This window comes from Cellulomonas hominis (genome assembly GCF_901521055.1).
Lineage (GTDB): Bacteria > Actinomycetota > Actinomycetes > Actinomycetales > Cellulomonadaceae > Cellulomonas > Cellulomonas endometrii.
The window spans coordinates 1-53796 of the sequence record NZ_CABEGA010000031.1; the positions used below are offsets into that span (position 1 = coordinate 1).

A 53796-nucleotide genomic window follows, 5' to 3' on the forward strand; every position below is an offset into this window, starting at 1 on the left:
GTGTTGCGGGGTCGGGGGTCGGGGGTCCGGCTGCGGGGTCCGGTCCGCGGGCGGCCGGCACCGGCGCGTGCACCGGTCGGTAGGGTCGGTCGGGTGAAGATCCTCGTCGTCGGGACCGGCGCCCGCGAGCACGCCCTGGCCCTCGCCCTCTCCCGGGACCCCCGGGTCGCCGAGCTGCACGCGGCCCCCGGGAACCCCGGCATCGGCGCCCTCGCCACGCTGCACGCGGTGGACCCCCTCGACGGCGCGGCCGTCGCCGCCCTCGCGACGTCGCTCGGCGCGGACCTGGTCGTCGTCGGGCCGGAGGCGCCGCTCGTCGCCGGTGTCGCCGACGCGGTGCGCGAGGCCGGGGTCCCCGTGTTCGGGCCCAGCGCGCAGGCCGCCCGGCTCGAGGGGTCGAAGGCCTTCGCGAAGGAGGTCATGGCCGCCGCGGGCGTCCCCACCGCCGACCCCGTCGTGGTGACCGACCCCGCCCGGGCCGGTGCCGCGCTCGACACGTTCGGCGCCCCGTACGTTGTCAAGGACGACGGGCTCGCCGCCGGCAAGGGCGTCGTCGTCACCGAGGACCGGTCCGTCGCGCTCGAGCACGCCCTCGCGTGCCTCGCCAAGCCCGGCGGCCGCGTCGTCGTGGAGGACTACCTGGACGGGCCCGAGGTCTCCCTGTTCGTGCTGTCCGACGGCACCCACGTCGTGCCGCTCGTCCCGGCGCAGGACTTCAAGCGCGTCGGGGACGCCGACACCGGCCCGAACACCGGCGGCATGGGGGCGTACTCCCCGCTGCCGTGGGCGCCGCCCGGCCTCGTCGACGAGGTCGTCGCCCAGGTCGCCCAGCCCACCGTCGACGAGATGGCCCGGCGGGGGACGCCCTTCGTCGGCGTCCTGTACTGCGGTCTCGCGCTGACCAGCCGCGGGACCCGGGTCGTCGAGTTCAACGCCCGGTTCGGCGACCCCGAGACGCAGGTCGTGCTCGCCCGGCTCGTCACACCGCTCGCGGGCGTGCTGCTCGCCGCCGCCACCGGGTCGCTCGCCGACCTGCCGCCGCTCGAGTGGCGCGACGACGCCGCCGTGACGGTGGTCGTCGCGTCGTCCGGGTACCCCGAGGCGCCGCGGACCGGGGACGTCATCACCGGGCTGGACGAGGCCGGCGCGCTGCCCGGGGTCCACGTGCTGCACGCGGGGACGGCGGCGGGGGCCGACGGGGCCGTGCTGTCCGCGGGCGGGCGGGTGCTGTCCGTGGTGGGCACGGGGGTGGACCTGGCCGCGGCGCGGGACGCGGCGTACGCCGGGGTGCAGCGCATCGGGCTCGACGGGTCGCACCACCGGTCGGACATCGCCCGGGCGGCTGCGGAGGGCTGAGGGGTCTGCTGCACCCGGGCGTGGCGACGGGCTCCGCTCGGCGAGCCGGTGGCGAGGCGTCCACAGGCGTGGGGTGGGTGCGTCGTCCCCAGGCGTCGTCGTCCTGGGCGGTCGGCTGCCGGAGGTGGTCCCTAGCGTGCTCGTATGCCCGATGACCTGCCGGAACGCGCCTCCGAGTCGACTGCCGTCGACACGGCGTGGGGTGAGCACGCCGCGTGGACGGACGCCGAGCGCGCGTTCCTGCGGCGGCTGACGGGCACCCCGACCGGCTCCCCGCTCGTCGCGGTCCTGGAGGGGTTGGAGGCCGACGGGCTCGACGCGCTCGGCGGGTTCGAGCGGGTGGAGGTCGTCGCAGCGGCGGCCCGGCTGGAGGCGTGGGCCCACGCCCTGAAGGCGCGCGCGGCGGCGGCCCTCGACCGGCACGAGTCGATGCGCGCACCGGTCGGGCGGATCCCCGCAGGCGCGGCGTTCGTGTCGCGGAACATCACCGCGGCGACCCTCGCGATGCGTCTCCAGTGCTCACCCCGCGAGGCGGACACGCTCGTCCGCGAGGGCGTGTCCTACGGGCAGGCGCTGGCCGGGACGGGCGAGGCGCTGGCGGCCGGGACCATCGACGCGCCCCGCGCGCGGGCGCTCGTGACGCGGCTGTGGGACCAGATGCCCCACGTCGCCGCCCACGTCGAGGAGGAGGTCCTGCCCCGCGCCGGTGGCCGGACCTCGTTCCAGGTCCGGCAGGACGTCGAACGCGCCCTCAGCACCGTGGACCCCGAGGGCGCGGCCGACCGGCACCGGGTCGCTCAGCAGGGCCGGTGCGTCGGTCGGCCGCAGGTGCGTGCGGACGGGATGGCGGCGCTGTGGGTGCTGCTGCCGGCCGTGCGGGCGGTGCAGGTCGACACGGTGCTGGAGGCCGCCGCGCGGACCGCCCGGTCGGCGGGTGACCCGCGGACGCTGGAGCAGCTGCGCGCCGACGGGCTGTGCGACCTGGTGCTCGGCGGGCCCGGCGAACCCGCCGCTGCCGCCGCGCCGGCGCTGTCGACCGTTCTGCCGACCCAGCGTTCCGGCGCCGACGGCCTGCCGCCGGAAGCCACCGCGACCGCGAGCCCGGCACGCGGGCGTGCGCCGCGCACGCACGTGCTGGTCACGGTGCCGCTGTCCACCCTGATCGGGGTCGAGGACCAGCCGGCGGAGCTGGCCGGGTACGGGCCGATCGACGCGGTGCAGGCCCGGGCCCTGGCCTGGGGTGGGACCTGGCAGCGGCTGGTCACCGACCCGCTGTCCGGCACCGTCCTGGACGTCGGGCGCACGCGGTACCGACCACCGGCGGCTCTGGACGAGCACGTGCGCTACCGCGACCGGACCTGCACCGCACCGGGCTGCACCGTGCCCGCTGAGCGCGCCGACCTCGACCACACCGTCGAGTACCACCCCGGCGCCGACGACGACCCCGCCCGACCGCTCGGTGCGACCAGCGCCGACAACCTCGGCCCCGCGTGCCGGCACCACCACCGCCTCAAGACCGAGACCGCGTTCACCCTCGCCCAGGTCGAACCCGGCCTGTTCGCCTGGACCGACCCCACCGGCCACACCTACCTCGTGCGGCCCGGCACCGACGACCCCGTCCACCACCTCACCCCGACCACAGACACCGACGGACCACCCCCCTACTGAGGGACGGCCTGGTCGGCGGGGGTGTCAGACGAGAGTCAGCACGCCCAGCAGCAGCACCGCGAGACCCAGCGCCATCGACACGCCGATCAGCACCAGGTGCACGGTCAGGAACCGGGTGGCGCGGCCCTGCGCGTCCCTGGACCGCGGGTCCCTGACGATGCGGGCGCCGAACCGGGGCCAGACGAGCAGGCTCCACGCCCCGGCGACGAGCAGGACCACGGACCAGGCGACAGGGAGCTCCATGCCGGCGAGTATGCCTGCCCGCTGCCCGCTGCCCGCTGCCCGCTGCCCGCTGCCCGCTGCCCGCTGCCCGCTGCCCGCTGCGGACAGCACCGCAAGGTCGCCGTCCGCCTGCGGCAGGATGTGCGCATGACCGCACCCGCGCTGCCCGGCTGGACGCACACCTACTCCGGCAAGGTCCGCGATCTGTACGTCCCCGACACCACGCAGCCCGAGGGCGCAGCAGTCACCGAGAAGCATGGGGACGTCGTGCTGGTCGTCGCGAGCGACCGCGTCAGCGCGTACGACCACGTGCTGAGCCCCGGCATCCCCGACAAGGGTGTGGTGCTCACGCAGCTCAGCCTGTGGTGGTTCGACCAGCTCGCCGACCTGGTCCCGAACCACGTCGTCAGCGCGTCCGCGCCGGAGGTGCCCGCGGCGGTGCTCGGGCGCGCGATGGTGTGCCGGCGGCTGGACATGTTCCCGGTGGAGTGCGTGGTCCGCGGCTACCTGACGGGTTCGGGGCTGGTGGAGTACCGGTCGAACGGCGCGGTGACGGGGATCCCGCTCCCGGCGGGGCTGGTCGACGGGTCGCGGCTCCCAGAGCCGATCTTCACGCCCGCGACGAAGGCGGAGGTCGGCGAGCACGACGAGAACGTGAGCATCGACGTGGTGGCGGACCGTCTGGGTCGGGAGCGCGCCGAGGAGCTCCGCGACCTGACCCTGGCGGTGTACGCGCGGGCCGAGCGGGTCGCGCGGGAGCGGGGTGTGATCCTCGCGGACACGAAGCTGGAGTTCGGGCTGGACCCGGTGACGGGGGCGGTGACGCTCGGTGACGAGGTGCTCACGCCGGACTCGTCGCGGTTCTGGCCGGCGGACGCCTGGGAGCCGGGGCGGGCGCAGCCGAGCTTCGACAAGCAGTTCGTCCGGGACTGGCTGACGTCGGACGCGTCGGGGTGGGACCGGGCGGCCGACGCGACGCCGCCGAGCCTGCCGGCGGAGGTGGTGGAGCGGACCCGTGCCCGGTACCTGGAGGCGTTCGAGCGCCTCACCGGGGCGCCGCTGGCGCTCTGACCTGGGGGCCGCTCGAGGGGCGGGACTTGGTCCGGAGGGGCGCGAGCCATAGGTTAGGCTTGCCTCATTGTTGCGGCGCCGACGTCGGTCCGTGAGCCTGGGGCTCCACCGACGCGGCCGCCCATCGCCCATTCGGATCGGAGCACCCTCGTGCACGCTCGCACGTCCCTCCCGCGCCCGGCGGCCCGCCGTGGCCTGGCCGCCGTCGCCGTCGTCGGCGCGGCCGCCCTCCTGCTGACCGCCTGCGGCAGCGACGACACCACGGATGACAACACCACGGCCGGCACGGACGACGCCGCCGCTGCCGAGGACGCGTTCCCGGTCACGATCGAGTCCTCGCTGGGCGAGGCGACGATCCCGGAGAAGCCGGAGCGCGTCGTCGCGCTCGGCTGGGGTGCGGCGGACATCGCGTACTCGCTGGGCACGCTGCCGGTCGGCATCGAGAGCGACGACTGGGCGGGCGACGAGGACGGCTACCAGCCGTGGTTCCGCGAGGCCGTGGAGCAGGACGGCGAGGAGCTGCCGGAGACCATCACGATGTACCCGGAGCTGGACGTCGAGGCGATCATCGGCCTGGAGCCGGACCTGATCCTGGCGCCGCAGTCGGGCATCGACCAGGCGACGTTCGACCAGCTGTCGGACTTCGCGCCGGTCGTGGCGTACCCCGGTGAGCCGTGGGCCACCTCGGTCGAGGACCAGATCACGATCGCCGCGGAGGCGCTGGGCGAGCCGGAGAAGGGCGAGGAGCTCATCGCCGGGATCCAGGCCGAGTTCGACGCGGTCAAGGAGGAGCACCCGGAGTTCGCGGGCGTGACCTACGCGTACGTCTACGGCGGGGACCAGCCGGGTTCGCTCGGCGTCTACATGCCGGGTGACACGCGTGTCGCGCTGCTGACGAGCCTGGGCCTGGAGCTCGCGCCGTCGGCGGCGGGCCTGGAGCCGGACGAGGGCGCGTACTACGCGACGCTGGGCCTGGAGAACGCGGACGTGCTGGACGACGTCCAGGTGCTGTTCACCTGGTTCAACGACGAGGAGGAGCAGGCCGCCACGGAGGCGCAGCCGCTGTGGCAGCAGATGCCGGCGTTCGCCTCGGGCGCCTACCTGCCGATGATCGACCGGCAGCTCGGCATGGCGGTCACGGTCGCCACGCCGCTGAGCGTGCCGTACGCGCTCGACGCCTACGTCCCGCAGATCGCCGAGGTCGTCGCGAAGGTCTCCTGACCTTCCGACCACTCCAGCCACCGGCCCCGGCCGGGAACGGACCTGCCGACAGTGACCGCGACCGTCACCGCACCGCGAGCCCCGCGCACCTCCGCGCGGGGCTCGCGGTCGCGCGCGTGGGCGCTGGCGCTGGGGCTGGTCGTCGCGGTGGGGCTGCTGGTGCTCGCGTGCGGCGTGAGTGTCGCCGTGGGCTCGAAGTCGGTGCCGCTGGGCGACGTGTGGTCGGCGTGGTTGCACCCGGACGACGGCTACACGTCCGCGGTGGTGCAGTCCCGGCTGTCCCGCACGGCGCTGGGGGTGCTGGCCGGTGCGGCGCTGGCCGTCTCGGGCGCGGTGATCCAGGGCCTGACGCGCAACCCGCTCGGTGACCCCGGCCTGCTGGGTGTGAACGCGGGCGCGTCGGCGTCGGTCGTCATCGTGACGGCGCTGGCGGGCGGGACGGCTGGCCGGTCGGTGTGGGCGGCGATCCCGGGGGCGGTCGTGGCGACGGTGGCGGTCTACGTGATCGGGTCGGGCGGCCCGCGGGGCAGGGCGACGCCGGTGCGGCTGGTGCTGGCCGGTTCGGCGATCGCCGCGGTGCTGGTGGCGCTGGTCCAGGCGATCACCCTGGCGGACCCCGAGGTGTTCTCGACGTACCGGTTCTGGGTGATCGGGTCGCTCGCTGGCCGGCCGGAGGGCACGGTGGGTCTCGTGCTGCCCTACGTGGTGGCGGGGCTGGTCCTGGCGGCCCTGCTGGCACGCGGGCTGAACGCGCTGGCGCTGGGCGAGGAGACGGCGACGGCTCTCGGTCTGAACGCCGGCCGGACCCGTGCCCTCGCCGGGGCGGCGGCCACGCTGCTCGCCGCGGCCTCGGTCGCCGCGGTCGGGCCCGTGGCGTTCGTCGGGCTGGCGGTGCCGCTGGTGGTCCGCTCGTTCACCGGGTCGGACCACCGCTGGCTGCTCCCGTACGCCGCGGTGCTCGGACCGGTGCTGCTGCTCGCCGCCGACGTGGTCGGACGTGTCGTGGCGCGCCCCGGCGAGCTGATGGTCGGGGTGGTCACGGCGTTCGTCGGCGCCCCGTTCCTGGTGATGGCCGTGCGGCAGGGGCGGGTGGGACTGTGACCACGACGACGGCTCCGGCCCGCACGCCCGCACCCGGTGCCGCCCCGCGCCCGCAGGTGGCGCGACGCCGGCCGGTGATCCGCGTGAACCGGCGCGCGGTGGTGGTGTCCGCGGTGGCGCTGCTGGCCGCGCTGGTGCTGGCGGTCGTCTCGATCTGGGTGGGTGACCTGGGGATCAGCCCGGTGGAGCTGCCGGCGGTGCTGGCGGGCGACGGCTCGAAGGCCCAGGACTGGGTGCTGTGGTCCAACCGTGCGCCGCGGATCGGCGTGGCGATCGGCGCGGGCGCGGCCTTCGGGATCGCGGGGTCGATCTTCCAGAGCGTGACGCGCAACCCGCTCGGCAGCCCGGACGTGATCGGGCTCGGCTCCGGCGCGGCGGCGGGTGCCGCGGCGGCGACGCTCGTCTGGCCGGGTCTGGTCCCGGGTCCGGTGGGGGCGCTCGTCGGGGCGGGGGTGGCCGTCGGGCTGGTGCTCCTCGGCGCCGGCCGCGGGGTGAAGGCGCCGTTCCGGATGGTCGTGGTCGGCATCGCGATCGGCGCGATGGCGCTGGCGTTCGTGCAGCTCGCGCTCGCCCGGGCGACCACCGAGGAGGCCCAGGTGGTCGCCGCGTGGCTCAACGGCAGCCTGCTCTCGCGCAACGCCGGCCACGTCCTGACGATCGCGCTCGCGCTGGTGGTGCTCGTGCCGTGCGCGCTGGCCCTCACGCGGCGGCTGCAGCTCGTGGAGATGGGCGACGACGCGGCGACGGCCCTCGGCGTGCACCCCGGTCGCACCCGGTCGCTCGCGATCGCGGTGGGCGTGGCGCTGACCGCCGCCGCGGTGAGCGTGTGCGGCCCGGTGTCGTTCATCGCGCTGACCGCGCCGCAGATCGCCCGCAGGGTCACCCGCTCGACGGGCCCCGGCATGGTGGCCGCCGCCTGCACCGGTTCGGTGCTCCTGGTCGGGGCCGACCTGCTCGCCCAGCACGCGCCCTGGGGCGTGCAGTACCCCGTCGGGGTGCTGACCGCGCTGCTCGGTGGTTCGTACCTCGCGTACCTCCTGGTGCGCGAGTGGAGGAAGGGGACGGCATGACCGCCACGCCCACGACGGCTCGGGCCGCCACCGCGACGGCGCCGCTGGCGACGGACGGGGTCACGCTCGCGTACGACCGCCTGGTCGTCGCCGAGGACCTGACCGTGGAGATCCCGGCGGGGTCGTTCACGGTGATCATCGGCCCGAACGGCTGCGGGAAGTCGACGCTGCTGCGCGCGCTGGCCCGCACGCTGAAGCCGCGCGCCGGTCGCGTGCTGCTCGACGGCGCGCCGATGGACGGGATGCGGACCAAGGCGATCGCGCGCCGCCTGGCCCTGCTTCCCCAGAGCCCCATCGCCCCGGAGGCGATCACCGTGGGGGACCTCGTCGCCCGCGGCCGGTACCCGCACCAGGGGCTGCTGCGGCAGTGGTCGCCCGAGGACGCGCGCGCGGTCGACGCGGCGATGGGGGCGACCGAGGTCACGGACCTGAAGGAGCGCTTCGTCTCCGACCTGTCCGGCGGCCAGCGCCAGCGGGCCTGGCTGGCGATGGCGCTCGCGCAGGAGACGGACCTGCTGCTGCTCGACGAGCCGACGACGTTCCTCGACATCGCGCACCAGTACGAGGTCATGGACCTGTGCGCCCGCCTGCACGAGGAGGGCCGGACGCTCGTGGCGGTGCTGCACGACCTCAACCAGGCCGCGCGGTACGGCTCGCACGTCATCGCCATGAAGGACGGTCGCGTCGTCGCGCAGGGCCCGGCCGAGGAGGTCGTCACGGAGGGGCTGGTGCGCGACGTGTTCGGCCTCGCGGCGCGCGTCGTGCCGGACCCCGAGACCGGGACACCGATGGTGGTGCCGGCAGCCCGGAACGCGCACGTGCACCACGGGGTCGAGCAGGCCTGACTGCGCGCGGCGAGGGTCCGTTCCCCGCCAGGTCGTCACATCGGCACGAGGTCGTCCTGCACGACTGACGACCTCGTGCACGACTGACGACCTCGTGCGATGGCCGGGGCGCTCGTCAGGCGGGGGCGAGGACGACGACCGGCTCGGAGGTGGGGGCGTCCGAGCCGCCGGTCGGCTCGACGGTCAATGCCAGGGCGTCGCCGGTGCGGAACGCGTCGGTGCGGATCTCCAGGGCGCCGTCCGACACGGTGGTCGTGGCGTCGGGGACAGGTACGCCGTCCCGCATGACCCACAGCTGGTAGACCCGGTCGGCGCCGGGGTCGTCCACGCCGGTCGCGGTGACGAGCGCGGCGTCGGCGGTGACGACCGCGACGGCGGTGCCGCCGGTGGTGACCTCGGCGGCGGCGATGCGCGCGCCGGGCTCGGCGAGCAGCTCGGTGAGGCGGTCCGCGCGCGCCTGGGCGTCGGCGGCGCGCTGGCTCTCCCGCCACGCGAACGTGCTGGGGACCGCCACCGCCACGAGGACGGCGAGGGTGGCGACGACCGTCCGCCAGGTCCGGCGCCGGCGCGCGGCGGGGCGGCCTGCCGGCCGGGTCGCCGGTGAGCGGTCGGCGGGACGGGAGGGCGGTCCGACGGTGGACGGACCCGGGTGCGCCCCGCCCGGCTGCGGTCCGACGGCGTGGGGTGCGGCGACGTGCGGCCGCGCCGCGGAGTCCGCACCGGAGGCACCGGAGGCACCGCCGCGCACGGTGCCGTCCTGCCCGGCCCGCCCAGCAGCGCCCTGCCCGGCAGCGTCCTGCCCAGCCCTCTCCTGCTCCGTCCGCGCGACGAGCTCCAGCACGGCGTCGCGCACCGCGTCGGGCGCGGGCACGGCGACGGCCGCGCCGAGCACGGCCGCGGTCTCGCGCAGGGAGCGGGCCTCGCGCGCGGCGTCGGGGTCGCGGGCGATGAGGCTGTCGACGGCGGCGCGGTCGGCGTCGAGGACGGCCTGGTCGCGGTTCCGCTGCGCCTGGACGGAGCGGACGCGGTCGACGGCCCGGCGGTGCGCCATGGTGGTCGCCCACGCGCGGGCCGATCCGCGCCGGGCGTCCCAGCGGGCGGCGGTGCGCCAGATCTCCACCATGACCTCCTGGGTGACCTCCGCCGCGTGGTCGGGGTCGCGGAGGACGGCGAGGGCCGTGCCGTGCACGGCGGGGGACAGCGTGTCGTACAGGGTGGTGAACGCGTCGAGGTCGCCGTCGGCGACCCGCGCGAGGGCGTCGTCGGCGGCGAGCTGCGCCGCGGAGCGGGCACCGGGGGAGGACACGTGCGCAAGTGTGCCGCACGTGCCCTCCTCCGGCGTCACGGGTGCCGGTTCAGCTCACCAGCGCGGCGGCCAGGGAGTCGATGGCCCCGGCGAGCGTGGACACGTGCATGCCCAGCCCGGCGGCCACGTCGTCGGCGGGGAGCTCGCCGTCGCTGATCTGCTCGAAGAACGCCCCGGCCTGCGGGCGGTAGCCGTCGAGGTCCATGAGGGCCTGCTGGCGGGCGTCCTCGTCGCCGGCGGCGTCCGCGACGGCGTAGTCGACGAAGAAGCCGATGTGCTCGCGCCACAGCTGGAGGAACGCGGTGCCGTTGTCCGGGCCAGCCAGGGAGGCGACGGCCTCGGAGAGCTGCACGGAGTTGGCGTCGAGGGTCGCCGCCGAGGCGGTGAACGCCGGTGACTCGACGCCGCCCTCGGCGGTGTAGGCGGTGAACACGGCGTACGCGGCGAGGTAGACGTGCTCCTGGAGCAGCGCGGTCAGGGTCGACCGCAGGGTGGAGGCGTCGTCCATGGCGTCACCGGGCAGGCCGGCGCCGGCGGCGAGGCCGGTGGCGATGGTGCCGGCGTCCATGCCGACGTGGTCGGCGGCGGCCTTGAGGGTGTCGGACGCCATGGGGTCCCCGGCGGCGAGCGCGTCGATGGCGGCGGACATGGTGCTCACGTGCATGGCGAGCGCCTGGGCGACGTCGGCGGCGGGCAGGTTCCCCGCGCTGATCTGCTCGAAGAACGCGCCGGCGTCGGTGGTGTAGCCCGCGAGCTCGGCCTGCGCGGCGTCGGCGCCGGCCTGGTCGCCGGACTTCTTCGCGACGGCGTAGTCGACGAAGTAGCCGACGTGGGCGTCCCACAGCTGCTGGAACGCGGCGGCCTGCTCGTCGCCGGCCAGCGACCCGACGGCGGCGGCCAGGTCGGCGGTGTTGCCGTCGAGCGCGGCCTTCGCGGCGGTGAACTCGGCGGAGTCGGCGCCGGCGGTGTACGCGGTGGCGACGCCGATGCCGGTCAGGTAGACGTGCTCCTGCAGGAGGGCGGTGAGCCCGGCGCGCAGGGTGGCGGCGTCGGAGTCGACCTCGCCGGCGGTGCCGGTGGCGGCGGCGAGGCCGGTCGCCAGGGTCAGGCCGGTCTCGGGCATGTGCGCGGCGGCGGTGCGGGCGTCGGCGAACGGGTCGCCGGTGCTGACGGGCGCGACGGCGTCCATCGCGTCGTGGTCCATGCCCGTGCTGGACGTGGCGGACGGGCTGCTGCCCGCGGCGGTGTCGTCCTCGGCGCTGCCGCACGCGGTGAGCGTCAGGCTCAGGGTGAGCCCGGCGGCCATCGCGGCCACGGCGTAGGTGCTGCGGGTGCGTCGCATGATCGCTCCTGGGTGTCCTCGGTGGGTGTCACCGGGGGTTCGGAACGGGCGGGCGCCCGGATGGGTCCGGGCTACTCCGGGCTAATCCGGGCTACTCCGGGAGCTGGGACGCGGACCGCAGGACGGCGTCGTACCGGCCGCCGGCGTGCTCCGGCGCGGGTCCGCCGACGAAGCACCGGCACGGCCCGTCGCGGTGCACCAGCCCGGCGTGCGGGCGGGCGACGCAGGGCAGCGGGCCGACGGCGGCCTGGAGCTCGTCCTCGGGGCTCCACGCGTGCCAGGTGCTGCGCGTGATCTCGGTCGTCATCGGTACCTCCGTGCGGTGGGCCGCCCGGGGGCGGACCGTGACGGCACCGGGGGGCCGGTGTCGCTGTGCGCCACGGGTGTGCGCGTTCACACGCCCGTGGTCTCGTGTCCATCGGACGGTCGCACGTCTTCCTGTGGCGAACCAAGCCGATCGGTGGTATCGCCGGGGTGAATTCACCCACAGTGGCCCGGATCACGCCGCGCCGGGGACCTCGGTCCCACGGGGAAGCGGTGGCGAAGCCGCAGGTCAGGATGCTGCGCGAGCCGCCCGGCGCGCTGCCTGCTCGGCGGGGTCCGGGACGGGCGCGGCCTCGAGCAGCCGCCGGGTGTAGGCGTCCTCGGGGGAGCGCAGGACACGGCTGCGCTCGCCGATCTCGACCAGCCGCCCGCGGTGCATCACGGCGACCCGGTCGGCGAGCTCGTCGACGACGGCGAGGTCGTGGCTGATGAACAGGCACGCGAACCGCAGGCGCTGCTGGATGGACCGGAACAGCTCGAGGACGGTCGCCTGGACGGACACGTCGAGCGCGGAGGTCGGCTCGTCGGCGATGAGCAGCTCCGGGTCGAGGGACACCGCCCGGGCGATGGACACGCGCTGGCGCTGCCCGCCGGACAGCTCGTGCGGGTACCGGGACGCCCACGCGCCGGGGAGCTCCACGCCGTCCAGCAGCTCGGCGACCCGGGCGTCGAGCGCCTGGCCCCGCAGGCCGGCGTGCACGCGCAGCGGCTCCGCGACGGACTCGCCGATCGTGTACCGGGGGTTGAGCGACGCCGCGGGGTTCTGGAACACGACGCCGATGCGGGTGCGGGCGGCCCGCACGGCCCGCGGGGTGTCCCGCCCGAGCCGGGTGCCGACGACCTCGACGGTGCCGGACGTGAGCGGCGCGAGCCCGAGCGCGCACCGGCCGAGGGTCGACTTGCCGGACCCGGACTCGCCGACGAGCGCCAGCATCTCGCCCGGCTGGACGCGCAGGGTGACGTCGTCGACGGCCCGCACGACCCGGCCGCGCCGGTTCCGGAACTCCACGACCAGGTGCTCGACGTTGAGGGCGGGGCGCTCGCGGTCGTCGGCGGTCGAGTCGCGGGGCGGCGCACCGATGCGCGGGACGGCGGCGAGCAGGGTGCGGGTGTACTCGGCGCGTGGGGCGGCGAACAGCGTCGCGACGTCGGCGGTCTCCACGACCTCGCCGTGCCGCATGACGACGACCCGGTCGGCGAGGTCCGCGACGACGCCCATGTCGTGGGTGATGAGCACGATCGAGGCGGAGGTGCGGGCGCGGAGCCGGCGCAGGACGTCCAGGACCTCCTGCTGGACGGTCACGTCGAGCGCGGTGGTCGGCTCGTCCGCGACGAGCACCTGCGGGTCGCACGCGAGGGCCATCGCGATCATGACGCGCTGCGCCTGGCCGCCGGACAGCTGGTGCGGGTAGAAGCCGAGGCGCTCCTCGGGGTCGGGCAGCTCGACCATGCGCAGCAGCTCGACGGCCCGCGCGGTGCGCTCCGCACGGGACAGCCCGGGGACGTGCCGGCGGAGCATCTCGCGGATCTGGTAGCCGATGGTGAACACCGGGTCCAGCGCGTTCGACGGGTCCTGGAAGATCATCGCGACGCGGCGCCCGCGCACCTCGGTGAGCGCGCGGTCGTCCAGGCCGATCAGCTCCTGCCCGTCGAGCCGTGCGCTCCCGGTGACGGTGGCGTTGCCCGGCAGCAGGCCCAGCAGGGCCAGGGACGACACCGACTTGCCGGACCCCGACTCCCCGACGACGGCCAGCACCTCCCCGGGCAGCAGCGCGTACGAGACCCCGCGCACGGCGGCGACGTCCGGCGAGCGCCCGCCGTCGACACGGAACGTGACGGTGAGGTCGGTGACCTCGAGCACGGGCGTCGCGGGCGCCGCGGTCGCCGCGGTCGCCCGGTCGGCGACGAGGTCGGTGGAGGTCGGCTCGGTCGTCACGGTGCTCCTGTCCCGGCCGGGGGCTGCCCGGCGCGTTCGGCCTCGTCCTCGGCCGCGGCGAGGGCGTCGCGGTGCGCCTCCCACTCGGCGAGCATCTTGCGGTGGTACCCGGCGAGCCACTCGAAGTAGTTGCGGGCGTTCAGCAGCCGCCGCCGCGGCCCGGGGTCGTCGTCGCTCACCGCGACGAGCCCGGAGTCGATGACGCGCTGCAGCCGGGGCAGGTACGTGCGCTCGCTGGCGAGCCAGGAGCCCCAGATGTCGTCCTCGACGCGGAAGTAGTGGTTCCGGTCGCCGGGGATGCTGTGCCGCATGATGAAGCCGATCTCGACCAGCCGCCGGGTCGCGGTCGACACGGCGCCGGCGGACGCGACGAGCAGCGAGGCGATCTGCGCGGACGACAGGTAGGGCCGGTCGACGATCATCAGCAGGCCGACGACCCGGCCCTCCATGCGGGCGCTGTTCGCGTTGTCCCACGTGGAGGCGAACTGCTCGATCCACTCGCGGGCGTCCGCGTCGAGGCTCGGCTCGTCGGGCGTGGCGGGGCGCGGCGTGCCGGCGTCGGTCATGCGCTCACCGTAGGGACCGCGGCGCCGGCCTCGCGGCGGTTCGTCATGCCGGTGCGCCGGGCCCGGAACACCTCGACGGGCCAGGATGTCATCGCGGCGCGCACGCTGGTGACGGCGCCGTCGGCGTCCCGCTCGTAGGTCATCGGCTCACCGACCGTGCCGAAGCCCGGCCCGCGGTGGATCTGCAGCGTGTCCCGCCCGAGCACGGTCAGCTCCTCGTACGCGGCGACGGGGTCCGGGGCGGCGGGGCGCAGCAGGACGAGGCGGCCGCCGAGCTCGGCGACGTCGCTGATGCCCCACAGGTTCGCGAACCGGCCGGTGTACTCGGCCGGCGGCCGGGCGTCGGCGGGCGGCTCGGGGGCGTCGGCGGGCGCCTTCAGGGCGAGGTCGACGAGCTTGATCAGCCCGACGGCGATGGGGTCGGCGGGGCCGTCGATCGCGTTGGTGAGGACGCTGACCACGAGCTGGTCCTCGGGGTCGATGTAGGTGCGGGTGATGTGGCCCGGGTAGCCGCCGCTGTGCCCGACGACGTCCCGCTCGCCGAACGTGTGCAGGTCCATCCCGACGCCGTACTTCCCGAGCTCGGTGCCGTACGCGGTGACGACGGACTCCAGGCGCTGGATCACGCGCTTGGAGGCGTCGGTGAGCAGCCGCTCGTCGCCGAGGAAGTGCGCGGCGCCGTACTCCGTCATGTCGCGGGCGGTGGAGAAGAACCCGGTCGCGGCCGCCATGGCGCGGGTGTCGACGTGGTCGATGCGCTCGCGGCGGTCGTCGGCGTCGAGCAGGCCGGTGTGCCCCGCGGCGTACTCGTGCGCGCGGCCGGGGGCGTACTCGGCGCCGGTGCGGGTCAGTCCGAGCGGCTCGACGACGGCCGCGTGCAGGTGCTCGTCGTAGGGGCGGCCCGTCACCTGCTCGATCACGAGCCCCAGCAGCGAGTAGCCGACGTTCGAGTACTTGAAGTGCTCGTTCGGGCCGTAGACCTCGCCGTTCGCCAGCACGTCCGCGAGCAGGGCCTCCCGGTCCGGGAACGGCCCGTCCAGCTGCCAGAAGTCCGCCGCCGCGCCGTCCCGGATGACGCCGGCCTGGTGGCCGAGCAGCTCCCGCACGGTGCGGGACGCGAGCGGGGAGCCGCCCTCGCGCAGCTCCGGGACGAAGTCGCCGACGGGGTCGTCGAGCCGCAGCCGCCCCTGCTCCACCAGCTGCAGCACGGCGGTGGCGGTGAACGTCTTGGAGTGCGAGGCGATCCGGAACAGGTGCTCGGTGGTCAGCGGCTCCCCGGTCGTCACGTCCGCCACGCCCCACGCCGCGTCGAGCAGCACCTCGTCGCCGACCCGGATCGCGACCTGCACGCCGGTGGCCCGGCGGTAGGCCGCCTGCTGCTCCACCCAGGACCACAGGTAGGGGGCGGCGGCGCGGACGACGGCGGCGGTGCGGTCGGACATGAGGTGGTGCCTTCCTGGGTGGGGTGCCGGGTCTCGGCGGGGGAGCGGTGGAGCGGGTTCAGCGGGACTTCGGGTCGAGGGTGTCGCGCAGGACGTCGCCGAGCGTGATCATCGCCAGCACGGTGACGGTCAGGAAGATGCTCGGGAAGACCAGCATGTGCGGGGAGGTCTGGAAGTAGGTCTGCGCGCTGGACAGCTGCAGGCCCCAGGAGATCGACGGCGCCCGCAGCCCCAGGCCGAGGAACGTCAGCGTCGACTCCGAGACGATGACGCCGCCGACCATCGTGGTGGCCACGGCGAGCACCGGCCCGATGGCGTTGGGCAGGACGTACCGCGCGATGATCCGCCGGTCCCGCAGGCCCATCGCGCGGGCCGCCTCGACGTACGGGGCGTCCCGCACGGCGCGCACGGACCCCCGCACGAGCCGGGCCATCGTGGGCCAGGAGAACAGCGCGAGCACGAGCGCCACGGTCACGGGGGACCGCGTGCCGATCGACGTCAGCACGACCACGGCGCCCAGCAGGAACGGGAAGCCGAGGAACACGTCGGTCAGCCGGGCGATCAACCGGTCGGCGAACCCGCCGTAGAACCCGGCGGCGGTGCCCAGCACCAGGGCGACGACGAGCGCCAGCACGGTGCACAGGACGCCGACGGTCAGCGAGGCCCGGGCGCCGTAGACGACGTTCGCGTACACGTCGCAGCCCTGCACGTCGGTGCCGAACACGTGGTCGCCGCCGGGGCGCTGGGCGCTCTGCGTGAGGTCGCACGCGCGCGGGTCGGGCTGGCCGAACCACCCGGCGAACCACGACGGGGCGATCGCGACGAGGGCCAGCACCGCCAGCACCACGGCGCACAGCCAGAACAGGGGCCGGCGGCGCAGGCTCCGCCACACGCCGCGGGGCGCGGAGGGAGCGGTCTCGGCGACGGCCGTCGCGGTCAGCGTGTCACTCATGGCGGATCCTCGGGTCGAGCACGGAGGACAGCAGGTCGACCACCAGGTTGGTGAGCAGGAAGATGATGATGAGCGCGGTCGAGACGCCGACGACGGTCGGGCCCTCGTGGGTGCGGATCGCCTGGAACAGCAGGTTCCCGACGCCCGGCAGGTTGAACACGCCCTCGACGACGACGGTCCCGCCGAGCAGGTAGCCGAGGTCGATCGCCAGGAACGTCAGCACGGGGATCGCGGAGTTGCGCACCACGTGCACGCCGACGACCTCCCGGCGGCGCAGGCCCTTGGCCCGCAGGGTCCGCACGAAGTCCGACTGCAGGGTGTCCACCACGCTGCCGCGCATGAGCCGGGTGACCGACGCGAGGCCGAACAGCGCGATGACCAGGGCGGGCAGCAGGTACGACGTCGGCCAGCCGTCGGTGGTGCCCGCGACGGGGAACCAGCCGAGCCGCACGCCGAACAGCAGCTGGGCGGACACGGCGACCACGAACACCGGGACGCTCGTCGCGAGGATGGTCCCGGCGAGCACGAACCGGTCGCCGGTGCGGCCGTGGCGCAGGCCCGCGAACAGGCCCAGCAGCACGCCGAGGACGACCTCGATGGCCCACGCCGTCAGCGCCAGCGTGATCGTGACCGGCCAGCGCAGCGACATCCGCTCGGACACGGACTGCCCGGTGAAGTTCGTGCCGAGGTCGCCCTGGAACAGCCCGCCGAGGTAGCGGGCGTACTGCTGGAGCACCGGCTCGTCGAGGTGGTAGCGCTCGCGGAGCTCGGTGACGACGTTCGCCGGCAGCGGCCGGTCGCCGCCCAGCGCCTGGATCGGGTCGCCCGGCAGCGCGAACACCATGAGGTAGATGATCAGCGTGACGCCGACGAACACGATCGCGAGCTCGGCGACCCGGCGGACGAGGTAGCGGTTCACCCGTCGCCCCCCACCGTCACGTCGCGGTCCGTCAGGCACCGCACCGCCGCCAGCGCCGCGCCGTACTGCACGCCGACCAGCTTCTCGATCGGCAGCACCTCCAGCCCGGTGACGCCCTCGGCCTCGGCGACCCACTCCTCGTAGACCGCCCGGCCCTGCTCGAGCACCCGGCGCACGCGAGCGGTGGCGATGCCGGCGTCGGCCTCCGCGGCGAGGGCCCGCAGCAGCATGCCGCCGAACCGCAGCCGGAAGCACCGGACGACGTCCTCGTTGCTGAACACCTCCGCGGCCGTGGCGGGCCGGGACGTCTCCGGGCGGTCCGCGCGGGCGATCTCGGCCCGGCCGGTGACGGCCATCATCGGGACGAACGCCTCGCTGGCCCGCAGGAACGGCGTGCGGACGGTGAGGTCAGGCCGGGCCTCGTCGAGCAGGCGGGACAGGGTGGTGCCCAGGTCCACCAGCGCCTCGCCCTTGGCCCGCACGACGTCGGCGTAGTCGGTCGACGTCGGGGTGTCGTCCTCGGCGAGCGGGTGCGACCAGTACGGCAGCTCCGCGATCAGGCTCACGGTGCCGTGCCGGGCGGCGTACGCGGCGGACGACTCCCCGCCGACCATCGACGCGGCGTCGAGCCCGAGCCCCGCGAGGTACTCGTACTCGTCGCGCGTGGACATCGACCAGAACACCGCGGGGGCGATCCGGCGCAGGGCGGGGGACTCCGGCTCGCCGGTGTCGAGCGGCAGCCCGAGCGACCGCGGGACCGCGTGCAGGGCCGGGACGAGGCCCGGGACGTCGTCGGAGAGGTAGTAGTAGACGCCGCCCATCTCCGCGTTGTGCAGCGACATCATCATCTCGGGCCGCACCTCGTCGATGACCCGCATGAGCGCCTGCGTCTCGGGGATCACCGCGTCGAAGTACGCGTCCTTGTGCGCGAACGGGAACGACCACTCGACCTGCTCCACCGGCGCGGGGCGGTAGAACCGGCGCGAGTACGCCGTGCGGTCCGCGGGGTCGGCGAACCAGCCCTCGTTCAGGCGGGTGCCGTCCGGGTCGATGCACGGGATCAGGTGCCACGTCGAGCCGGTCGACGCCAGCAGGCCGGCGTCGGCCACGAGCTCGCCGGCCAGGTGCTGCAGGGTCCGGAAGCCGATGGGCTCGTTCGGGTGCACCCCGGCGAACAGCAGCTGCTGCCGCGGCCCGGACCCGATGCTGACCATGGGGATCGGCTCGCCCAGCCGGGAGGTGCCGATCCGGCGGGCTCGCACCAGGGCGGGGTGCCGCGCGACCAGGTCGTCGAACCAGGCGAGCAGGGCGTCGACGGTCGGGAAGTCGTGGATCGCGGGGACGCGGCGGACCCGCTCGAGGACGTCCTCGAGCGAGCCCACCGCCGCCCCGGTGGCGCCGTGCGTCACGCGCCCTCCGCCAGGGTCACCATCGTGTAGGTCGGGTTGCCGACGGCGGAGGTCGGCAGGTCCGCGATCCGCTCGGACGTCACGAAGGAGTACGTCTCGAAGAACAGCGGCGGCGCCGGGAAGTCCTGCATGATCCGCTCCTGCACCGCGGCGTAGGCGTCGGCGGCGTCCGCCGCGTCGACCTGGGCGTCGGCGGTCGCGATCAGCTCGGCGACCTCCGGCTCGTAGTACGGGATGCAGTTGGTGCAGCCGCCGTCCTGCACGTAGAACGCCCGCAGGGTGTTCTGCTGGCTCGGGTACAGCGCTCCCCACCGGGAGAAGAACGGGCCGTCGACCGCGCCGTCGAGCCGGGTCTCGTAGAACTCCGCCCAGTCGGTGCTGGGCGTGGCGACCGCCTCGACGCCCAGGTTCTGCCGGAGCTGGTTCGCGATCGCGGTGTACAGCTCGTCCAGGCCGATGCCGCCCGGGTAGTAGATGTCGATCGTGCCGTCGAAGCCGCCGGCCTCGTCGAGCAGCGCCTTGGCGGCCTCGGGGTCGTACTCGCACAGCTCGCCGCAGATGCCCTCGGGCGTCCCCGCCTCGACGGCCGGGGTCAGCGCGGTCGCGGGCGTGAACGTCCCGCCGTAGATGACGTCGTTGATCGTGTCCCGGTCGATGGCCATCGAGATGGCCTGGCGGACCCGCACGTCGGAGTAGCGCTCGTCCCACAGCGGCAGGCCGAGGTAGGAGATGCCGGGCGCCTCGAACGAGTACAGCCGGTCGCCGAAGTCGCCCTCGGCCTGCGGGAGGCGGGCCGCCGGGACGCCGACCACGTCCAGGTTGCCGGCCTGCACGTCGGTGTAGGCGGTGGTGGTGTCGGCGTACGGGACGAAGGAGATCTCGTCGACCGTGGGCTCCGGGCCCTGGTAGTCGTCGTAGGCGGCGACGACGAGCGTCTCGTTCTCGACGTAGTCGTTGGTCAGCTCGAACGGGCCGTTGCCGACGGGGTGCCGGTTGTACGCCTCGAAGTCGTCGAACGCCGACTCGGGCATCGGGTACATGCCCGTCTGGCCCTGGCTGATCTGCATCGGGAACTGGCCGTCGGGGCCGACCAGCTGCACCGTGAAGGTGAGCTCGTCGACGACCGTCAGGCCGGACATCTCGGTGGTGGTCGGGTCCCCGGCGGCGGGGTTGAGGTCCGTGTAGCCGACGACGTTCGCGAGCTGGCCGGTGTTCTCCCACGCGTTCGGCCCGTACGCCACCGCGTTCCAGGAGTCGACGTAGGACTGCGCGGTGACGGGCGTGCCGTCGTGGAACGTCCAGCCGTCCTTGAGGGTGATCGTCCAGGTGGTGGCGTCGTCCGACTCCACGGAGTCCGCCGCGAGCATGCTCACCTCGCCCTGGTCGTCCACCCAGGTGAGCGAGGACCACACGGCCATGTTGAAGTCGAACGCGACGGTCTGCCGGCCGGGGACGAGCTGGGCCGGGTCGGTCACCGCGACGCTGATCGCGCCGCCGCCGGAACCGCCTGCCGCCGCCGACTCCGCGTCGTCGGAGCCGCCGCCGCTGCACGCGGCGAGGGTCAGGGAGAGCGCGAGGGCGCCGACGAGGAGCCGGGGTCGCGTCGAGTTCATAGGAGCCTCCACTCGGGGGTGCTGCTCGGGGTGGCTCAGTCGACCGTCGCGGGCTCGCCGGCGTCAATAGCCGGGGCTCTGAAAGTTCAGTAGGAAATGAAACTTTTACGTGCCCGACACGGCCGGGGGCTGCTGCCGGGACCCCCGGCGGTGGTTCGATGGGCCGCGTGATCCACACCGAGGACTACGTGCTGACCGACGAGGCCCGGGTCCGTGACCTCGTGCGCGAGCACGGCTGGGCGACCCTGGTCTCCGTGACCGACGACGGCCCCGTCGCGTCGCACGTGCCGGTCCTGCTGGAGGAGGCGCCCGCCGGCGACGCGCCCGCGCCGGCCGCCGCCGCGGCACCCCGCCGCCGCGACGCCCGCGGCCTGCCCGACCGGTTCCGCGTGCCCGCCGCGCCGTTCACCGTCCTGAGCCACCTGGGCCGCCCGGACGAGCTGCTGCACCAGGTCGACGGCACCCGCGAGCACCTGCTGGTCGTCGAGGGCCCGTACGGGTACGTCTCGCCCGGCTGGTACGGCTACACCCCGGCCGTCCCCACGTGGAACTACGTCGCCGTGCACCTGTACGGCACCCTCGAGCTGCTCGACCCCGAGGAGTCGTACGCGGTGATGGGCGCCACCGTCGACCGGTACGAGGCGCCCATGCCGGACCCGGTGCGGATGCCCGACGTCGAGGGCTACGCCCGGCGGATCGCACCCGGGGCCGTGGGGTTCCGGCTGCGGGTGACCCGGTTCCAGGGCAAGGCGAAGCTCAGCCAGGACAAGCCCCGTGAGGTCGCCGAGCGCGTCGTCGAGGCGCTCGGCACGGACCCGCACTACGCGAACCCGGCGCTCGCGGCCGAGATGCGCGCCGAGCTCGACCGCCGCACCGGGACCGGGGAGGACCGACCGTGAGCGCACCCCTCGTCCTCACCCACGCGCGCCTGGTCGGCGCCGCCCGGACCGTCGACGTGCTGGTGCGCGACGGCCGGGTGCACGCCGTCGGCCCGGACGTCGCGCGCACCGCGGGCGCCGGTGCCGAGCAGGTCGACGTCGGCGGCCGCACGGTGCTGCCCGGGCTGTGGGACGCGCACACCCACATGACGCAGTGGGCGCTCGCGCGGCAGCGGCTCGACGTGTCCGCGGCGACGTCCGCCGCGCACGCCGTGCAGATCGTGCTCGACCGCCTGGCCGCCCGGCCGCTCACCCCGGGCACCGCGCTGGTGGGCTACGGGTTCCGGGACGGCCTGTGGCCGGACGCGCCGACGTCCGCGCTGCTCGACGCCGCGGTCGGCGAGACCCCCGTCGTGCTCGTGTCCGCCGACCTGCACTGCGCGTGGTTCAGCACCGCCGGCCTCCGGCACGTGGGCGTCGCGCCGCACCCCACCGGGCTGCTGCGGGAGGCCGAGTGGCTGCCGCTGACCGCCGTCGTGGACCACGTGGCCGACGACGTCGCGGACGCCTGGGTCGCGGAGGCCGCCCGCGCCGCCGCGCAGCGCGGGGTCGTCGGCGTGGTGGACCTGGAGATCACCGAGAACCTCACGCCGTGGCGCCGCCGGATCGCCGCGGGCAACGACGTGCTCCGCGTCCGCGCGGGGGTGTGGGAGCCGTACCTCGACAAGGTGCTCGCGGAGGAGCTGCGCACCGGCGACGTGCTCGTCGGCACCCGCGGCCTGCTGCAGCAGGGGCCGCTCAAGGTCGTCACCGACGGCTCGCTGAACACCCGCACCGCGTTCTGCCACGACCCGTACCCCGGGCTCAGCGGCCCGGAGGCCTACGGCATCCTGTCCGTCCCCACCGCGCACCTGGTGCCCCTGATGACCCACGCGCACCGCAAGGGCCTGACGTGCGCGATCCACGCGATCGGGGACCACGCGAACACCCTGGCCCTCGACGCGTTCGAGGCCAGCGGGGCGAGCGGCTCCGTGGAGCACGCGCAGCTGCTCACCGACGCCGACGTCGCCCGGTTCGCCGCGCTCGGCATCACCGCGTCCGTCCAGCCCGAGCACGCCATGGACGACCGGGACGTCGCCGACCGGCACTGGGCAGGCCGCACCGGCCGCGCGTTCGCCCTCGCGTCCCTCGCCGCCGCCGGGGTGCCGCTCGCCATGGGCTCGGACGCGCCGGTCGCGCCGCTCGACCCGTGGCAGGCGATCTCCGCGGCCGTCGAGCGCACCCGCGACGGCCGCGACCCGTGGCACCCCGAGCAGCGGCTCGACCTGCTGACCGCGCTGCGCTCGTCGACCGACGGGCAGCCGCTGACGCTCCAGGTCGGCGCCCCCGCGGACGTCGCCGTGCTCGACGCGGACCCGCTGTCCTCCGGGACGCCGCTGCGGGACATGCCGGTCGCGGGCACGCTGCTCGCCGGGCGCTGGACGCACCGGGGGTTCTGAAACCCGGACGTGCCGTTCGCCAGGGCGCTCGTCGCTACGCTGGTGCCGTGCCCGGCGACCTGCGCTTCGACCCCGAGAGGCTGGCGGACGTGTGCCGCCGGTACGGGATCGCGCGGCTCGACGTGTTCGGGTCGGTCGCGCGCGGGGACGAGCGCCCGGGCAGCGACCTCGACGTGCTGTACGTCCTGGAGCCGGGGCGGCACCTCACCTGGAACATCGAGCTGCTGGCCGACGAGCTGACCGCTGTGTTCGGCCGGAAGGTCGACCTCGTGTCGCGGCGTGGTCTGCACCCGGCCATCCGCGACCACGTCGAGCGGGAAGCGGCCGCCCTGTATGCAGCGTGACCGCCTGTTCGTGATCGAGATGATCGACTCGGCCGCCCGCATCGTCGACCTCGTCGGGACCGACCCGGTGGAGGCACTGACGGCAGACCGCACGCGACTCGACGCCGTCCTGTGGAACTACACGGTGCTCGGCGAGGCGGCCGCGCGGCTGACGGAGGAGACACGGGCGGCGCACCCGGAGATCCCGTGGCGCCTGCCCGCAGCCCTGCGCAACAGGGTGGTCCACGGCTACTGGTCGATCGACGTCGACGTGCTGCACTCGACGGCGGTGCTCGAGCTGCCGCGCCTGGCGGACCAGCTCCGCGCCGTCCGCGACGCACTCGACTGAGCCGTCAGGCGACCGGCACCGCCGTCGCCGCGCGGACCACGTCGGCCGTCGGGGCCACCCGGGCGAAGCCGCCGCCGTGCAGCGTGGTCACGGTCGCCCGGGTCAGGTCCTCCGCGGACAGGACGGTGCCGTCGGGCCCCGCGAGGTCGAACGTGTGCATCGCGTCGGCGGGGAACAGCACGTCGTAGCCGAGGTTGCCGGCCATCCGCGCGGTGGTCTCGACGCACATGTTGGTCTGGATGCCGCAGAGCACCAGCTGCCGGATGCCCGCGCGCGTCAGCCAGTCGTGCAGGTCCGGCGTGCCGTAGAACGCGGAGTTGACGGACTTCCGGACCAGCAGGCTCGGCTCGACGGCCGCGACGACGGGCTTGAGCGCGAACCCGGGCGTGCCGTCGTACAGGGGCGGGGAGGTGCGCGACGCGTGCTGGACGACGACGACCGGGCGGCCGGTCCCCTCCCAGGCGGCGATGAGCGCGGCGATGTTCTGCTCGGCGTCCGGGTTGTCGCGCCGGCCCCAGAAGGCGGCGTCCTCGAAGCCCTGCTGCACGTCGATGACGAGGAGGGCGGCGTCGGTGGCGATGTCCATGGGCGTCATCGTGGCGGGGGCCCGGCGCGGCGACGAGTGGCGCGGCTGCCGTCCGCCGTCGACTCCCTGCCACGTCACCCGCCCGCCGCCGCGGGGGTACGTCGTTCGGGTGCATCGCCGAACGGGGCCTGGGTGCTGGCACCCACCCCTCGCCGCGCGGTGGGCGGTGGGCGGCCGTACGGTCGCGCTCATATGTGCCCTGACCTGCATGTCCTCGCCCCGCACGGCGTCGGCAGCCGCACCGCGCTCGGTTTCCACCCGCGCGACGGCCGGCCCGTCGCCTGCTGGGTCGTGCACCCCACGTCGGCCGACGCGGCGGCCCGCTCCCGGCTCGACCGGCTCACCGCCGCGCTGGGGCTCGACGCGCACACCGCCGACGCGCTCACGGAGGTCGCGGACCACCGCGCCTCGCTGACCGCCGCGGGCGGCTGGGCGACCCTCTGGGTGGGCGACGACACCGAGCTCGTGGCGCAGCACGACGACGCGTGGCTCGCGGCGCTGCTCGACCGCGGGTGGGCGATGGTCGTCGTCGGGTACTCCACGCGGCTGGGCTCCGGGGACAACGCGACCGTGATGGCGTACCTGACCAGCGGCCGCGACGCGCACGTCGGCGTGGTCCGCGCCGCCTGAGGCGCTCGCCGGTCCGCGCAGGGCCCGCGCCCGGCCCGCCCCGCGGCGGACGCCCGGACCGAGCAGGCCCCCGGGGTCGGTAAACTCGTGCCGCACCCCCACCGCCGCGAACCAGGGAGCTCACCCGTGGGACGAGTCGTAGTCGATGTGATGCCCAAGCCGGAGATCCTCGACCCGCAGGGCAAGGCCGTCGCCGGCGCGCTGCCGCGGCTCGGTTTCGGGCAGTTCACCTCCGTCCGCCAGGGCAAGCGGTTCGAGCTGGAGGTCGACGGCCCCGTCACCCCCGAGGTGCTCGCCGCTGCGGCCGAGGCCGCCACGCAGGTGCTGTCGAACCCGGTGATCGAGGACGTCGTGCGCGTCGCCGACTCCGAGGCCGACGCCGCCGCGACCGTGCTCTCCGAGGGCCTCGCCTGATGACCAGGATCGGGGTCGTCACCTTCCCCGGGACGCTCGACGACCGCGACGCCGCGCGCGCCGTGCGGCTCGCCGGTGCCGAGCCGGTCGCCCTGTGGCACGCGGACGCGGACCTGCACGGCGTCGACGCGGTGGTCCTGCCCGGCGGGTTCTCGTACGGCGACTACCTGCGGGCCGGGGCGATCAGCCGGTTCGCGCCCGTCATGGGCGAGGTCGTGGAGGCCGCCGGCAAGGGCATGCCCGTGCTGGGCATCTGCAACGGCTTCCAGGTGCTGACCGAGGCGCACCTGCTGCCCGGGTCGATGATCAAGAACGACCACCTGCACTTCGTGTGCCGCGAGCAGGTCCTGGCGGTCGAGTCCACGGACACCGCCTGGACCCGCGAGTACCAGCAGGGCGAGCGGATCACCATCCCGCTGAAGAACCAGGACGGCCAGTACGTCGCCGACGACCGCACCCTCGACGAGCTCGAGGGCGAGGGCCGTGTGGTGTTCCGCTACGAGGACACCAACCCGAACGGCTCGCGCCGCGGCATCGCCGGCATCAGCAACGCCAAGGGGAACGTCGTCGGCCTCATGCCGCACCCCGAGCACGCGGTCGAGGCCGGCTTCGGCCCCGACGGTGCGCGCGGCCCCCGCACCGGCACCGACGGGCTGCGCTTCTTCACCTCGGTGATGCGCGCGCTCGTCTCCTGAGCGCCACGCCGGACCGTCCGGCCCCACCCGCGGGGGTGACGGTCGCGGAGGTCCCGTGGGCGGACCCCGTGGCCCGGGCCCTGCGCGACGCGCAGCAGGTCGAGCTGAGCGCGCGGTACGGCGACGACGGCACCCCCGAGCCGCCCGCCGAGGCGGTGGTGGTGACCCTCGTCGTCGCGGTCGACGGCGTGCCCGCGGCGTGCGGCTCGCTGCGCGACGTCGGCGAGGAGCACGGCCCGGGCACCGGTGAGGTCAAGCGCGTCTACGTCGACCCGCCCGCGCGCGGGCTCGGGCTCGCCCGCGTCCTGATGCGGGAGCTCGAGGCCCGGGCGGTCGCGCTCGGGTGGGCGCGGCTCGTCCTGGAGGCCGGGCTGCAGCAGCCCGAGGCGATCGGGCTGTACCTGTCCCTCGGGTACCAGCCGGTCGAGCGGTACGGCGAGTGGGCCGACGTCCCGGACTCCCGGTGCTTCGCGAAGGCCCTGGCCGGTGCCGACGCGCCGCGGCGTGGGGCGCGCGCGGAGCCGCCGCCGGTCCCGGGGCCGGACGTCGACGTCGTGCTCGACCCCCACCCGGGCGGCCCGGCCCTCGCGGCGGTGGTCGCGCGCGTCGGCGGCCGTCCCGCGGGCACCGCGTCCCTCGGCCGGCCGCACGGGCTGACCGAGGGCGACCCGGGCACGACGGCGGAGCTGCTCGGCGTGGACGTCCGCGACGGGTCGCGGCGCTCCGAGGTCGTCGCCGCGATGGTCCGCGCGCTGGAGGCGGCGGCGCTCGGGGCCGGGACGCGCGCCGTGGTGCTGCGGACGAGCGTCGGCGAGCCCGGGGCGCTGGCCCTGTACCGGGCGCTCGGGTACCGGCCGGTGCTGCCGTTCGGCGACTGGGAGGGCGACCCGCTGGGCCTGTACCTCGGCCGCGCGCTCACGCCCCCGGCGGCCTGACGCGCCGACACCCGGGACCGGCATGTGGACGCCCCGTGGTCGGCCGCCCGCCCGGCCGGTTACCGTGCTCGCGTGTTCCTGAGCCGGGTCTGTTGTCGCTGAGCTGACGACCTCGCGCGCCCGCGGCCGGTACGGCCCTCGCCGCGCACCCCGCCTCACCCCTCGAGGACACCCCATGGCTCAGCCCGTCCTGGACCGCGCGCCCGCGGCCGCCGCACGTCACCTGCCCGTCGTCCTGCCGCTCGCCCGCCGGCACGCCCCGGCGCCCGCGCACCCGGCGGCGCCCGCACCCGACCCGACCATCCACGTGCTCGCCCCCGACTGCGGCGTGCGCACCGTGGAGTCGCGCCCCGGGTCCGAGTCGGCGATCGCCCTGGCCGCGGTGCACGCCGACGTCATCCGGCTCGAGTTCTCCGTCGCCGTGCCGTCCGTGGGCGCGCTGTCGCGGGTCGCCGCCCTGGTGGAGGAGGCGGTCGCCGCGTCGGGCCGCGACCGGGCGGGCGTGCGGGTGCTGCTGGACCTGGAGGTGGTGCTCGCCGGCGACGAGCGGACCGCCCGCCGCAAGCGGTCGCAGCTCGAGCACCTCGACGCCCTGGCCGGGCTCACGTGGTCGCCGGCGGACACCCGGGTCGTGACGACCGCCGACCGCCTCGTGGACGAGGTGCGCGAGCTCGCGCGCCGGGCCGGGGTCGACGGCGTGGTGCTGCACCCGCTGGCCGGCGGACCGGCCGCCGCGGCGGAGCTCCGGGCCCTCGTCGCCGCCTGAGGCCCCGGAGCCGCGCGGCATGGGCTCAGCGACTCAGCGGCCCAGCCCCGCGTACCGGCGCACCGACGCCACCGCGAACAGCAGGGTGAGGACGACCGGCCAGGCGACGGCCAGCAGGACCGCGTGCTCGCTCGCCCAGCCGCCGCCGTCCACGCCGGGGTTGCCGAACAGGTCGCGGGTGGCGGTGACGGTCGCCGCGATCGGGTTCAGCTCGGCGACCGTGCCGAGCCACCCGGGCATGCTCCCGGTGGGCACGAACGCGTTCGACAGGAAGACGAACGGCCACACCAGGATCTGCACGGCCATCACCGTGCCCGGTCCCCGCGCGACCAACCCGAACCAGACGCCGACCCACAGGAACGCGAACCGCAGCAGGAGCAGCAGGCCGACCGCGGCGAGCGCCGGGCCGATCCCGTCGTGCCACCGCCAGCCGACCGCGACGCCGCCGGCGAGCAGCACGAGCAGCCCGACGGCGGAGGACAGCATGTCGGCCAGCGCCCGCCCGCCGACCACCGCCCACCGGGACATGGGGAGCGCCCGGAACCGGTCGGTGATGCCGCGCTCGACGTCCTGCTGGACGGCGGTCGTCGTCGACTCCAGCCCGAACACCATGGCCAGCACGAGCATCCCCGGGAACAGGAACTCGATGTAGTCGCCGCCCGGGACGCTGATCGCGCCGCCGAACAGGAACCCGAACATCAGCAGGAGCAGCACGGGGAACGCGAGGCCGATCAGCAGCCCGGCCGGCTGGCGGCGCCAGTGCTGCAGGTCGCGCAGGGTCACGGTCCATGCGTTGCGCAGGGTCCAGGTCATCGGGCGCTCCCCTCGGTGGCGGTAGCGGTGGCGGGTTCGGGCGAGCGGGCGGTGAGGTGCCAGAACACCTCGTCGAGCGTGGGGCGGCGCAGCCCGAGGTCGTCGACCTCCACCCCGGCCAGGCCGTGCAGGGCGGCGGACAACGCGGTGGTGCGGTCGGCGACCGTGGTGGTGACGCGCCGGGTGGGCCGGTCGGTCTCGGTGCCGGTGCCCAGCGCGTCCAGGACGGCCGTCGCGCGGTCGAGGTCCCGCTCGTCGTGCACGACCACGTCGAGGCGGTCGCGGCCGACCGAGGCCTTGAGCGCGTCGGGCGTCCCGGAGGCGACCACCCGCCCGCCGTCGAGCACGGTCACCGCGCCGGCGAGCTGGTCGACCTCCTCCAGGTACTGGCTGGTGAGCAGCACGGCCGTCCCGTCGGCGACGAGGGCCCGCACCGCCTGCCACACCTCCCGCCGGCCGGTGGGGTCCAGCCCGGTCGTGGGCTCGTCCAGCAGCAGGACCGGGGGGTCGAGCACCAGCCCGGCCGCGAGGTCCAGCCGGCGGCGCATCCCGCCGGAGTACGTGGACACGTGGCGGTCGGCGGCGTCGGTGAGGCCGAACCGGTCGAGCAGCTCGTCCGCCCGGGCGCGGGCGCGGCGCGGGCTGAGCCGGGACAGCCGGCCGAACAGCACGAGGTTGTCCCGGCCGCCGATGATCTCGTCGAGCGCGGCGTGCTGGCCGACGAGGCCGAGGTGGCGGCGCGCGGCGTCGGGCTCCCGCACGACGTCGTGCCCGGCGACCGCGGCCGTCCCGGCGTGCGGGGCGAGCAGGGTGGCGATGATCCGGACGGTCGTGGTCTTGCCGGCGCCGTTGGGACCGAGCAGGCCGTGGACGGTGCCGGGGTCGACGCGCAGGTCGAGGTCGGCGAGGACGGGCCGGCCGCCGTAGGACCGGCCGAGTCCTCGGGTCTGGATGGCGGGGGAGTCGGGCACGAGCGCACCTCCGGGGTGGGCGAGGGGCATTGACGTACAGCGTACGGTACAGCGTACGGCAAGAACGCGCGACGGTGTGCGGATGTTCCCGCCCCGTCGGGGAGGATGGGCGCATGACGGAGGTGACCGGCACCGGCGACCCGGCGCGCAGCATGGCCCTGCTCTGGCGCGACCACGAGCCCGCCCCCCGCGGCAGGGGCGCCGCCGCGGGGCTCTCGGTCGACCGGGTGGTCGGCGCGGCGGTCGAGGTCGCCGACGCCGAGGGCATCGGGGCGCTGTCGATCCGCCGGGTCGCGACGGCCCTCGGCGTCGGGGCGATGTCGCTCTACACGTACGTCCCCGGCAAGGGGGAGCTGCTGGACCTCATGGTGGACGCGGTGCTCGGCGAGCTGCCCGGCCTGGTCGGGGAGCTCGCGCCCGGCGACTGGCGCGCGCGGCTCGAGGCGGTGGCCCGCGGCAGCTGGGCGCTGTACGAGCGGCACCCGTGGCTGCTGCACGTCGGCGCGTCCAGCCGGCCGCCGCTCGGCCCGAACGTGATGGCGAAGTACGAGCTGGAGCTGCGGGCCGTGGACGGCGCTGGGCTCGGCGAGGTCGACATGGACGCCGTCGTCACGCTGGTGAACGGCTTCGTGGCCGGCGCGGCGCGCGGCGTCGTCGAGCAGGCGCAGGCCGGTGCGGCCAGCGGCACCACCGAGCTCGAGTGGTGGCGCGCGACCGAGCCGTTCGTCACGCGCGTGTTCGACCCGCAGAAGTACCCCACGGTCGCCCGCGTCGGCCCGGTGGCGGGGCAGGCGCAGCAGGCGGCGTACGACCCGCGGCGCGCGTTCGAGTTCGGGCTGGAGCGGCTGCTCGACGGCATCGCGGTGCTGGTGGAGCGGGCGAACGCCTGACTGCGACGGGTGCCGTCGCCTAGGTTGAGCGCGTGACTCGACTGTGGCACTGGGTGCTCGCCGGCCTCGCGCTGCCCGCGGTGCTCGTCGGCGGCTGGCTGGTCGTCGCACTGGTCCTGGGCATGTCGCCGGAGGACGTCCTGGTCGGCGCCGGCTACAGCCTGTACCTGGTCGCGTTCCTCACGCTGCCGTGCACGGCCGCGCTCACGGTGGTCGGCCTGGGCGTGCTCGCGGTCGCCCGGTCCCTGCCGCCGCGGGGCCGGCCGGCGCGCGCGGTGGCGATCACGCTCACCACGCTCGCGACGGCGGTCGTCACCACCGCGGCCGCGACGCTGCTCGTCGTCGGACCGCCCGCGGGCACCGGCACCTCGTGGCCGTCCGTCATCGCGAACGGCGCCGTCTTCTCGGTCGTGCCGACGGCGCTCGCCGTCGTCGCGCTGCTGCGCTGGCGGCCGCGCGCGGTCGCGGAGCCCGCGGCGCCGGAGGTCAGCCCTCCAGCGCCGCCAGCGCCTGCTCCAGGTCGTCCGTGAGGTCGGCGGGGTCCTCGAGGCCGACCGAGAGCCGCACCGTGGACTCCGCGATGCCGACCGCCGCGCGCCCGGCCGGGCCGAGCTTGCGGTGGGTGGTCGTCGCCGGGTGCGTGACCAGGGACTTCGCGTCGCCCAGGTTGTTCGAGATGTCGACGACCCGCAGGGCGTCGAGGAACGCGTAGGTCGACTTCTTCGCCACGTCCGGCCCGGCGCCCTCGGGCACCCGCAGGTCGAACGTCACGACGGTCCCGCCGCCGTCCTGCTGCGCGAGTGCGAGGTCGTGCTGCGGGTGCGACGGCAGGTAGGGGTACCGGACCGACGCGACCGCCGGGTGCTGCTCGAGCGCGCCGGCGAGGGTCAGGGCGGACGCCGTCTGGTGCCGCACCCGCAGCGACAGCGTCTCCAGCCCCTTGAGCAGCACCCACGCGTTGAACGGGCTGAGCGAGGGCCCGGTGTTCCGGATCAGCGTCTGCACCGGGCCGTGCACGAACGCGTCGGTGCCGAGGATCGCCCCGCCGAGCACCCGCCCTTGCCCGTCGATGTGCTTGGTCGCGGAGTACACGACGACGTCGGCGCCGAACGTCAGCGGCCGGGACAGGACGGGCGTCGCGAACACGTTGTCGACCACGACGACCGCGCCGGCCGCGTGCGCCAGGCGGCTGACCGTCGCGATGTCGACGAGGTCCTGCATCGGGTTCGACGGGGTCTCGAAGAACACGACGTCCGCGGGGGTGGCGAGCGCGGCCTCCCACTGCTCGGGGACGTGCCCGTCGACGTAGTCGGTCCGGACGCCCCACTTCGCGAGGATCTCGTCGAAGATCACCACCGACGACCCGAACAGCGCCCGGGCGGCGACCACGCGCGACCCGGAGCGGACCAGCGCCGCGAGGGCCGTGAACACCGCCGACATGCCGGACGCCGTGGCGTAACAGGCCTCCGCGCCCTCGAGCAGACGGAGCCGCTCCTCGAAGCTCGACACCGTGGGGTTGCCGTACCGGGAGTACAGGAACCGGTCGCTCTCACCCGCGAACGCGGCCTCCGCGTCGGCCGCGTGGGCATACACGTACCCCTGGGTGAGGAACAGTGCCTCGGACGTCTCCTGGAACCCGGTGCGCACGGTTCCGCCGCGGACCGCGAGCGTGTCCGGCCGCAGCCCCTCGCGCGGGAGCCGGTCGTCCTGCCAGTCGCCCGGGCCGGGGGTGGTCACGCCTCCCGCCACGGGAGCCCCTCGGCGCGCCAGCCCTGGTGGCCGCGGCGGCCGTCGGGGCCGACGTCGCCCTCGAACCCGCTCAGGATGTTGTACGCCGGGCCGAGCCCCGCGGCGGTCGCGGTGCTCGCGGCGGCGACGGAGCGCACGCCGGACCGGCACAGGAACACGACGGGCCGCGGGTCGTCGGGCGTGATCCCGGCGCGCGCGAGCTCGTCGAGGAACCGCGGGTTCGGGCGGCCGAACGCGTCGGTCCACTGCACGAAGGCGGTGCGCTCGGCGGTGTCCTCGCCGGCCAGGTCGGCCGTGTCGGGGACGCCGATGGTCTGCCACTCGCCCTCGGTGCGGACGTCGACCAGGACGGCGCGCTCGTCGGACGCGAGCAGGTCCCAGGCCTCCTGCGGGGTCAGGTCGCCGGCGTAGCCGTGCCCGTGCTGCGCGCTCACAGCGGCCGCACCCGGGCCGTGGCGGACGCGGGCAGCACGACGGCCTGCGCCACGATCACGCGCTGGCCGTCGAAGGTCGCCGCGGGGGCGCCGTGCAGCTCGTAGCCCTCGGCCAGCGCCTCGCTGACCCGTTCGCAGAACGAGCGGTCGTCCGGCCCCGTCAGCAGGCGGTAGCGCAGGCGGTCGTCGGTGTCGGTCATGCGTCTCCTCCATCGGACCTGGCGGAAGCACCCTCGGCCGGTCCGGCTCGCGAGGAGGCGGACCGCGGGTTGCTGCGGCGTCGACGAGCCAGATCTCTCGGCCGCTCTGGATGGTGCGGCGATGCTACGCCATCGTCCGGGGATGTCACTCCCCTCGTCCACGGCCGGTCCGCTGCTGGTCCGCCGCTGGTCCGCGGCTGGTCCACGGCAGGTTCACCCGTGCCGGTGGCTGGACGCCGGTTGACACCTCCGCCGCGCCCGCCCCATCCTCGTGGCAGGTCATGAGCGCCAGCGCGAAGCCCCGGCTCGCTGGCCGGCAACCCTCCCTCCGCGGCGGGGTGCCCCGGGTGACGACCTGGCCGTCCACCGTCCGGTGGCCGGCAAGCGCGGGGTGACCCGGTCGACGCACCGGGCCCCCATCGATCCACCCGGGGGTCCTCCCATGTCCGTCTCCACCGCCACCACCTGTGCCACCGCCGTCACCGCCATCACGGCCGAGCAGGCGCTGCTGCCCGTCGTCGGCTCCGACACGCCCGTCCCGCTGGTCGACGGCCGGTCCGTGCCGTACGCCAACCTGGACTACGCGGCCTCCGCCCCGGCGCTCGAGTCCGTCGCCGCGCGGGTCGTCGAGGTGCTGCCGCTGTACGCGTCCGTGCACCGCGGCGCGGGGTACCTGTCCCAGGTGTCGACGGCGCTGTACGAGGCGTCCCGGTCGGCGGTCGCGCGGTTCGTCGGCGCCCGCGAGGACGACGTCGCGGTCATCACGCGGAACACCACCGACTCGCTCAACCTGCTGGCCGGGTGCGTGCCCGACGGCGGGCGGGTCCTGGTGCTGGACGTCGAGCACCACGCCAACCTGCTGCCCTGGGTGCGGTCCGTCCGCGGCTCCGGCCGGGTGGCGACGGTCCTGCCGTCCGCGCCGACCGTCGCCGCGACGCTGGTCGCCCTGCGCGACGAGCTGGCCCGCCAGCCGTACGCCCTGGTCACGGTCACCGGCGCGTCCAACGTGACCGGCGAGGCGCTGCCGATCGCCTCGGTGGTGGCGCTGGCGCAGGAGGCGGGCGCGCGCGTGGCCGTCGACGGCGCGCAGCTCGTCCCGCACCGCGCGTTCTCGCTCGCGGAGTCGGGCGTCGACTACGTGGCGTTCTCCGGGCACAAGACCTACGCGCCGTTCGGGGCGGGTGCGCTCGTGGGGCGCCGGGACTGGCTCGACGCCGGGACCCCCTACCTCGCCGGCGGCGGCGCCGTCCGCGACGTCCGCACCGACCGGACGCTGTGGCAGCCGGCGCCCGCGCGGCACGAGGGCGGCTCGCCGAACGTGCTCGGCGCGGTGGCGCTCGCGGAGGCGTGCGACACCCTGGCGGCCCTGCCCGACGGCGCGCTCGCCGCGCACGAGACGGCGCTGCGGGACCGGCTGCTCGCGGGCCTCACGACCGTGCCGGGCGTGCGCGTGCTGCGGCTGTGGTCGGACTCCGCGGACCCGGTCGGCGTCGTGTCGTTCACGCTCGGCGACCACGACTCCGGGCTCGTCGCCGCGTACCTGTCGGCGGAGCACGGGATCGGCGTGCGGGACGGCCGGTTCTGCGCGCACCCGCTGCTCGCGCGGGTCGGCGTGACCGGCGGGGCGCTGCGGGCGTCGGTCGGCGTCGGCACCACGACCGACGCGGTCGACCGGCTCGTCGCCGGGCTCCAGGCGTTCGTCGCCGACGGGCCGCGCGCCGCGTACGAGGTCGTCGACGGGTGCTGGACGGTCGCCGGGGACACCCGGCCCCGGCCCGCGGTGCCCGGCATCGACGCCATCGCCGCCACCGCCGCCGCCGCGTGCGGCCCCGCGGTGGAGGACTGAGACCGCGGCCCGGGTCGGCCCGAGCGGGGGGCAGGCCGGCCCGGGCCGCGCACGCCCGCCACGGGATCAGCGGACGGTGACGCCCAGGTGCTCCGCGAGCGCGTCCGCCAGGTCGAGCAGCTGCTGCCGGCTGATCGTCGCGCCCTTGAGGCCCGCGGTGCCGTCCAGCCCGGCCAGGTCCGCGCCGCGCAGGTCGACGTCCCGCAGCTGCGCCCTCGTGACGTCGAGCCGCCCGACCCGGCAGTCCTCGAACCGCACCCGCGCGGCCTTCACCCCCGCGAGGTCCAGGTCCCCGATCGTGCAGTGCACGAACCGGAGGTCCTGCACCCGCGCGTCCCGCAGGTTCAGGTAGTCGATCTTCCCGCCCTCGACGGTCACCCGGTCCCACGAGCTGCCGAACGCCTCGAACGCGCCGAGCCGGCAGTCCCGCAGCGTCACGTCCCGCCACGACCCCGACCGGGCCCGCAGGGTGCCGGCGCGGCAGTCGGCCAGCGTGGTGTCGACGAGGTGCGCGTGGTCGAGCGCGGCACCGTCGAGGTCGCAGCCGCGCAGCAGGCACTCGATCACGCGGGCGCTCTCCGCGTCGGCGTCGGACAGGTCCAGCGCGTCGAGGAGCAGGCGGTCGTAGTCGCCCTCCGGCTCCAGGGTGCCGGTCCAGCGGTCCAGGGTGTCCTCGCGCGGGGTGGTCATGGGACCAGCGTGGCACCCGGGTGTGACGTCACCCCAGCGGCCGCACCTCCGAGCGCAGGTGCAGCTTCCCCTTCCGCGCGTCCCAGGCCGTGACCACCCACCCGTCCCCGTCCCGTGCGACCGACACCGCGGGCGTCGCGGGCAGCAGCACGGGGGAGGCGAACTCCACGTCCCACGTGTACGTCTCGCCCCGCCGGGCTCCGACGCCGGGTGCCAGGTACGTCGAGATCCCGCGCCACGCGGCGGGGGCGGACTCCGGGTGGCCGGCGCGCCGCACCTCGGACACGAGGTCGACCTGCGCGCCCCGGCGGTGCGGTCGCAGGTCCTGCGCCCACGCGCGGATCTCCAGCACGTCGCCGAGCCGCAGCGCCTCCCGCTGCTCGACCCGGTTGGCGAGGTGCACGATGCCGAGCGGCGGCATCGGGAAGTCGGGCCGGACGATCAGCGCGATCGCGACGGGGAACGCCAGGACGTGCACGTACCCGGCGGGCAGCACGTCGCCGGCGGGCTCGCCGACCAGGTGCTGGTACGCGGTCAGCTGCTCGGCATCGGGGTGCACGCCGTCGAGCCGGTGCGTCACGGCGGGCAGCGCCACCGCGTCGCCGGCGCCCCCGCCGCGGTGCAGCACCCGGCGCACCCGACCGCCGACGGCGGCGCGGCCGGACGCGAGGCCGGCGCGGGCGTACAGCTCCCCGAGCCGGGGCGGCGCGCCGAGGACGACCTCGCGTCCCGCCCCGGTGGCGACGGCCGTCACCGGCCGACCATGCTCTGGCCGCACACCCGCAGCACCTGCCCCACGACCCCGCCGGCCTGCGGCGAGGCGAGGAACGCCACGGCCTCGGCGACGTCGACGGGCAGGCCGCCCTGCTGGAGCGAGGACAGCCGGCGGGCGACCTGCCGGGTGAGCGCGGGCATGCGGGCGGTCATGTCGGTCTCGATGAACCCGGGCGCCACGGCGTTGGCCGTGCCCCCGAACGCCGCGAGCAGCGGCGCGGTGGCCTGGACCATGCCGATGACCCCGCCCTTCGAGGCGGCGTAGTTCGTCTGCCCGCGGTTCCCGGCGATCCCGGAGGTCGAGGCGAGCGACACGATCCGCGGCGCGTCGGTGAAGTCCCCCGACGTCAGCAGCGCCTCGTTGATGCGGAGCTGCGCGGCGATGTTCACCGCGATGACGGACTCCCAGCGGTCGGGCGTCATGTTCGCGAGCAGCTTGTCCCGGGTGATGCCCGCGTTGTGCACGACGACGTCGAGCCGGCCGTGCCGCGACAGGGCGTGCTCCAGGATCCGGGTCCCGGCGTCCTCCGCCGTGACGTCGAGCTGCAGCGCGGTGCCGCGGACCCGGTTCGCGACCGACGCGAGCGCCTCGCCCGCGGCCGGGATGTCGACGGCCACGACGGTGGCGCCGTCGCGGGCGAGCGTCGTGGCGATGGCCTCGCCGATGCCCCGGGCGGCGCCCGTGACCACGGCGACCCGGCCGTCGAGCGGCCGCTCCCAGTCCGCGGGCAGGGCCCCGGCCGCGGAGTCGACCGGCAGCAGCTGCCCGTCGACGTACGCGGAGCGGGGCGACAGCAGGAACCGCAGCGCACCGAGCACCGCGGGCGCGGTGACGGGCACGTCGTCCGCGACCACCACGCCGTTCGCGGTGGCGCCGCCGCGCAGCTCCTTGGCGATCGAGCGCAGCGCGCCGTCGACGCCCTGGCGTGCCGCGGCGAGCGCCGGTGCGTGGTCCGCGGCGGCGGGGCGGGACACGGTGACGACGCGGCCGTGCCGGGCGAGGGTCTTGAGCGTCGGGGCCAGCGTCAGCAGCGGGTCGGCGAGGTCCCGGGGGTGCTCGATCTCGGTGAGCGCGAGCACGACGGCGGCGAACCGCGTGCCCTCGCCGGCGTGCCGCCGGACGTCGAGGTCCCAGCCCTTGCGGTCCGGCGACGTGCCGGAGAGCAGCTGCGCGAGCGTGTCGGCGTCCGGGCCGGTGCCCAGCACCAGGACCGGGCCGTCGACGAGCGGTGCGCCCGGCCGGTAGCGGTGCAGCTGCGCGGGGCGGGGGAGCCCGAGCTGCTTCGCGATCTTCGCGGTCACCCCGCCGTTGACGAGGTCGAGGTAGCGGTCGGTGCCTCGGGGGGTGCTCACACCGCCTCCAGGATCGCGGCGACGCCGAGGCCCCCGGCGGCGCAGACGGACACCAGCGCGCGGACCGGGCGGTCCTCGCCGGCGGCGAGCAGCTCCGCGCGGCGGCGGTGCAGCTGCTTGGCCACGGTCGCGACGATGCGCCCGCCGGTCGCGGCGAACGGGTGCCCGGCCGCGAGCGAGGAGCCGTGCACGTTGAGGCGCTCGCGGTCGACGGACCCGAGCGCGTCGTCCAGGCCCAGGCGGGACAGGCAGAACTCCTTGTCCTCCCACGCGGCGAGCGTGGTGAGCACGGTCGCGGCGAACGCCTCGTGGATCTCGACGTAGTCCAGGTCGGCCAGGGTCAGCCCCTGGCGGGCGAGCAGCCGCGGCACCGCGTAGACGGGCGCCATGAGCAGCCCGTCCTCGCCGTGCACGAAGTCGACCGCGGCGGTCTCGGCGTCGACCACGGCGGCGAGCGGGGTGAGACCGCGTGCGGCCGCCCAGTCCTCCGACGCGAGCAGCACCGCCGAGGCGCCGTCGGTGAGCGGGGTGGAGTTGCCGGCCGTCATCGTCGCGGGGGTGTCCAGGCGGGTGCCGAACACCGGCTTGAGCGTCGCGAGCTTCTCCAGCGAGGTGTCCGGGCGCAGGTTCTGGTCCCGCACGAGGCCCCGGTACGGGGTCACGAGGTCGTCGAAGAACCCGTCGGCGTAGGCCGCGGCGAGGCGCTGGTGGCTGGCGTACGCGATCTCGTCCTGCGCCTGCCGCCCGATGCCCCACTGCGCGGTGGTCAGCGCCTGGTGCTCGCCCATCGACAGGCCGGTGCGCGGCTCGTCGGTGCGGGGCGTCGCGGGCTTGAGGTCCTGCGGGCGCAGCGCGGCGGCGGCCTTCAGCCGCTGCGGGACGGTCTTCGCGCGGGCCAGCGTGAGCAGCGTGCGGCGCAGGCCCTCGCTGACGGCGATCGGCACGTCGGAGGCGGAGTCGACGCCGCCCGCCACGCCGGACTCGACCTGGCCGAGCCGGATCTTGTTCGCGACCGACACGACCGCCTCCAGGCCGGTCGCGCACGCCTGCTGCAGGTCGTACGCGGGCGTCCGGGGCGACAGCGGCGAGCCGAGCACGGCCTCGCGGGTGAGGTTGAAGTCGCGGCTGTGCTTGAGCACCGCGCCCGCGACGACCTCGCCCAGGACCTCGTCCTGCAGGCCGTACCGGGCGACCAGCCCGTCGAGCGCCGCGGTGAGCATGTCCAGGTTGCTCACCCGGGCGTACGGTCCGCCCGCCCGGGCGAACGGGATCCGGTTGCCGCCGACGACCACGGCACGTGTGCCGCCGGGCGTCGGGGTGGGGGTGGCTGCCATGTGGGGGTCCTCCCGCATCGTCGTCGATGTCGCTGGGTGGTGCCGGTGGTGGTGCTGGCTCGGTGCCGGTTCCGGTGGGCCGGTCGATCGGGACTTCGGTCCCTTGCGCCGGTGCCCGAAACTCACAGTACCTGATACCGTCAGTTTCGTGAGCCCCATCACACGGGATCCGTCGACGCGGACGGACGAGACCGAGGCCCCGGGCGGGACCGCGGCCGCGGCGCGCGCCGACGACGGCCGGTCCACCCGCTGGGAGGACCACCGCGAGGCCCGCCGCGCCGAGCTCGTGCGCGTCGCCCGCCGGGTCGTGCACCACGAGGGGCCCGACGTCTCGATGGACGACATCGCCGCGGCCGCGGGGACGTCGAAGTCGATCGTCTACCGGTACTTCACCGACAAGGACGGCCTGCAGCTCGCGGTCGCCGCCGCGGTCGTCGGTGACATCCGCGACGCGCTCGACGAGGCCGCGACCGGCGCCAGCACCCCGCGCGACGCGCTGCGCGGCATGGTCGACACCTACCTGTCGATGATCGAGTCGTCCCCGCACGTGTACGCGTTCGTGACCCGCGGCGGGTCCGTCGGGCACTTCCTCGACTCCGTGACCGAGCTCGTCGCCGTGCCGTTCGTGCGCGCGCTGGGGGTCGCGGGGGAGGGCGACGGCACGCCCGACGACGGCACGCCCGCGGGCCCGGACGCCGACTGGGCGCGGCTGTGGGCGGCCGGCGCCGTCGGGTTCGTGCGCGGGGCGGGCGAACGCTGGCTGGCCGCGCGCGACCAGCCGGACGCCGACCGCGAGGACGTCGCGACGCGCGTCGCCGCCTGGCTGTGGGCCGGCCCGGTCGGCGTGCTGTCGCGCGAGCGCACCGCCCGGCCCGTCGCCGGCGAGGCCACCGACGCCACCGAGGCCATCGGCGCCACCGACGCGGTCCGCCCACCCGGCTGACCGGCGACACCCCCACCCGTCCGCGTCGACGACGACGCACCGACCCAGGGAGCACGCATGACCACGACCGCACCGACACCGGCCACGGCGACGGGGACCGGCACCCCGACGGTGACCGACACCCCGACGGTGACGCGGCCGACGGGGACGGTCCGCCCCAGCGGCGGCGGGCACCCCGGCCCGCGCCACCCGCGCCCGGGCACGGTGGACGCGCACGTGGACGTCCCCGGGCTCACGGACGTGCTGCTCGGCCGGTACGCCGACCTGCGGCGCGGCGCGCGCGGGGTGATCGCGGACCCGCGGTTCCAGCGCGAGGAGGGCCTCGGCGTCGCGGAGCACCGGGAGCGCGTGCTCGACCAGCTCCGCACCCTGGCGGCCGAGGGCGACGTGCTGCGCGCGTTCCCGACGCGGCTCGGCGGCGCCGACGACCACGGCGGCAGCCTCGCCCGGTTCGAGGAGCTCGTCGCGGCCGACCCGTCGCTGCAGATCAAGGCGGGCGTGCAGTGGGGCCTGTTCGCGTCGGCGATCCTGCACCTGGGCACCGAGAGCCACCACGACCGGTTCCTGCCCGGGGCGATGTCCGTGACCGTGCCGGGCGCCTTCGCGATGACGGAGACCGGCCACGGGTCCGACGTCGCGAGCATCGGCACCACGGCGACGTACGACCCCGCGACGCAGGAGTTCGTGCTGCACACCCCCTTCCGGGCGGCGTGGAAGGACTACCTCGGCAACGCCGGGAAGCACGGCACCGCGGCGGTCGTGTTCGCGCAGCTGGTCAGCCGGGGCCCGGAGGACCGCCGGCCCGTCAACCACGGCGTGCACGCGTTCTACGTGCCGATCCGCGACCCGGAGACCGGGGAGTTCCTGCCGGGCGTCGGCGGCGAGGACGACGGCCTCAAGGGCGGGCTCAACGGCATCGACAACGGCCGGCTGTGGTTCGACCGCGTCCGGGTGCCGCGCGCCGACCTGCTCGACCGGTACGGCTCGGTCGCCGCGGACGGCACGTACTCGTCGCCGATCGCCAGCCCCGGCCGCCGGTTCTTCACCATGCTCGGCACGCTCGTCCAGGGCCGGGTCTCCCTGGACGGCGCCGCCGTGAACGCCGCGAAGCTCGGGCTGATCACCGCCGTCACGTACGGGAACCAGCGCCGCCAGTTCGCCGGGGCGTCCCCGACGGACGAGGTCGTGCTGCTCGACTACGGCGAGCACCGCCGCCGGCTGCTCCCGCTGCTCGCCGAGACGTACGCCGCGACGTTCGCGCACGAGCACCTGCTCGCGGCGTTCGACGACGTGTTCTCCGGCCGCGACGACACCCCGGAGTCCCGCGAGGAGCTGGAGACGCTCGCCGCCGCGCTGAAGCCGACGTCCACCTGGCACGCCCTGCACACGCTGCAGACGTGCCGGGAGGCGTGCGGCGGGGCGGGGTTCCTCACGGCGAACCGGCTGACGTCGCTGCGCGCGGACCTCGACGTGTACGTCACCTTCGAGGGCGACAACACCGTCCTCTACCAGCTCGTCGGCAAGCGGCTGCTCACCCGGTATGGCCAGCAGATCGGCGGCGACCCCGCGGTGCTGGCCCGGCTGGTCGCGGGCAAGGCCGCCGACGCGGCGCTGCACCGCATGCCCCTGGCCCGCGCCGTGCAGACGCTCGTGGACGCCGGCGACGCGCGCCGGTCCGCCGGGCAGCTCCGCGACCCGCACGCCCAGCGGGACCTGCTCGCGGACCGCGTCGCGACGATGGTCGCCGAGCTCGCGCAGGCGCTCCGCCCGGCCCGCCGCGCCGCCCCCGAGGTCGCGGCCGAGCTGTTCGACGCGCACCAGCACGAGCTCGTCGAGGCCGCCCGCGCGCACGCCGAGCTGCTGCAGTGGGAGGCCTTCACCCGGGCGCTCGACACCGTGCCCGACCCCGGCACGCGGCAGGTGCTCACCTGGCTGCGGGACCTGTTCGGGCTCACCGTGATCGAGCGGCACCTGGCCTGGTACCTGGTCAACGGCCGGCTGTCGGCGGGCCGGGCGCGGACCGTCACGTCGTACATCGAGCGGCTGCTGGTCCGGCTCCGGCCGCACGCCCAGGACCTGGTGGACGCCTTCGGGTACGGGCCGGAGCACGTGCGGGCCGAGATCGCGTCGGGCGCCGAGGCGGCCCGGCAGGACGAGGCGCGGGAGTTCCAGCGCGCCGCCCGGGCCTCGGGCACCGACCCGGTCCCGGAGCCGAAGCCGTCCCGCCGGGACGGGTGACTCGGCCCGGCGGGTCTCAGACGACCGGGTGGAGCGTCCGGCCGGACACGCACCGGCGTGTCCGGCCGGACGCTCCACTCGGGGCTGGCTCAGGCGTCGGCGTCGGCGACCCAGCGCAGCAGCGTGCTCATGTGCTCGATGTACCGGCCCGTGGAGATGCCCGTGACCGGGTCGTCCGTCGTGTACGGGGACGTGTCCGTGGGGCCGCCGACCTCCGTCTGACCGAAGTCGCCCGCGGCGGGGGTCGGTGACCCGTCGCCCGCGTACGGGTTGCTGGTCGACACCAGCGGCGTGGGCCAGTAGCCGTCCGGGCCGAGCGCGTCGAGGACCTCCTGCACCTCGTCCTCCGTCGGGACCCCGTCGGTGCGGTGCAGCGTGCCCACGTTGAGGTCCGACACCGACACGTCGCCGGTGCTGAAGTACTCCGGCAGGGTCGCGCCGCGGTGCAGCAGCGGCGAGCCGGCCGTGGCCTCCTCGACGGGCAGGGCGCGCAGCGTCGCGTACCGCTCCCGGAGCGCGGGCACGTCGATCGCCCGGAACGCGTTGTAGTGCACGATCGTCCGCGCCGGGTCCTTGTCCGCCCAGTAGCGGCCGTTGACCACGTCGGACCCGGTGCGGTGCACGAACAGGGCGTCGTTCGTGCCCAGCTCGACGAACGTCGGGAACTGCCGCCCGTCCTCGGTCCACAGGGCCTCCGGCAGCCGCACCGAGTCCAGCCAGTCGAGCGCGGCCGGGACGCCCGCCAGGTAGGACGCGTCCCCGGTGAGCTCGTAGAACCCCAGCAGCTTCTCGACGTTGCCGGCCGTGGTGTGCGTGGCCAGCGACTCCGGCTCGTAGGAGCGGGCCCCGACCGGCCGCAGGTCGTCGGCGTCGTGCTGCAACGACCAGCCGGCCTGGGGTGCGGGCTGCTGGGTGACGACGAACGCGTCCATCGCCGCCCGGACCGCCGGCAGCACCGACTCGTCGCCGAGCGCCTGGTGGACCATCAGCAGCAGCTCGATGTTCTCCGCCGCGACGTCGTCGTTGAACGTGATGTCGCGGGCGTAGTCCGGCGTCCCGGGCGCCAGGGGGTACCGCTGCGGCCACCCGCCGACGGGGTGCTGGCTGTCCAGCACGAAGTCGATGGCGCGGTCCAGGGCCGGACGGAACGCCGCGTCCTCCTTCTCCAGGTACATCCGGAGCAGCAGCTGGGAGCTCTCGGCCGTGCCAGCGTCGTCGAACGTGGCGCTGCCGTCGTGGTGCTGGAACTCCTCGAGCCGCCAGCCGTTGCGGCCGATCGTGTCGTACCAGCGCTGCAGCGACTCCTCCCCGGCGAAGTCGTGCAGGTAGTTCCAGCCGCCGGCGGGGTGCTGCGCCGCCATCAGGGCCTCGGCGACCTCCGCCGCGGCGTCGTAGTACGCCTCGTCGCCGGTCGCGTGGTACGCGTCGAGGTAGACGTGGCCCATCGTCGCGGTGCCGGGCGGCTGGATCCAGATCTGCGTCGGGTAGGCCTCCATCTCGCCGAACTGCCGGGACCCGTCCGGCAGGTACGACCAGAGGTAACCGCCCCGGTAGGCGACGTCGTCCGTCATGAACGCGGTGGCCGTGCGCATGGTGCGCAGGACCTCCGCGCGCAGTCCGGTGGCGCTCGCGGACGGCGCGGGCGCGTCGTCCGGGGCCGGGGCGCACGCCGCGCCACCGACCAGGACGGCGGCGACCGCGAGCACGGCCAGCCGCACCGGGCGGGAGCGCCGGGCGAGGGCGCCACCGGCGGGGCGGGGTCGCACGGTCGTCGGTCGCCGCCGCCGCATCAGCGCAGCTCGGTGACGGGCGCGCCGTCCATGTCGTCGAACGACTGGTTCTCGCCCGCCATCGCCCACACGAACGAGTACGCGGCCGTGCCGACGCCGGAGTGCAGCGACCACGGCGGGGAGATCACGGCCTGCCGGTCCGCGACCAGCAGGTGCCGGGTCTCCGTCGGCTCGCCGAGCAGGTGCACCACGCGCGCGTCCTGCGGGACGTCCACGTACAGGTAGCACTCGGTCCGGCGCTCGTGGGTGTGCGCCGGCATCGTGTTCCACATCGACCCCGGGTGCAGCTGGGTCACGCCCATCACGACCTGGCAGCTCCGGACCCCGCCCTCGTGGATGTACTGCCGCAGCGTCCGGCGGTTGCTGGTCAGCTGGTCGCCGAGCTCGCGGACCGTCGCCTCCTCGGGCAGCACCAGCACCGTCGGGTAGGTGGTGTGCGCGGGCGCCGAGAACAGGTAGAACTGCGCGCCGCCGTCGGCCGGGGCGTCGGCGGTGCCGGCGGCACCGGGCGCGTCGGCGAGCACGACCTCGCGGGTGCCGCGGCCCACGTACAGGCACGCCCCGTTCGGCACGGTGTGCACGACGCCGTCGGTGGTGACCGTGCCGGTGCCGCCGACGTTGACGATGCCGACCTCCCGCCGCTCGAGGAAGTAGTCGCTGCGCAGGGCGTCGTCGGCGGGCAGGGTCAGCTCGCGGCCGGCGGGGACGACGCCGCCGAGCACGACGCGGTCGTGGTGGGTCAGGACGAGCGTGATCTCGCCGGGCACGAACAGGTCCTCGACCAGGAAGGTCGAGCGCAGCTCGGCGGTGTCCATGCCGCGCAGCTGCTGGGGGTGGGTCGCGTATCGCTGGTCCACGGGGGTCTCCTCGGGGTGCGGGGTGGGGTGGGCGGAGCGGTGCGGGTCAGCGCACGAGCCAGCCGCCGTCGACGGGGATGACGGCGCCGTTGAGGTAGTCCGAGGCGGCCGACGCGAGGAACACGAACGCGCCCGCGAGGTCGTCGGGGGTGCCCCAGCGGCCGGCGGGGATGCGCTCGACGATGCCGCGCTCGCGCACCGGGTCGGCCCGCAGCTGGGCGGTGTTGTCGGTGGCCATGTACCCGGGGGCGATCGCGTTGGTGTTCACGCCGTGCGCGGCGAGCTCGTTCGCGAACGCCTTGGTCAGCCCGGCGACGGCGTGCTTGGACGCCGCGTAGCCCGGGACGAGCACGCCGCCCTGGAACGACAGCATCGACGCGATGTTGATGATCTTCCCGGAGCCCTGCGCGGCGAACCGGCGGCCCGCGGCCTGCGACAGGTGGAACACGGCGTCGAGGTTCAGCGCCAGCACGGCGTCCCAGTCGGCGGCCGGGTGCTCCAGCAGCGGCGCGCGGCGGATCATGCCGGCGTTGTTCACCAGCACGTCGAGGCCACCGAGCACGGACACGACGTCGTCGAGGGCCTCGTCGAGCTGCGCCGGGGTGGCCGCGACCAGGTCGAGCTGCACGGTGTGGGCCCGGCGGCCGACGGCCCGGACGAGCTCGGCGGTCTCGGGGGCGTCGACGTGGTCGATCACGGCGATGTCGGCGCCGGCCTCGGCGAGGGCGACGGCGGCGCGCTGGCCGAGGCCGCGCGCGGCACCGGTGACGAGGGCGGTCCGGCCGTCGAGGCGGAACTGGTCGAGGATCATCGGGACTTCCTTCGGGGTGAGGGAGTGGTGGGAACAGGGGTGCCGCCGCGGCACGCCGTGGTGCTGCGGGCGTGCGCGGGCGTGCCGCGGCGGCGCACGGTCAGGCGGGGATCGTCACGCGCGTCATCCGGGGCATGAGCAGGTGGATGACGCCGAGCGCCAGCAGGTAGGCGACCGAGCAGACCAGGAAGATCGGCGTGTAGTTCCCGACCCGGTCCAGGATGTAGCCGGCGTACTGGGCCATGAGCATGCCGCCGATGCCGCCGAGCATGCCGCCCAGGCCGACGACGGTCCCCACGGCGCCGCGCGGCAGCACGTCGCTGGGCAGGGTGTACAGGTTGGCCGAGAACCCCTGGTGCGCGGCGGTCGCGAGACCGATGATGCCGACCGCCAGCCACAGGCTGCTCGCCTGCCCCGCGAACGCCACGGGCAGGGCCAGGAGCGCGCAGATCAGCAGGGTCGTCTTGCGGGCGCGGTTGATGGACCAGCCGCGCTGCATGAACCGGCCGGACAGCCAGCCGCCGCCGACGCTGCCGACGTCCGAGAGCAGGTAGATGACCACGAGCGGCGGGCCGAAGGTCTTGAGGTCCAGCCCGTACTGCTTGCCGAGGAAGTCCGGCAGCCAGAACAGGAACATCCACCAGATCGGGTCGGTGAGGAACTTCCCGAGCGCGAAGGCCCAGGTCTCCCGGAGCCGGACGATGGCGCGCCAGTCGACCTTCTCCGCCGGCTCCTCGGGGTCCTGCGTGATGTGCGCGAGCTCGGCCTCCGAGACGCGGGGGTGGTCCTGCGGGCGCTTGTAGACCAGGAACCAGATCGGCAGCCACAGCAGGCCGCCGATGCCGGTGACGATGAACGCCGCCTGCCAGCCCCAGGTCAGCACGATCGCGGGCACGATCAGCGGGGTCGCGATCGCACCGACGTTGGTGCCGGCGTTGAACAGCCCGGTCGCGAAGGCGCGCTCCTTCTTGGGGAACCACTCCGTGACGGCCTTGATGCTGCCGGGGAACCCGCCGCCCTCGCCGATCCCCAGCAGGACGCGCGCGAAGATGAACCCGGTCAGGCTGCGCATCCCGGCGTGCAGGAGGTGCGCCACCTGCCAGATCGCGAACGCGATGCCGAGGCCCCAGCGGGCGCCGATCCGGTCGATCACGCGACCCCACACCAGGTACGAGGCCGCGTAGGCCGCCTGGAACCAGAAGATCGCGTTCGCGTAGTCCCGTTCCGACCAGCCCTGCTCTTCCGACAGGTCGGCCTTGAGGAGGCCGAGGGTCTGCCGGTCGATGTAGTTGATCGTCATCGCGGTGAACAGCAGCGCGACGATCACCCAGCGGTACTTCGTCATCCGCGCCGTCGCGGTCGAGACCAGCGTCTCGCCCGCCTTCGTGCTCATCGTTCTTCCACCTTCATCGTCTCCAGCTCTCTTCATCGGGGTGGAGGGCGGTCGAGAGGGCCTCGACCACGTCGATCTCGACCTGGAACAGGTCGCCGTAGCGCAGCTCCGCGCTCTGACCGGGCCGGACGTCGTGCACGCCGGTGACCGCGCCGGTGGCGACGACGTCGCCGGCGCGCAGGGCGTGGCCGCGGGCGGTGCAGACCTGCAGCGCGAACCGGAAGGCCTCGAGCGGCGTGCCCGGGACGTCGCCGGGCGTGGCGGCGCCGACGAGCTCGCCGTCGACCCAGGTCCGGCAGGCCAGCCCGAGCCACGTCGCGGGGTCGTCCGTGACCCGCGGGCCGAGGACGAGCCCGGCGTTGTTGCCGAAGTCCGACGCGACGGCCATGGGGCCGAGCCCGTTGATGTCCGGCACCGGGCTGCCCGCGAGCTCCACGGCGAGCCGCACCCCGCCCAGCACCTCGCGGGCGTCGTCGGCGGTCCAGGTCCGTGCGCCCGCCGGGACGTCGCGCCCGACCTCGAGGACGATCTCGGCCTCGACGCAGGCGGTGCCGCCGGCGATGGCCGGCAGGCGGAGGCGTCCGCGCGGCGCGGACCACAGGAGGCTCTCGACGACCGGGCCCACGAGCCGCTCGGCACCGGCGCGCTCGCGCCACTGCGGCGGGACCATGCCGACCTTCCAGCCGACGACCCGCTCCTGCCGCAGGCCGATGCCGATGTTCTGGACCACGTAGGCCGCGTCGAGGTCCGCCGGGATCGCGCCCGGGAACCCGTCCAGCGCGGTGGATGCCCGCCGCGCCGCCACCAGTGCGGTCGCGACCGCGGTCGCCTCCTGCACGCCCATGTGCTGCTCCTTCATCGAGTAAGCGGTTACGTTAGAGGGAGAGTAACCGGTTACGCAAGAACGACCTGCGGGGACCTCCCGTCGGGGCCCGGGCGCGGCTCCTACGATGGGCCGCGGAGTCGGCGCGCCCCCGCACGCCGGTCCACGGAAGGGGCGAGCGGTTCATGGCACGGCGTCGGCAGGCGCAGGACCCGGGCGGGCCCCGGACCGGCGGGGTGACGATGCGCGACATCGCGGACCTCGCGCAGGTGTCCACCAAGTCGGTGTCGATGGTGGTCAACGGGCTGCCGGGCGTCGGCAGCGAGACGCGCGCGCGCATCGAGGCCCTCATCGCCGAGCACGGCTACGTCGCCCGCGCGCAGGCTCAGGGCCTCGCCACGGGGCGCGCGTTCCTGGTCGGGCACGTGTTCAACAACCCGAACCCCGAGTACCTGATCACCATGCAGCAGGGGCTGCTGGACGGGCTCGAGGGCACCGGCTACGCGCTCGTGAGCTTCCCGCTGGAGCGGTCGGACCCGCGGTTCGTCGAGCGCCTGCGCGAGTTCGTGCACCGGCACCGGCTGGACGGCGTCGTGCTCACGTCGTCCGTGTCGGAGGACGAGCGGCTCGGCCCCCTGCTGGACGAGCTGCAGGTCCCGTACGTCCGCGTGACCCCCGCCCAGGTCGACGACCCGGGGCGGAGCGTCGCGGGCGCCGACCGCCCGGCCGCCGCGCTGGTCGCCGCGCACCTGCGGGAGCTGGGTCACGAGCGCATCGCGGTCGTGGCGGGCCCCTCGTCGTTCCTGTCCGGGCGCGAGCGGCGTGCGGGCTTCGAGGAGGGCCTGGCCGCGTCCGGGGCGGGGCTCGACCCGGCGCTCGTCGTCGAGGGCGACTACACCTTCGAGTCGGGGCTGTCCGCCGGCCGCCGGCTGCTCGACCTCGCGGAGCGGCCGACCGCCGTGTTCTGCGCGAACGACGAGATGGCCGCGGGCGTGCTGCAGGCGGCGCAGGCGGCCGGCCTGGAGGTGCCGCGCGACCTGTCGGTGGTCGGGTTCGACGACTTCGCCATCGCGACCCGCGTCCTGCCCCGCCTCACGACCGTGCGCATCCCGACGCGCGCGGCCGGACGGCTGGCGGTGCGGCGGCTGCTCTCCCGCAGCGGCGTCCCCGGTGCGCAGGACGACGGCGGACGCTACCCGCAGCCGGAGCTCGTGGTCCGCGAGAGCTCGGGGCCCCCGCCGCGCTGAGCCGCCCCGGGCTCCGGGTCAGACCGCCGGGAGCTGGGGGACCGCCGCGAGCAGGCGGCGGGTGTACGGCTCGCGCGGGTCCGCGAGGACGTCGGCCGTGGCGCCCTCCTCGACCACGCGGCCGTGGTGCAGCACGACGGTGCGCTCGCACAGCCGCCCCACGATCGCGATGTCGTGGGACACCAGCACGAGGGTCAGCCCCTGCTCGGCGGCGAGGCGCTGCAGCAGGTCGACGACCTGCCCGCGCACGGAGACGTCGAGCGCGCTGACCGGCTCGTCGGCGACCAGCACCGACGGCGACGGCGCCAGGGCCCGGGCGATCGCGATGCGCTGGCGCTGACCGCCCGAGAACTGCGCCGGGTACCGGGACGCGACGTCGGGGTCCAGGCCGACCGACGCCAGGACCGACGCGACCCGGGCCCGGTGGTCGCCCGGGACCTTCAGCGAGCGCAGCGGCTCGGCGACCACGGCGCCGACCCGCATGCGGGGGTCCAGCGACGAGCGCGGGTCCTGGAACACCGGCTGCACGTCGGCGCGCAGCCGGCGCAGCAGCCCGCGGTCGCGGCGGTCGAGGGGCTCGCCGCGGTACCGGACGGCGCCCGACGTGGGCGAGTCGAGCCCGAGCAGCAGCCGCAGCAGCGTCGACTTGCCGGAGCCGGACTCGCCGACGATCCCGATGCTGCGGCCCGCCTCGACGCGCACGTCCACGCCGTCGAGCGCGCGCGTCGCGCCGAACGCGCGGGTGACGCCGGCGGCCTCGAGCAGGGGGGCGGTCATCGGGGGTCCTCCTCGGCAGCGGTGGCGTCGCCGGTGCCCGCGGGCCCCGGCAGCCCGGTGACCGCCCGCGCCGCGGCGACGAGCTCCCGGGTGTACGCCGCGTCCCCGCCGGCGAGCGCCGACCCGACGGTGGTGTGCTCGACCACGCGGCCGTCGCGCATGACGACGAGGTCCCGGGCGACGCGGGCGACGACGGGCAGGTCGTGCGAGACGAACACCAGGGCCACGCCGGTGCGGTCCACCAGGTCGTCCAGCAGGTCGAGCACCTCGGCCTGCACGGTCACGTCGAGGGCGGTGGTCGGCTCGTCGGCCAGGAGCACGCGGGGCTCGCACGCCAGGGCCATGGCCAGGGCGACGCGCTGCCGCTGCCCGCCGGACAGCTGCCACGGGTAGGAGCGCAGGATCCGCTCGGTGTCGTCCAGGTGCACGAGCCGGGCGAGCCGGGCGGCCTCGTCCCGGGCGGCCGACCCGCGCAACCCGCGGTGCAGCCGCAGGGGGCCGGTGATCTGCCGCCCGACGGTCATCAGCGGGTCGAGCGCGGTGAGCGGCTCCTGGAACACCATGGCCACCAGGGCGCCGCGCACGCGGGCGAGCCGGCGCGGCGGCAGCGTGAGCAGGTCCGTGCCGTCCAGCAGCACCCGGCCCGTGGCGCGCATCCCGTCGGGCAGCAGCCCCAGCACGGCGAGCGCCGTCATCGACTTGCCGGACCCCGACTCCCCGACCACCCCGAGCCGGCCGCCGGCGTCGAGCGACCAGGACACCCCGTCGAGCAGGGCGCGCCCGCCGGACGTCGTGACGGTGAGGTCCTCGACGGACAGCAGCGGGGTCATCGGTCGCCTCGCAGGCTCGGGTCGGTGCGCTCGCGGATGCCGTCGCCGAGCAGGTTGAGCCCGAGCACGGTGACGACGATGGCGAGCCCCGGCAGGATCGCGCCCCACGGCTGCACGAGCATCGTGGACTGCGCCTCGTGCAGTAGGCGGCCCCAGGACGCGTTGGGCGGCGGGGCACCGAGCCCGAGGTACGACAGCGACGCCTCGGCGAGGACGGCACCGCCGCCGAGCAGCATGAGCTGGACCAGCAGCGTCGGCCACACGTTCGGGACGACGTGCCGCAGCACGGTGCCCCACCAGCCGGTGCCCGCGGCGTGGGCGGCGGTGACGTAGTCCTCGCGCAGCACGCGGGCGACGTTCACGCGGGTGACCCGCGCGATGACCGCGGAGCCGGAGATGCCGATGGCCCAGATCGCCGACGACAGCGACGCGCCGCGGACCGTGACGATCAGCATGGCGAGCAGCAGGGTCGGGAAGGCGATCAGCAGGTCGACGGCGGAGAGCAGCGTGACGTCCACCCAGCGGCGGGTGGCGCCGGCCAGCAGCCCGACCAGGACGCCGAGCACCCCGGCCACGACCATGGACGCCACCGCGACGACCAGCGCGTTCCCCGCACCGGTCATCAGCTGGCTGAGCAGGTCCCGGCCGAGCCGGTCGGTGCCGCCCCAGTGCGCGGCGCTCGGGCCCGCGAGGCGCTCGCCGGTGCCGGTGTCGTCGAGCGCGTACGGCGTCCACACCAGGGACACCAGGCCGACCAGCGCGACGACGCCGACCAGCACGGCCCCGGTGACGAGCGACGGCGGCAGGCCGCGCCGGCGGCGCGCGGGGGCACCGGCCCGGTCGGTGCCGGTGCCGGCCGGGTCGGTCCCGGTCGCGAGCGGCGCGGTGGTGGCGAGCTCGGTCACGCGGCCACCTCCCGCGTCGCGCGCAGGCGCGGGTCGATCGCCCGCTGCCCGAGGTCGACCAGCGTGTTGGTGACCAGCACGACGGCGGTCAGCGCCAGCACCAGCGCCTGCACGACGGGCAGGTCCCGCGAGGTCACGGAGTCGAGCAGCAGGGTGCCGAGCCCCGGCAGGGCGAACACGTTCTCGATGACGACGGCCCCCAGCAGGGAGGTCGCGAGCTCGATGCCGAGGATCGCCACGACCGGGACGGCGGCGTTCCGCAGGCCGTGCCGCGCGAGCGCCCGCCACCGCCCGTAGCCCAGCGACCGTGCCGTGCGCAGGTAGTCCTGGTCGAGCACGTCGAGGGTCGCGGACCGCACGTACCGGACCATCACGGCGGACATCGCGATCGCCACGGTCACGACCGGCAGCACCAGCGACCGCACGGCCGCCGCCGGGTCGGCCCAGCCCTCCCGCGGGAACCCGCCCGCGGGGAGCCAGCCGAGCTGCAGGGCGAAGACCAGCACCAGCAGCACGCCCACCCAGAAGACGGGGACCGCGACGCCGAGCTGGGACACCGCCGACACGCCCACCCCGACCGGCCCGCGCCGGTGCACCGCGGCGAGCACGCCGAGGGGCACCGACACGAGCACGGCCAGGACGAACGCGGACACGCTGAGCGGCACCGTGATCGGCAGCTTCTGCGCGATCAGGTCCGCCACGGGGAGCCGGGACACGAACGACGTGCCCAGGTCCCCCCGCAGGAGCTGCGACACCCACTGCAGGTACTGCGTCACCACCGGCTGGTCCGTCCCGAGCTCGCTGCGGAGCTGCTCGAGCTGGTCGGCGGTGGTGCCCACGCCCAGCAAGGTGCCCGCGCTGTCGCCCGGTAGCAGCCGGAGGACGACGAACACGAGCACGCTCGCCAGGACCAGGGAGATCAGCAGGGAGCCGATCCGGAGCAGCAGGAGTCGCACGGGGTCAGGACTCCCGGACGATGTCGGCGACGTAGAAGGACTCGGTCACCTGGTCGACGGGGAAGCCGGTGATCTCCGCGCGGGCGACGCGGATCTGCGGGTCGAGGTACAGCCACGCGGAGGCCGCCTCCTCGCCGATCGTCTCGTTCACCTGGGTGAGCAGGTCGACCTGCTCCTCCTCGGTCGCCGCCTGGTCGGCCTGCGCGACCAGCTCCTGCACCTGCGGGTTGTCGTAGCCCCAGTAGAAGTCGGGGTTCGCGTACCAGAGCACGTCGCGCGGGTTCACGTGGCCCATGAGGGTCGTGGTGAAGTCGTGGTCCGTGTAGACCTTCTGGTACCAGGTGGCGTCGTCGATCGGGTTCGGCGTGAGCGTGACCCCGACGGCCTCGAGGTTCTTGGTCAGCGCGCGAGGATCGCCTCGGTGGTGTCGTCCGGGATGTAGTCCACGGAGATCTCCAGGTCGCTGACCCCGGCCTCCGCGAGCAGCGCCTCGGCGGCGTCCGGGTCGTAGGCGTGCACGTCGGCCTGGTCGACGAACCACGGGTCGGTGGGCGGCACCATCGAGCCGATGACCTGGCCGTAGCCGTCCCACACCGCCGACAGGATGGCCTCGCGGTCGATGGCCTTGTACAGCGCCTGGCGGACGCGGACGTCGTCGAACGGCGCGACGCGGTCGTTGAACGCCCACAGCTGCTTGGTGGTCGACGTGCCCTCGGTGATCGTGAAGTCCGGGTTGTCCTCGAACTGCACGAGCTGGTCCGGGGAGTCCTCCGCGATGACGAGGTCCAGGTCACCGGTGAGCAGCGCGTTGTTCAGCGCGGTCGTGTCCTGGAAGAACCGGAAGGTCACGCCGGCGTTCTTCGCGGGCTCGCCCCAGTAGTCGTCGTTCTTCTCGATGGTGAGGTGGTCGCCCTGCACCCACTCGACGAACCGGTACGGGCCGGTGCCGTTGTCCGTCGTCAGCTCGGTGTCGCCGTCCTTCACTACGGTGACCGACGCCAGGTAGAACGTGAGGCCCTGCGACGGGCGCGACAGGTCGAGCTGCACGGTCGCGTCGTCCACGGCGGTCGCCTGCTGGATGACGAGGAGGTCGCTCTTGCGCGCCGACTTCGACTCCGGGCCGATGGCCTCGGAGATGCTCCACACCACGTCGTCCGCGGTCAGCGGGGTGCCGTCGTGGAAGGTCACGTCCGGCTGCAGGTGGAACGTGTAGGTCAAGCCGTCCTCGGAGACGTCCCAGGACTCGGCGAGGGTCGGGATCACCTGGCCGTCGACGTCCACGGAGGTCAGGCCCTCGTAGACGTTCCGGGTCATGGTCTGGGAGACGCCGGACGACCCGCCGACGTTGCGGACCAGGCCGGTCGGCTCGTTCGTCGAGCCGATGACGATCTCGGCGGAGCCGTCGGCGGAGGCGGAGGAGCCGGCGGACGACCCGCCGGAGCCGGAGCCGCAGGCGGCCAGGGCCAGGGCGGCGACGACGGCCAGGGCGGCCCCGAGGGGGGCGCGGGATCGGCGGGATCTCACGATGGTGTCCTTCCGGGAGGTGCCCTATAAACACCTGACGCTGGCGACCAAGGGTTAGGTTTTGCACTTCCAGTGATGCCAAATCTCCAAAAAAAAAGCGACGACTATAAACCCTCGGCTTTCCGCGTCACACAGCGCTACGTGCCTTGACGCGGCCCACCTCACTACCTGTCCCTTATAACCATCCGCCGCTGCCGACGATACCCACTG

Annotated in this window: 53 protein-coding genes, 1 pseudogene and 2 riboswitches; of the genes and pseudogenes, 22 read left to right on the plus strand and 32 right to left on the minus strand. The window is 75.2% G+C overall.

Translation table 11 applies throughout. From position 1 onward, the window contains the following. The first annotated feature begins 93 nt into the window (after positions 1–93). Positions 94–1356 carry a phosphoribosylamine--glycine ligase gene (purD, locus tag KJP73_RS09265; RefSeq protein ID WP_213282527.1) on the plus strand — a complete coding sequence of 421 codons (1263 nt, stop codon included), beginning with the start codon at positions 94–96 and terminating at the stop codon, positions 1354–1356. 144 nt (positions 1357–1500) lie between these two features. Then, entirely contained in the window at positions 1501–3024 is a 1524-nt protein-coding gene (locus KJP73_RS09270) for an HNH endonuclease signature motif containing protein (protein WP_213282531.1), read from the plus strand. Between the two features lie 24 nt (positions 3025–3048). Here KJP73_RS09270 and KJP73_RS09275 read toward each other — a convergent pair whose 3' ends face one another. Next, positions 3049–3267: an SCO4848 family membrane protein gene (locus KJP73_RS09275; RefSeq protein ID WP_213282532.1), complete on the minus strand. Its 219-nt coding sequence runs from the start codon at positions 3265–3267 to the stop codon at positions 3049–3051. A gap of 126 nt (positions 3268–3393) precedes the next feature. Between KJP73_RS09275 and KJP73_RS09280 the strand changes: the two genes are divergently transcribed. From KJP73_RS09280 to KJP73_RS09300, 5 genes are all read left to right on the plus strand, one after another. After that, entirely contained in the window at positions 3394–4317 is a 924-nt protein-coding gene (locus KJP73_RS09280; RefSeq protein ID WP_213282533.1) for a phosphoribosylaminoimidazolesuccinocarboxamide synthase, read from the plus strand. Positions 4318–4467: 150 nt separating this feature from the next. Beyond that, positions 4468–5538: an iron-siderophore ABC transporter substrate-binding protein gene (locus tag KJP73_RS09285; RefSeq protein WP_249669256.1), complete on the plus strand. Its 1071-nt coding sequence runs from the start codon at positions 4468–4470 to the stop codon at positions 5536–5538. A gap of 51 nt (positions 5539–5589) precedes the next feature. Then, a complete protein-coding gene (locus KJP73_RS09290; RefSeq protein WP_213282534.1) occupies positions 5590–6639 on the plus strand; it encodes a FecCD family ABC transporter permease in 1050 nt (349 codons plus the stop codon). Next, positions 6636–7709: a FecCD family ABC transporter permease gene (locus KJP73_RS09295; RefSeq protein WP_249669257.1), complete on the plus strand. Its 1074-nt coding sequence runs from the start codon at positions 6636–6638 to the stop codon at positions 7707–7709. The genes KJP73_RS09290 and KJP73_RS09295 overlap by 4 nt, the downstream gene beginning before the upstream one ends. Further along, a complete protein-coding gene (locus KJP73_RS09300) occupies positions 7706–8554 on the plus strand; it encodes an ABC transporter ATP-binding protein (protein WP_213282536.1) in 849 nt (282 codons plus the stop codon). Before KJP73_RS09295 ends, KJP73_RS09300 begins: the two co-directional genes overlap by 4 nt. 115 nt (positions 8555–8669) lie before the next feature. Here KJP73_RS09300 and KJP73_RS09305 read toward each other — a convergent pair whose 3' ends face one another. The 10 genes from KJP73_RS09305 to KJP73_RS09350 all read right to left on the minus strand — a co-directional run bounded on the left by KJP73_RS09305 (position 8670) and on the right by KJP73_RS09350 (position 20363). Beyond that, a complete protein-coding gene (locus KJP73_RS09305) occupies positions 8670–9860 on the minus strand; it encodes an anti-sigma factor domain-containing protein (protein ID WP_213282537.1) in 1191 nt (396 codons plus the stop codon). 49 nt (positions 9861–9909) lie between these two features. After that, on the minus strand, positions 9910–11202 hold the full coding sequence (locus tag KJP73_RS09310) for a hypothetical protein (protein WP_213282539.1): 1293 nt from the start codon (positions 11200–11202) through the stop codon (positions 9910–9912). Positions 11203–11293: 91 nt separating this feature from the next. Next, complete coding sequence (locus KJP73_RS09315; RefSeq protein WP_213282540.1) at positions 11294–11509, minus strand: hypothetical protein; 216 nt, start codon at positions 11507–11509, stop codon at positions 11294–11296. 246 nt (positions 11510–11755) lie between these two features. Further along, a complete protein-coding gene (locus KJP73_RS09320; RefSeq protein ID WP_213282542.1) occupies positions 11756–13462 on the minus strand; it encodes a dipeptide ABC transporter ATP-binding protein in 1707 nt (568 codons plus the stop codon). Continuing rightward, the gene (locus KJP73_RS09325; RefSeq protein ID WP_213282544.1) at positions 13459–14028 is read right to left on the minus strand and encodes a GbsR/MarR family transcriptional regulator; all 570 of its coding nucleotides are present in this window, start codon (positions 14026–14028) and stop codon (positions 13459–13461) included. The genes KJP73_RS09320 and KJP73_RS09325 overlap by 4 nt, the downstream gene beginning before the upstream one ends. Continuing rightward, on the minus strand, positions 14025–15470 hold the full coding sequence (locus KJP73_RS09330) for a serine hydrolase domain-containing protein (RefSeq protein ID WP_213282545.1): 1446 nt from the start codon (positions 15468–15470) through the stop codon (positions 14025–14027). The genes KJP73_RS09325 and KJP73_RS09330 overlap by 4 nt, the downstream gene beginning before the upstream one ends. Positions 15471–15528: 58 nt before the next feature. After that, positions 15529–16422, minus strand: a complete 894-nt coding sequence (locus KJP73_RS09335; protein WP_213282547.1) for an ABC transporter permease — start codon at positions 16420–16422, stop codon at positions 15529–15531. Continuing rightward, positions 16415–17341, minus strand: a complete 927-nt coding sequence (locus KJP73_RS09340; RefSeq protein WP_213282548.1) for an ABC transporter permease — start codon at positions 17339–17341, stop codon at positions 16415–16417. Before KJP73_RS09340 ends, KJP73_RS09335 begins: the two co-directional genes overlap by 8 nt. Beyond that, positions 17338–18750: a M14 family zinc carboxypeptidase gene (locus tag KJP73_RS09345; protein WP_213282549.1), complete on the minus strand. Its 1413-nt coding sequence runs from the start codon at positions 18748–18750 to the stop codon at positions 17338–17340. Before KJP73_RS09345 ends, KJP73_RS09340 begins: the two co-directional genes overlap by 4 nt. Further along, positions 18747–20363, minus strand: coding sequence for a peptide ABC transporter substrate-binding protein (locus tag KJP73_RS09350; protein ID WP_213282550.1), 1617 nt, complete (start codon positions 20361–20363; stop codon positions 18747–18749). Before KJP73_RS09350 ends, KJP73_RS09345 begins: the two co-directional genes overlap by 4 nt. Positions 20364–20530: 167 nt before the next feature. Between KJP73_RS09350 and KJP73_RS09355 the strand changes: the two genes are divergently transcribed. The 4 genes from KJP73_RS09355 to KJP73_RS09370 are packed head-to-tail and all read left to right on the plus strand — an operon-like array spanning position 20531 to position 23412. After that, the gene (locus KJP73_RS09355; protein ID WP_249669259.1) at positions 20531–21262 is read left to right on the plus strand and encodes an FMN-binding negative transcriptional regulator; all 732 of its coding nucleotides are present in this window, start codon (positions 20531–20533) and stop codon (positions 21260–21262) included. Beyond that, positions 21259–22740, plus strand: coding sequence for an amidohydrolase (locus KJP73_RS09360; RefSeq protein WP_213282553.1), 1482 nt, complete (start codon positions 21259–21261; stop codon positions 22738–22740). The genes KJP73_RS09355 and KJP73_RS09360 overlap by 4 nt, the downstream gene beginning before the upstream one ends. A 47-nt stretch (positions 22741–22787) precedes the next feature. Next, entirely contained in the window at positions 22788–23084 is a 297-nt protein-coding gene (locus KJP73_RS09365) for a nucleotidyltransferase family protein (RefSeq protein ID WP_249669260.1), read from the plus strand. Next, positions 23074–23412, plus strand: a complete 339-nt coding sequence (locus KJP73_RS09370; RefSeq protein WP_213282554.1) for a HepT-like ribonuclease domain-containing protein — start codon at positions 23074–23076, stop codon at positions 23410–23412. The genes KJP73_RS09365 and KJP73_RS09370 overlap by 11 nt, the downstream gene beginning before the upstream one ends. 4 nt (positions 23413–23416) lie before the next feature. Here KJP73_RS09370 and KJP73_RS09375 read toward each other — a convergent pair whose 3' ends face one another. After that, positions 23417–23998, minus strand: coding sequence for a cysteine hydrolase family protein (locus tag KJP73_RS09375; protein ID WP_249669261.1), 582 nt, complete (start codon positions 23996–23998; stop codon positions 23417–23419). Positions 23999–24190: 192 nt separating this feature from the next. Between KJP73_RS09375 and KJP73_RS09380 the strand changes: the two genes are divergently transcribed. The 5 genes from KJP73_RS09380 to KJP73_RS09400 all read left to right on the plus strand — a co-directional run bounded on the left by KJP73_RS09380 (position 24191) and on the right by KJP73_RS09400 (position 27438). After that, positions 24191–24628: a hypothetical protein gene (locus tag KJP73_RS09380; protein ID WP_213282557.1), complete on the plus strand. Its 438-nt coding sequence runs from the start codon at positions 24191–24193 to the stop codon at positions 24626–24628. Between the two features lie 126 nt (positions 24629–24754). Beyond that, complete coding sequence (purS, locus tag KJP73_RS09385) at positions 24755–25042, plus strand: phosphoribosylformylglycinamidine synthase subunit PurS (RefSeq protein ID WP_213282561.1); 288 nt, start codon at positions 24755–24757, stop codon at positions 25040–25042. Next, on the plus strand, positions 25042–25737 hold the full coding sequence (gene purQ / locus KJP73_RS09390) for a phosphoribosylformylglycinamidine synthase subunit PurQ (protein WP_213282565.1): 696 nt from the start codon (positions 25042–25044) through the stop codon (positions 25735–25737). Before purS ends, purQ begins: the two co-directional genes overlap by 1 nt. A 35-nt stretch (positions 25738–25772) precedes the next feature. Then, positions 25773–26672 carry a GNAT family N-acetyltransferase gene (locus KJP73_RS09395; protein ID WP_213282567.1) on the plus strand — a complete coding sequence of 300 codons (900 nt, stop codon included), beginning with the start codon at positions 25773–25775 and terminating at the stop codon, positions 26670–26672. Positions 26673–26847: 175 nt separating this feature from the next. Beyond that, positions 26848–27438 carry a hypothetical protein gene (locus KJP73_RS09400; protein ID WP_213282568.1) on the plus strand — a complete coding sequence of 197 codons (591 nt, stop codon included), beginning with the start codon at positions 26848–26850 and terminating at the stop codon, positions 27436–27438. Between the two features lie 33 nt (positions 27439–27471). Here the strand turns inward: KJP73_RS09400 and KJP73_RS09405 are convergent, their stop codons facing one another. Then, positions 27472–28251 carry an ABC transporter permease gene (locus tag KJP73_RS09405; RefSeq protein WP_213282570.1) on the minus strand — a complete coding sequence of 260 codons (780 nt, stop codon included), beginning with the start codon at positions 28249–28251 and terminating at the stop codon, positions 27472–27474. Continuing rightward, positions 28248–29222: an ATP-binding cassette domain-containing protein gene (locus KJP73_RS09410; RefSeq protein WP_249669262.1), complete on the minus strand. Its 975-nt coding sequence runs from the start codon at positions 29220–29222 to the stop codon at positions 28248–28250. Before KJP73_RS09410 ends, KJP73_RS09405 begins: the two co-directional genes overlap by 4 nt. 113 nt (positions 29223–29335) lie before the next feature. Here KJP73_RS09410 and KJP73_RS09415 point away from each other — a divergent pair, with 113 nt between their 5' ends. Beyond that, a complete protein-coding gene (locus tag KJP73_RS09415) occupies positions 29336–30112 on the plus strand; it encodes a TetR/AcrR family transcriptional regulator C-terminal domain-containing protein (RefSeq protein ID WP_213282573.1) in 777 nt (258 codons plus the stop codon). 32 nt (positions 30113–30144) lie between these two features. Continuing rightward, positions 30145–30642, plus strand: coding sequence for a hypothetical protein (locus KJP73_RS09420; protein ID WP_213282575.1), 498 nt, complete (start codon positions 30145–30147; stop codon positions 30640–30642). On the opposite strand, the gene KJP73_RS09425 is transcribed toward KJP73_RS09420, so the two are convergent. The 3 genes and pseudogenes from KJP73_RS09425 to KJP73_RS09435 all read right to left on the minus strand — a co-directional run. Further along, entirely contained in the window at positions 30599–31849 is a 1251-nt protein-coding gene (locus KJP73_RS09425) for an O-succinylhomoserine sulfhydrylase (RefSeq protein ID WP_249669264.1), read from the minus strand. The two genes, KJP73_RS09420 and KJP73_RS09425, sit on opposite strands and share 44 nt — an antisense overlap. Continuing rightward, positions 31846–32295 carry a rhodanese-like domain-containing protein gene (locus tag KJP73_RS09430; protein ID WP_213282578.1) on the minus strand — a complete coding sequence of 150 codons (450 nt, stop codon included), beginning with the start codon at positions 32293–32295 and terminating at the stop codon, positions 31846–31848. The genes KJP73_RS09425 and KJP73_RS09430 overlap by 4 nt, the downstream gene beginning before the upstream one ends. 23 nt (positions 32296–32318) lie before the next feature. Beyond that, positions 32319–32495, minus strand: a pseudogene (locus KJP73_RS09435) (DUF1737 domain-containing protein); the annotation flags it as partial. A 6-nt stretch (positions 32496–32501) separates the two neighbouring features. After that, a riboswitch (SAM riboswitch) is annotated at positions 32502–32612 on the minus strand. A gap of 160 nt (positions 32613–32772) precedes the next feature. Continuing rightward, positions 32773–32888, plus strand: a riboswitch (SAM riboswitch). Positions 32889–32937: 49 nt separating this feature from the next. Between KJP73_RS09435 and KJP73_RS09440 the strand changes: the two are divergent. Next, positions 32938–34341: an aminotransferase class V-fold PLP-dependent enzyme gene (locus KJP73_RS09440; protein ID WP_213282580.1), complete on the plus strand. Its 1404-nt coding sequence runs from the start codon at positions 32938–32940 to the stop codon at positions 34339–34341. A gap of 66 nt (positions 34342–34407) precedes the next feature. Here KJP73_RS09440 and KJP73_RS09445 read toward each other — a convergent pair whose 3' ends face one another. From KJP73_RS09445 to KJP73_RS09460, 4 genes are read right to left on the minus strand one after another with little or no spacing between them, the layout of a single operon-like run. Further along, positions 34408–35031, minus strand: coding sequence for a pentapeptide repeat-containing protein (locus KJP73_RS09445; RefSeq protein ID WP_213282581.1), 624 nt, complete (start codon positions 35029–35031; stop codon positions 34408–34410). Positions 35032–35059: 28 nt separating this feature from the next. Then, complete coding sequence (locus KJP73_RS09450; RefSeq protein WP_213282583.1) at positions 35060–35785, minus strand: hypothetical protein; 726 nt, start codon at positions 35783–35785, stop codon at positions 35060–35062. Then, positions 35782–37158, minus strand: a complete 1377-nt coding sequence (locus tag KJP73_RS09455; protein WP_213282585.1) for a 3-oxoacyl-ACP reductase — start codon at positions 37156–37158, stop codon at positions 35782–35784. The genes KJP73_RS09450 and KJP73_RS09455 overlap by 4 nt, the downstream gene beginning before the upstream one ends. Next, on the minus strand, positions 37155–38492 hold the full coding sequence (locus KJP73_RS09460; protein WP_213282586.1) for an acetyl-CoA C-acetyltransferase: 1338 nt from the start codon (positions 38490–38492) through the stop codon (positions 37155–37157). The genes KJP73_RS09455 and KJP73_RS09460 overlap by 4 nt, the downstream gene beginning before the upstream one ends. Positions 38493–38640: 148 nt before the next feature. Between KJP73_RS09460 and KJP73_RS09465 the strand changes: the two genes are divergently transcribed. After that, positions 38641–39435 carry a TetR/AcrR family transcriptional regulator gene (locus KJP73_RS09465; RefSeq protein ID WP_249669265.1) on the plus strand — a complete coding sequence of 265 codons (795 nt, stop codon included), beginning with the start codon at positions 38641–38643 and terminating at the stop codon, positions 39433–39435. A gap of 57 nt (positions 39436–39492) precedes the next feature. After that, on the plus strand, positions 39493–41673 hold the full coding sequence (locus KJP73_RS09470; protein WP_213282590.1) for an acyl-CoA dehydrogenase family protein: 2181 nt from the start codon (positions 39493–39495) through the stop codon (positions 41671–41673). An 89-nt stretch (positions 41674–41762) separates the two neighbouring features. On the opposite strand, the gene KJP73_RS09475 is transcribed toward KJP73_RS09470, so the two are convergent. From KJP73_RS09475 to KJP73_RS09495, 5 genes are all read right to left on the minus strand, one after another. Then, entirely contained in the window at positions 41763–43439 is a 1677-nt protein-coding gene (locus tag KJP73_RS09475) for a pectate lyase (protein ID WP_213282591.1), read from the minus strand. A gap of 23 nt (positions 43440–43462) precedes the next feature. After that, positions 43463–44320 (minus strand): 5-dehydro-4-deoxy-D-glucuronate isomerase, encoded by an 858-nt coding sequence (kduI, locus tag KJP73_RS09480; protein WP_213282592.1) that lies wholly within the window; start codon positions 44318–44320, stop codon positions 43463–43465. Between the two features lie 46 nt (positions 44321–44366). Continuing rightward, complete coding sequence (gene kduD / locus KJP73_RS09485; RefSeq protein ID WP_213282594.1) at positions 44367–45131, minus strand: 2-dehydro-3-deoxy-D-gluconate 5-dehydrogenase KduD; 765 nt, start codon at positions 45129–45131, stop codon at positions 44367–44369. A gap of 100 nt (positions 45132–45231) precedes the next feature. Further along, the gene (locus KJP73_RS09490; protein ID WP_213282595.1) at positions 45232–46524 is read right to left on the minus strand and encodes an MFS transporter; all 1293 of its coding nucleotides are present in this window, start codon (positions 46522–46524) and stop codon (positions 45232–45234) included. Between the two features lie 13 nt (positions 46525–46537). Continuing rightward, positions 46538–47383 carry a 2-keto-4-pentenoate hydratase gene (locus tag KJP73_RS09495; RefSeq protein ID WP_213282602.1) on the minus strand — a complete coding sequence of 282 codons (846 nt, stop codon included), beginning with the start codon at positions 47381–47383 and terminating at the stop codon, positions 46538–46540. Between the two features lie 149 nt (positions 47384–47532). On the opposite strand from KJP73_RS09495, the gene KJP73_RS09500 reads away from it, so the two are divergent. Continuing rightward, entirely contained in the window at positions 47533–48594 is a 1062-nt protein-coding gene (locus KJP73_RS09500; protein ID WP_213282604.1) for a LacI family DNA-binding transcriptional regulator, read from the plus strand. An 18-nt stretch (positions 48595–48612) separates the two neighbouring features. Here KJP73_RS09500 and KJP73_RS09505 read toward each other — a convergent pair whose 3' ends face one another. From KJP73_RS09505 to KJP73_RS09525, 6 genes are all read right to left on the minus strand, one after another. After that, entirely contained in the window at positions 48613–49371 is a 759-nt protein-coding gene (locus KJP73_RS09505) for an ABC transporter ATP-binding protein (protein ID WP_213282606.1), read from the minus strand. After that, positions 49368–50201 carry an ATP-binding cassette domain-containing protein gene (locus KJP73_RS09510; RefSeq protein ID WP_213282607.1) on the minus strand — a complete coding sequence of 278 codons (834 nt, stop codon included), beginning with the start codon at positions 50199–50201 and terminating at the stop codon, positions 49368–49370. Before KJP73_RS09510 ends, KJP73_RS09505 begins: the two co-directional genes overlap by 4 nt. Beyond that, positions 50198–51106: an ABC transporter permease gene (locus KJP73_RS09515; RefSeq protein ID WP_213282609.1), complete on the minus strand. Its 909-nt coding sequence runs from the start codon at positions 51104–51106 to the stop codon at positions 50198–50200. Before KJP73_RS09515 ends, KJP73_RS09510 begins: the two co-directional genes overlap by 4 nt. Further along, on the minus strand, positions 51103–52062 hold the full coding sequence (locus KJP73_RS09520; protein ID WP_213282610.1) for an ABC transporter permease: 960 nt from the start codon (positions 52060–52062) through the stop codon (positions 51103–51105). Before KJP73_RS09520 ends, KJP73_RS09515 begins: the two co-directional genes overlap by 4 nt. Positions 52063–52066: 4 nt before the next feature. Further along, on the minus strand, positions 52067–52357 hold the full coding sequence (locus KJP73_RS19255) for a hypothetical protein (RefSeq protein WP_249669266.1): 291 nt from the start codon (positions 52355–52357) through the stop codon (positions 52067–52069). Positions 52358–52461: 104 nt separating this feature from the next. Beyond that, positions 52462–53586, minus strand: coding sequence for an ABC transporter substrate-binding protein (locus KJP73_RS09525; RefSeq protein ID WP_249669267.1), 1125 nt, complete (start codon positions 53584–53586; stop codon positions 52462–52464). Positions 53587–53796: the final 210 nt, after the last annotated feature.

What these genes read in the sequence shown, in the direction of transcription:
- KJP73_RS09270 (WP_213282531.1), top strand. Translation starts at nt 1,501, where the DNA reads ATGCCCGATGACCTGCCGGAACGCGCCTCCGAGTCGACTGCCGTCGAC.
- KJP73_RS19255 (WP_249669266.1), bottom strand. Translation starts at nt 52,357, where the DNA reads ATGGGCCACGTGAACCCGCGCGACGTGCTCTGGTACGCGAACCCCGAC.
- KJP73_RS09330 (WP_213282545.1), bottom strand. Translation starts at nt 15,470, where the DNA reads ATGTCCGACCGCACCGCCGCCGTCGTCCGCGCCGCCGCCCCCTACCTG.
- KJP73_RS09445 (WP_213282581.1), bottom strand. Translation starts at nt 35,031, where the DNA reads ATGACCACCCCGCGCGAGGACACCCTGGACCGCTGGACCGGCACCCTG.
- KJP73_RS09500 (WP_213282604.1), top strand. Translation starts at nt 47,533, where the DNA reads ATGGCACGGCGTCGGCAGGCGCAGGACCCGGGCGGGCCCCGGACCGGC.
- KJP73_RS09375 (WP_249669261.1), bottom strand. Translation starts at nt 23,998, where the DNA reads ATGGACATCGCCACCGACGCCGCCCTCCTCGTCATCGACGTGCAGCAG.
- kduD (WP_213282594.1), bottom strand. Translation starts at nt 45,131, where the DNA reads ATGATCCTCGACCAGTTCCGCCTCGACGGCCGGACCGCCCTCGTCACC.
- KJP73_RS09280 (WP_213282533.1), top strand. Translation starts at nt 3,394, where the DNA reads ATGACCGCACCCGCGCTGCCCGGCTGGACGCACACCTACTCCGGCAAG.
- purQ (WP_213282565.1), top strand. Translation starts at nt 25,042, where the DNA reads ATGACCAGGATCGGGGTCGTCACCTTCCCCGGGACGCTCGACGACCGC.
- KJP73_RS09370 (WP_213282554.1), top strand. Translation starts at nt 23,074, where the DNA reads ATGCAGCGTGACCGCCTGTTCGTGATCGAGATGATCGACTCGGCCGCC.
- KJP73_RS09510 (WP_213282607.1), bottom strand. Translation starts at nt 50,201, where the DNA reads ATGACCCCGCTGCTGTCCGTCGAGGACCTCACCGTCACGACGTCCGGC.
- KJP73_RS09460 (WP_213282586.1), bottom strand. Translation starts at nt 38,492, where the DNA reads ATGGCAGCCACCCCCACCCCGACGCCCGGCGGCACACGTGCCGTGGTC.
- KJP73_RS09350 (WP_213282550.1), bottom strand. Translation starts at nt 20,363, where the DNA reads ATGAACTCGACGCGACCCCGGCTCCTCGTCGGCGCCCTCGCGCTCTCC.
- KJP73_RS09495 (WP_213282602.1), bottom strand. Translation starts at nt 47,383, where the DNA reads ATGAAGGAGCAGCACATGGGCGTGCAGGAGGCGACCGCGGTCGCGACC.
- KJP73_RS09300 (WP_213282536.1), top strand. Translation starts at nt 7,706, where the DNA reads ATGACCGCCACGCCCACGACGGCTCGGGCCGCCACCGCGACGGCGCCG.
- KJP73_RS09380 (WP_213282557.1), top strand. Translation starts at nt 24,191, where the DNA reads ATGTGCCCTGACCTGCATGTCCTCGCCCCGCACGGCGTCGGCAGCCGC.
- KJP73_RS09440 (WP_213282580.1), top strand. Translation starts at nt 32,938, where the DNA reads ATGTCCGTCTCCACCGCCACCACCTGTGCCACCGCCGTCACCGCCATC.
- KJP73_RS09470 (WP_213282590.1), top strand. Translation starts at nt 39,493, where the DNA reads ATGACCACGACCGCACCGACACCGGCCACGGCGACGGGGACCGGCACC.
- KJP73_RS09405 (WP_213282570.1), bottom strand. Translation starts at nt 28,251, where the DNA reads ATGACCTGGACCCTGCGCAACGCATGGACCGTGACCCTGCGCGACCTG.
- KJP73_RS09490 (WP_213282595.1), bottom strand. Translation starts at nt 46,524, where the DNA reads ATGAGCACGAAGGCGGGCGAGACGCTGGTCTCGACCGCGACGGCGCGG.
- KJP73_RS09315 (WP_213282540.1), bottom strand. Translation starts at nt 11,509, where the DNA reads ATGACGACCGAGATCACGCGCAGCACCTGGCACGCGTGGAGCCCCGAG.
- KJP73_RS09325 (WP_213282544.1), bottom strand. Translation starts at nt 14,028, where the DNA reads ATGACCGACGCCGGCACGCCGCGCCCCGCCACGCCCGACGAGCCGAGC.
- KJP73_RS09400 (WP_213282568.1), top strand. Translation starts at nt 26,848, where the DNA reads ATGGCTCAGCCCGTCCTGGACCGCGCGCCCGCGGCCGCCGCACGTCAC.
- KJP73_RS09310 (WP_213282539.1), bottom strand. Translation starts at nt 11,202, where the DNA reads ATGCGACGCACCCGCAGCACCTACGCCGTGGCCGCGATGGCCGCCGGG.
- KJP73_RS09505 (WP_213282606.1), bottom strand. Translation starts at nt 49,371, where the DNA reads ATGACCGCCCCCCTGCTCGAGGCCGCCGGCGTCACCCGCGCGTTCGGC.
- KJP73_RS09275 (WP_213282532.1), bottom strand. Translation starts at nt 3,267, where the DNA reads ATGGAGCTCCCTGTCGCCTGGTCCGTGGTCCTGCTCGTCGCCGGGGCG.
- KJP73_RS09335 (WP_213282547.1), bottom strand. Translation starts at nt 16,422, where the DNA reads ATGAGTGACACGCTGACCGCGACGGCCGTCGCCGAGACCGCTCCCTCC.
- KJP73_RS09415 (WP_213282573.1), top strand. Translation starts at nt 29,336, where the DNA reads ATGACGGAGGTGACCGGCACCGGCGACCCGGCGCGCAGCATGGCCCTG.